This is a genomic window from Desulfosporosinus nitroreducens, from assembly GCF_023897015.1.
GTDB classification, from domain to species: Bacteria; Bacillota; Desulfitobacteriia; order Desulfitobacteriales; family Desulfitobacteriaceae; genus Desulfosporosinus; species Desulfosporosinus nitroreducens.
On record NZ_JAMHFY010000005.1, the window covers coordinates 230,685 to 285,776 of the forward strand.

Annotated in this window: 48 protein-coding genes, 3 tRNA genes, 1 other RNA gene, 1 pseudogene, 1 riboswitch and 1 other annotated feature (1 of these 55 cut by a window edge); of the genes and pseudogenes, 15 read left to right on the forward strand and 38 right to left on the reverse strand. The window is 41.8% G+C overall.

Going from position 1 to position 55,092, the window contains the following annotated elements; genetic code table 11:
• The 5 genes from M8E35_RS08195 to flgM all read right to left on the reverse strand — a co-directional run.
• On the reverse strand, positions 1-282 hold the 5' portion of the coding sequence (locus M8E35_RS08195; RefSeq protein ID WP_252468365.1) for a DUF6470 family protein. 267 nt of this gene lie to the left of the window's left edge; the window shows 282 of its 549 coding nt (coding positions 1-282); the start codon lies at positions 280-282; its stop codon lies beyond the left edge, outside the window.
• Between the two features lie 31 nt (positions 283-313).
• A complete protein-coding gene (flgL, locus tag M8E35_RS08200) occupies positions 314-1,219 on the reverse strand; it encodes a flagellar hook-associated protein FlgL (RefSeq protein WP_252468366.1) in 906 nt (301 codons plus the stop codon).
• 13 nt (positions 1,220-1,232) lie between these two features.
• Positions 1,233-3,014, reverse strand: a complete 1,782-nt coding sequence (gene flgK / locus M8E35_RS08205; RefSeq protein WP_252468367.1) for a flagellar hook-associated protein FlgK — start codon at positions 3,012-3,014, stop codon at positions 1,233-1,235.
• A gap of 3 nt (positions 3,015-3,017) precedes the next feature.
• On the reverse strand, positions 3,018-3,500 hold the full coding sequence (locus M8E35_RS08210) for a flagellar protein FlgN (RefSeq protein ID WP_252468368.1): 483 nt from the start codon (positions 3,498-3,500) through the stop codon (positions 3,018-3,020).
• A gap of 77 nt (positions 3,501-3,577) precedes the next feature.
• On the reverse strand, positions 3,578-3,856 hold the full coding sequence (gene flgM, locus M8E35_RS08215; RefSeq protein WP_252468369.1) for a flagellar biosynthesis anti-sigma factor FlgM: 279 nt from the start codon (positions 3,854-3,856) through the stop codon (positions 3,578-3,580).
• Positions 3,857-4,269: 413 nt separating this feature from the next.
• Between flgM and M8E35_RS08220 the strand changes: the two genes are divergently transcribed.
• Both M8E35_RS08220 and M8E35_RS08225 read left to right on the forward strand, forming a co-directional pair.
• Complete coding sequence (locus M8E35_RS08220) at positions 4,270-5,085, forward strand: flagellar motor protein (protein ID WP_252468370.1); 816 nt, start codon at positions 4,270-4,272, stop codon at positions 5,083-5,085.
• The gene (locus M8E35_RS08225) at positions 5,082-5,948 is read left to right on the forward strand and encodes a flagellar motor protein MotB (RefSeq protein WP_252468371.1); all 867 of its coding nucleotides are present in this window, start codon (positions 5,082-5,084) and stop codon (positions 5,946-5,948) included. The genes M8E35_RS08220 and M8E35_RS08225 overlap by 4 nt, the downstream gene beginning before the upstream one ends.
• On the opposite strand, the gene M8E35_RS08230 is transcribed toward M8E35_RS08225, so the two are convergent.
• Positions 5,945-6,979: a M28 family metallopeptidase gene (locus tag M8E35_RS08230; protein ID WP_252468372.1), complete on the reverse strand. Its 1,035-nt coding sequence runs from the start codon at positions 6,977-6,979 to the stop codon at positions 5,945-5,947. The two genes, M8E35_RS08225 and M8E35_RS08230, sit on opposite strands and share 4 nt — an antisense overlap.
• Before the next feature lie 29 nt (positions 6,980-7,008).
• On the opposite strand from M8E35_RS08230, the gene M8E35_RS08235 reads away from it, so the two are divergent.
• The gene (locus M8E35_RS08235; RefSeq protein WP_252468373.1) at positions 7,009-7,446 is read left to right on the forward strand and encodes a YaaR family protein; all 438 of its coding nucleotides are present in this window, start codon (positions 7,009-7,011) and stop codon (positions 7,444-7,446) included.
• A gap of 97 nt (positions 7,447-7,543) precedes the next feature.
• Positions 7,544-8,329, forward strand: coding sequence for a CheR family methyltransferase (locus M8E35_RS08240; RefSeq protein ID WP_252468374.1), 786 nt, complete (start codon positions 7,544-7,546; stop codon positions 8,327-8,329).
• 81 nt (positions 8,330-8,410) lie between these two features.
• Here the strand turns inward: M8E35_RS08240 and M8E35_RS08245 are convergent, their stop codons facing one another.
• Complete coding sequence (locus M8E35_RS08245; RefSeq protein WP_252468375.1) at positions 8,411-8,605, reverse strand: hypothetical protein; 195 nt, start codon at positions 8,603-8,605, stop codon at positions 8,411-8,413.
• A gap of 201 nt (positions 8,606-8,806) precedes the next feature.
• The gene (locus M8E35_RS08250) at positions 8,807-9,193 is read right to left on the reverse strand and encodes an EamA family transporter (protein ID WP_073028452.1); all 387 of its coding nucleotides are present in this window, start codon (positions 9,191-9,193) and stop codon (positions 8,807-8,809) included.
• Positions 9,194-9,437: 244 nt separating this feature from the next.
• Between M8E35_RS08250 and M8E35_RS08255 the strand changes: the two genes are divergently transcribed.
• Positions 9,438-9,764 carry an SCP2 sterol-binding domain-containing protein gene (locus M8E35_RS08255; RefSeq protein ID WP_073028454.1) on the forward strand — a complete coding sequence of 109 codons (327 nt, stop codon included), beginning with the start codon at positions 9,438-9,440 and terminating at the stop codon, positions 9,762-9,764.
• 320 nt (positions 9,765-10,084) lie between these two features.
• Here the strand turns inward: M8E35_RS08255 and rnpB are convergent.
• The 11 genes from rnpB to dnaG all read right to left on the reverse strand — a co-directional run bounded on the left by rnpB (position 10,085) and on the right by dnaG (position 18,558).
• An RNA gene (gene rnpB, locus M8E35_RS08260) (RNase P RNA component class A) lies at positions 10,085-10,478 on the reverse strand.
• A gap of 51 nt (positions 10,479-10,529) precedes the next feature.
• Positions 10,530-10,685, reverse strand: a complete 156-nt coding sequence (locus M8E35_RS08265; protein ID WP_252468376.1) for a hypothetical protein — start codon at positions 10,683-10,685, stop codon at positions 10,530-10,532.
• A gap of 245 nt (positions 10,686-10,930) precedes the next feature.
• Positions 10,931-11,770, reverse strand: a complete 840-nt coding sequence (locus M8E35_RS08270) for a Nif3-like dinuclear metal center hexameric protein (protein WP_252468377.1) — start codon at positions 11,768-11,770, stop codon at positions 10,931-10,933.
• Positions 11,761-12,564, reverse strand: coding sequence for a tRNA (adenine(22)-N(1))-methyltransferase (locus tag M8E35_RS08275; RefSeq protein WP_252468378.1), 804 nt, complete (start codon positions 12,562-12,564; stop codon positions 11,761-11,763). The genes M8E35_RS08270 and M8E35_RS08275 overlap by 10 nt, the downstream gene beginning before the upstream one ends.
• 94 nt (positions 12,565-12,658) lie before the next feature.
• Complete coding sequence (locus tag M8E35_RS08280) at positions 12,659-14,353, reverse strand: thiamine pyrophosphate-binding protein (RefSeq protein ID WP_252468379.1); 1,695 nt, start codon at positions 14,351-14,353, stop codon at positions 12,659-12,661.
• A gap of 330 nt (positions 14,354-14,683) precedes the next feature.
• A complete protein-coding gene (locus M8E35_RS08285; RefSeq protein WP_252468380.1) occupies positions 14,684-14,977 on the reverse strand; it encodes a hypothetical protein in 294 nt (97 codons plus the stop codon).
• A 104-nt stretch (positions 14,978-15,081) separates the two neighbouring features.
• A tRNA-Val gene (locus M8E35_RS08290) sits at positions 15,082-15,156 on the reverse strand.
• Positions 15,157-15,269: 113 nt separating this feature from the next.
• A tRNA-Ile gene (locus M8E35_RS08295) sits at positions 15,270-15,344 on the reverse strand.
• 19 nt (positions 15,345-15,363) lie between these two features.
• Positions 15,364-15,438, reverse strand: a tRNA-Asn gene (locus tag M8E35_RS08300).
• Positions 15,439-15,554: 116 nt separating this feature from the next.
• Positions 15,555-16,745, reverse strand: coding sequence for an RNA polymerase sigma factor RpoD (rpoD, locus tag M8E35_RS08305; protein WP_252468381.1), 1,191 nt, complete (start codon positions 16,743-16,745; stop codon positions 15,555-15,557).
• Positions 16,735-18,558 (reverse strand): DNA primase, encoded by a 1,824-nt coding sequence (gene dnaG / locus M8E35_RS08310; RefSeq protein ID WP_289710740.1) that lies wholly within the window; start codon positions 18,556-18,558, stop codon positions 16,735-16,737. Before dnaG ends, rpoD begins: the two co-directional genes overlap by 11 nt.
• A gap of 539 nt (positions 18,559-19,097) precedes the next feature.
• Between dnaG and M8E35_RS08315 the strand changes: the two genes are divergently transcribed.
• Positions 19,098-19,676, forward strand: a complete 579-nt coding sequence (locus M8E35_RS08315) for a GerMN domain-containing protein (RefSeq protein ID WP_252468383.1) — start codon at positions 19,098-19,100, stop codon at positions 19,674-19,676.
• A 186-nt stretch (positions 19,677-19,862) separates the two neighbouring features.
• Here the strand turns inward: M8E35_RS08315 and M8E35_RS08320 are convergent, their stop codons facing one another.
• The 5 genes from M8E35_RS08320 to M8E35_RS08340 all read right to left on the reverse strand — a co-directional run bounded on the left by M8E35_RS08320 (position 19,863) and on the right by M8E35_RS08340 (position 24,353).
• Entirely contained in the window at positions 19,863-20,858 is a 996-nt protein-coding gene (locus M8E35_RS08320) for a deoxyguanosinetriphosphate triphosphohydrolase (protein WP_252468384.1), read from the reverse strand.
• Between the two features lie 275 nt (positions 20,859-21,133).
• Positions 21,134-21,691, reverse strand: coding sequence for a DUF2284 domain-containing protein (locus tag M8E35_RS08325; protein ID WP_252468385.1), 558 nt, complete (start codon positions 21,689-21,691; stop codon positions 21,134-21,136).
• A gap of 164 nt (positions 21,692-21,855) precedes the next feature.
• Positions 21,856-22,833 (reverse strand): uroporphyrinogen decarboxylase family protein, encoded by a 978-nt coding sequence (locus M8E35_RS08330; protein WP_252468425.1) that lies wholly within the window; start codon positions 22,831-22,833, stop codon positions 21,856-21,858.
• Positions 22,834-22,890: 57 nt separating this feature from the next.
• Complete coding sequence (locus M8E35_RS08335; protein ID WP_252468386.1) at positions 22,891-23,523, reverse strand: cobalamin B12-binding domain-containing protein; 633 nt, start codon at positions 23,521-23,523, stop codon at positions 22,891-22,893.
• A gap of 26 nt (positions 23,524-23,549) precedes the next feature.
• Entirely contained in the window at positions 23,550-24,353 is an 804-nt protein-coding gene (locus tag M8E35_RS08340) for a methyltetrahydrofolate cobalamin methyltransferase (RefSeq protein WP_252468387.1), read from the reverse strand.
• A gap of 235 nt (positions 24,354-24,588) precedes the next feature.
• On the opposite strand from M8E35_RS08340, the gene M8E35_RS08345 reads away from it, so the two are divergent.
• From M8E35_RS08345 to M8E35_RS08370, 6 genes are all read left to right on the forward strand, one after another.
• Positions 24,589-25,833, forward strand: a complete 1,245-nt coding sequence (locus tag M8E35_RS08345) for a PucR family transcriptional regulator (protein WP_252468388.1) — start codon at positions 24,589-24,591, stop codon at positions 25,831-25,833.
• Positions 25,834-26,477: 644 nt separating this feature from the next.
• Positions 26,478-28,184 carry a GAF domain-containing sensor histidine kinase gene (locus M8E35_RS08350; protein WP_252468389.1) on the forward strand — a complete coding sequence of 569 codons (1,707 nt, stop codon included), beginning with the start codon at positions 26,478-26,480 and terminating at the stop codon, positions 28,182-28,184.
• A 24-nt stretch (positions 28,185-28,208) separates the two neighbouring features.
• Positions 28,209-29,678: a sigma-54-dependent transcriptional regulator gene (locus M8E35_RS26690; RefSeq protein ID WP_252468390.1), complete on the forward strand. Its 1,470-nt coding sequence runs from the start codon at positions 28,209-28,211 to the stop codon at positions 29,676-29,678.
• 221 nt (positions 29,679-29,899) lie between these two features.
• A complete protein-coding gene (locus tag M8E35_RS08360; RefSeq protein WP_252468391.1) occupies positions 29,900-30,778 on the forward strand; it encodes an FAD binding domain-containing protein in 879 nt (292 codons plus the stop codon).
• Positions 30,779-30,796: 18 nt separating this feature from the next.
• The gene (locus M8E35_RS08365; RefSeq protein WP_252468392.1) at positions 30,797-31,270 is read left to right on the forward strand and encodes a (2Fe-2S)-binding protein; all 474 of its coding nucleotides are present in this window, start codon (positions 30,797-30,799) and stop codon (positions 31,268-31,270) included.
• A 12-nt stretch (positions 31,271-31,282) separates the two neighbouring features.
• Positions 31,283-33,613 carry a xanthine dehydrogenase family protein molybdopterin-binding subunit gene (locus M8E35_RS08370; RefSeq protein WP_252468393.1) on the forward strand — a complete coding sequence of 777 codons (2,331 nt, stop codon included), beginning with the start codon at positions 31,283-31,285 and terminating at the stop codon, positions 33,611-33,613.
• A gap of 1,194 nt (positions 33,614-34,807) precedes the next feature.
• On the opposite strand, the gene hepT is transcribed toward M8E35_RS08370, so the two are convergent.
• A complete protein-coding gene (gene hepT / locus M8E35_RS08375; RefSeq protein ID WP_252468394.1) occupies positions 34,808-35,230 on the reverse strand; it encodes a type VII toxin-antitoxin system HepT family RNase toxin in 423 nt (140 codons plus the stop codon).
• 1 nt (position 35,231) lies between these two features.
• On the reverse strand, positions 35,232-35,636 hold the full coding sequence (gene mntA, locus M8E35_RS08380) for a type VII toxin-antitoxin system MntA family adenylyltransferase antitoxin (RefSeq protein ID WP_252468395.1): 405 nt from the start codon (positions 35,634-35,636) through the stop codon (positions 35,232-35,234).
• A 952-nt stretch (positions 35,637-36,588) separates the two neighbouring features.
• Between mntA and M8E35_RS08385 the strand changes: the two genes are divergently transcribed.
• Complete coding sequence (locus tag M8E35_RS08385) at positions 36,589-37,761, forward strand: 4Fe-4S binding protein (RefSeq protein WP_252468396.1); 1,173 nt, start codon at positions 36,589-36,591, stop codon at positions 37,759-37,761.
• A 161-nt stretch (positions 37,762-37,922) separates the two neighbouring features.
• On the opposite strand, the gene M8E35_RS08390 is transcribed toward M8E35_RS08385, so the two are convergent.
• The 4 genes from M8E35_RS08390 to M8E35_RS08405 form a co-directional block, all read right to left on the reverse strand.
• Positions 37,923-38,273 (reverse strand): DUF2200 domain-containing protein, encoded by a 351-nt coding sequence (locus tag M8E35_RS08390; RefSeq protein WP_252468397.1) that lies wholly within the window; start codon positions 38,271-38,273, stop codon positions 37,923-37,925.
• 454 nt (positions 38,274-38,727) lie between these two features.
• The gene (locus M8E35_RS08395; RefSeq protein WP_252468398.1) at positions 38,728-39,054 is read right to left on the reverse strand and encodes a HepT-like ribonuclease domain-containing protein; all 327 of its coding nucleotides are present in this window, start codon (positions 39,052-39,054) and stop codon (positions 38,728-38,730) included.
• A complete protein-coding gene (locus M8E35_RS08400) occupies positions 39,051-39,341 on the reverse strand; it encodes a nucleotidyltransferase family protein (protein WP_252468399.1) in 291 nt (96 codons plus the stop codon). Before M8E35_RS08400 ends, M8E35_RS08395 begins: the two co-directional genes overlap by 4 nt.
• Positions 39,342-40,123: 782 nt before the next feature.
• Positions 40,124-41,836: a CocE/NonD family hydrolase gene (locus M8E35_RS08405; protein ID WP_252468400.1), complete on the reverse strand. Its 1,713-nt coding sequence runs from the start codon at positions 41,834-41,836 to the stop codon at positions 40,124-40,126.
• A gap of 669 nt (positions 41,837-42,505) precedes the next feature.
• Between M8E35_RS08405 and M8E35_RS08410 the strand changes: the two genes are divergently transcribed.
• Both M8E35_RS08410 and M8E35_RS08415 read left to right on the forward strand, forming a co-directional pair.
• Positions 42,506-43,150 carry a TetR/AcrR family transcriptional regulator gene (locus M8E35_RS08410; protein ID WP_252468401.1) on the forward strand — a complete coding sequence of 215 codons (645 nt, stop codon included), beginning with the start codon at positions 42,506-42,508 and terminating at the stop codon, positions 43,148-43,150.
• A gap of 297 nt (positions 43,151-43,447) precedes the next feature.
• Complete coding sequence (locus M8E35_RS08415) at positions 43,448-43,678, forward strand: hypothetical protein (RefSeq protein ID WP_252468402.1); 231 nt, start codon at positions 43,448-43,450, stop codon at positions 43,676-43,678.
• 67 nt (positions 43,679-43,745) lie between these two features.
• Here the strand turns inward: M8E35_RS08415 and M8E35_RS08420 are convergent, their stop codons facing one another.
• From M8E35_RS08420 to M8E35_RS08455, 8 genes and pseudogenes are all read right to left on the reverse strand, one after another.
• Positions 43,746-44,219, reverse strand: coding sequence for a hypothetical protein (locus M8E35_RS08420; protein ID WP_252468404.1), 474 nt, complete (start codon positions 44,217-44,219; stop codon positions 43,746-43,748).
• Between the two features lie 728 nt (positions 44,220-44,947).
• Positions 44,948-45,433: a pyridoxamine 5'-phosphate oxidase family protein gene (locus tag M8E35_RS08425; protein WP_252468406.1), complete on the reverse strand. Its 486-nt coding sequence runs from the start codon at positions 45,431-45,433 to the stop codon at positions 44,948-44,950.
• A 65-nt stretch (positions 45,434-45,498) separates the two neighbouring features.
• Positions 45,499-45,600: riboswitch (guanidine-I (ykkC/yxkD leader) on the reverse strand.
• Between the two features lie 233 nt (positions 45,601-45,833).
• Positions 45,834-48,935, reverse strand: a complete 3,102-nt coding sequence (gene ileS / locus M8E35_RS08430; RefSeq protein ID WP_252468407.1) for an isoleucine--tRNA ligase — start codon at positions 48,933-48,935, stop codon at positions 45,834-45,836.
• 55 nt (positions 48,936-48,990) lie between these two features.
• Positions 48,991-49,229 (reverse strand) — a binding site (T-box leader).
• Between the two features lie 301 nt (positions 49,230-49,530).
• Complete coding sequence (ppdK, locus tag M8E35_RS08435; protein WP_252468408.1) at positions 49,531-52,179, reverse strand: pyruvate, phosphate dikinase; 2,649 nt, start codon at positions 52,177-52,179, stop codon at positions 49,531-49,533.
• Positions 52,172-52,993 (reverse strand): pyruvate, water dikinase regulatory protein, encoded by an 822-nt coding sequence (locus M8E35_RS08440; protein WP_252468409.1) that lies wholly within the window; start codon positions 52,991-52,993, stop codon positions 52,172-52,174. Before M8E35_RS08440 ends, ppdK begins: the two co-directional genes overlap by 8 nt.
• 202 nt (positions 52,994-53,195) lie before the next feature.
• Complete coding sequence (gene ccpN, locus M8E35_RS08445) at positions 53,196-53,834, reverse strand: transcriptional regulator CcpN (protein WP_229245485.1); 639 nt, start codon at positions 53,832-53,834, stop codon at positions 53,196-53,198.
• Between the two features lie 395 nt (positions 53,835-54,229).
• Positions 54,230-54,696: pseudogene (locus M8E35_RS08450) on the reverse strand (kinase/pyrophosphorylase); the annotation flags it as partial.
• A gap of 184 nt (positions 54,697-54,880) precedes the next feature.
• Positions 54,881-55,092 (reverse strand): hypothetical protein (locus M8E35_RS08455; RefSeq protein ID WP_252468410.1); only part of this gene is annotated, 212 nt, incomplete at its 5' end.

Consider the following 55,092-nt stretch of genomic DNA (forward strand, 5'->3'; position numbering starts at 1 on the left):
TAACTGGTTCCCTTCCTGGACAATCCGGCCGATAGTATTCATCACAGTTTGCTTACCTTTAGCAGCAATATCCCGAGCAAAATCGGTATTGTTCTTAATGCCAATTGAGTAACGACAGGGATACTGATCGATCGTCAGTTTTCCTTGCGGTTGACTGATCTCCACTGTTGCCGCAGTGGTCTCCAGCTGCACCTTTGGTAAAGTAGTTCGTAGATTCATCTGGGCATTATTGATGTTATAATTCAGACGAATGGGCTGAGTGGAAATATTGATTCGGAGCATGGAAGCGACTCCTTCCGCTACATACTATTATTTATAGGAAATCCGCCAAAGACATCGGCATTATTCTAGCACCGATTTGAAGCGCTGTTTTGTATACATTTTCAGCGTTTTTATAATCAACAATAGCTTTAGCTACATCCACAGAATCATTAGTTGCCTGATCCCCTTCGATGATAGTATTGCTGCTATCCAGCATATTTTTAGCCATCTCGTAAATTGACATTCGAGCTCCTAATGACGAATGAGACAGCAACATTTGGTCACGATCATCCTCTATCAGTGCTAAACCAGTGTCAGAAAGCCATTCCTGATCTGCCACAGTTCCAGCCCTTAGGTGATTTTTAACATCAATTAGGTCATTTAGGATTTTTAGACCTGGTCCAAAAACATCCGTGCCAGTAAGATTTATGCTATCCTGTCTGGGAGTAGCCTCCCCCGGGTGAGTTGGCATGGAAATCTTTTCATTATCTCCATTATAGGTGATAGTATCGCCATTACGAGTAAATGGAGCAGTTTTATCACTCTGTCCGCCAAAAATGTAGCGCCCCCCTATTTGGGAGTTACCAATACTAATCATCTGGTTGATGAGATTATCGACAGTTTCTCCAATTGTCTGGATGGCAGAAGTGGGATTAGTACCATTGCTGGCCTGGATTACCTGCTCCTTGATATTAATCATAATCTTACTCAAGTCCTGCATATTATCGTCTGCGGTTTCCATCCAACTTATAGCATCTTTGGCATTCTGAGTATACTGATTATTCAACTCCATACTTGTACTAAAACGCAAGCTCCGCCCCACTTTTATTGGATCATCCGAGGGGGCATGAAGAGCCTTGCCATCCGCTAATTGCATTTGAATCTTGCTTGATTTTTCTAGGGATTTATTAAGGCTGCTCAAAAAGTTGTAACTCATCATACTATTAGTGATTCTCATATTAGATCTCCTCCTATCGGCCTACAATGCCAGTACTGTTGATTAATTTGTCCAGCATTTCATCCATGGCCGTTAATACTCTAGCGGATGCATTATAGCCTTTTTGAAATCTAATCATATCAGTCATCTCTTCATCCATATTTACCCCCGAGGTAGATGCTCTGAGATTTGTAAGCTGGTCAACTACAGTTTTCTGATTGGTATTCAGTCGCTGGGCGTCTTGAGATTGTACCCCTAAAGTACCAATCATCGCTTGATAAAACGAATCTAAAGAAACGTTACCAAGCGTAGATGAAGGTTTAGTTTTTAAGCAATTTCCAAGCAAAATGGCATTATCACCACTTGCATTGTTGTTACCAGTTGACAAGGTAAAATCATAAGTATCCGTAGCAGTAGGAGCTGGAGTGGGAGTAGTATCGACTGCAATATTAATACTCATACCCAGGACAGTAAAGGAACCCGAAGGAGCAGCAGTATAGGTAGTACCATCATCAATAGAATATTCGACATTACCTGACGAATCGACCCGGACCTTTACATCCTGCGGTGTAGCCCCGCCAGTATAAGTACCAGTAGCGGAAACCGTTGCTTTACCGGTATTTCCTTCATCAGCTGTAACCGCACTCACCAGCGAAAATGTGGTTTTAGCCGCTATTATTGCCAGTCCGCTGGTCGAATCAGTTATATCCGTGTTTACCTGTAAGGCATTAATCCAACCGCCCGTTGGTGTTACCAGTGTATAATCTGTATTCCCGGCAGCATTCCCATCACCAAAAAAGTTACGCCCATTAGTATTGTCAGTACCATAACCACTCCGATGCACAGCGTTAAAATCTTGCAATAAAAATTGGCTAACCTTTTCAAGGTTGTTCATATACCCTTTAATACCCTTTGTAGACGAATCTCGGGAATCAAGTAACGCCTTTAATTCACCTTTACCATCAGCAAAATTCACCACGTTCCCAGTATTGACAAACACAACGTTTGTTACGTCATAACTAAGATTGTCAGGGGGTGTATTTTTAGCAGTAGTCTCAGTACTCAACTTGTTACAGTAGCCTTTGGCATCTACAAGGGTCAAGCCACTGGTCTGAATCGTATACCTTCCCGTACTGTCTTCCTTAACTGAAACGTCCACCAGCTTTGACAATTCATCGACAAGCAAATCCCTGCTGTCACGCAAATCATTAGCATTGTTAGTACCACTGAATTCAGTGAAGTAGATCTGCTCGTTAAGTTTATTGATACTTTCAGAAATCTGATTGATCTTGTTAACAGTGGCAACAACTTCAGTGTTAACATTCGCCGCCGTGTCTCTCAGCTGCTCGGCAGCATGCTGTACTGCGTTAACAAGCGCTACACCCTGTTGCGCGACCGCAGTACGCGCGCTGGAATCAGAAGCATCAGTCGAGAGTGTTTGCCAAGACGTCCAGAACCGGTTAAGCACAGTTTGAATACCAGTTTCAGAAGGCTCAGTAAATACCCCTTCCATTTTAGTCAAGGCAGCACTGCTTGTTTGACTGTAACTAAGGGAGGATGATTCCTTCCACAATTGTTCATCTGTAAACCTGTCCCTCGCCCTGGTAATGGAGGCTACAGTAACTCCGCTTCCTGAATAGTTTTTATTTCGTCCATAAACCTCCCCCGATGGAGACGCCGTTACTAAGTTGACCCTTTGCCGGGAGTAACCGTCCGTACCTGCATTTGCAATATTATGCCCTACCGTCTCAAGCGAAGCCTGATTAGCATATAAACTTCGGGACAATATATTTAAACCGCCAAACGTGGAACCCATGTCTTAAATCCTCCAATCCATAAGATGCAGTTTTTTGTTTTCTTCTTTTTCCTTCTGACCGGGATACGTATAGGTATTACTCGCTTGGTGCGTCAATAGCCCTACTGTATAATCGACAATTTTCATGGCCTGTTGGAGAAGCTGAGAGTTGGTCTCATGGACTTCTTTCAATCGTATGACAACTTGGTCCAGACCAAGACGCACTTCTTCTAAAGCGGGGAAATGTTCCGCTAATTCAGCCAAAGTTAGGTCTTCGGGAGGTTTCCCCAGTTCACATCCGATTTGTTCTGCCCACATGAGACGCTCTTTTTCCATGCGATTAACTTGGATTATGAACATTTCTTCCTGAGCTGTTATTAATTCAATCTCTTGAATTTCATTTTTAATCAGAGCTTTTTGTTTCTTCTCTTCCAGGGTAAGAAGTTTATTATATAATTCAGCTTGTTCGCTTAGGTTGACTTTTAAGTTTTGAAGTGCTTCAGACACGGAAATCTCCCCCTCTAAAAGTAAGCTGGTCTAGTAGAATGAAAGAAGCAAGGTCGGAAGCAACTTGCATTCCCAAACTATTCTTTCGGATATATCTCTAATAACTTATCGGCTATTCTTTGTCCATCTATTTTAAATTCTCCTCGTTCGATCTGTTCAGTAAGCGCTCTTACACGTTCCTCGCGGATAGAGGGAATTTCTTTGGCTTTCTGAAGTAAGGCCTGATACACTTGCGCTTTATCAGATACCGCTATTTTATCCGCCTCAGAAACTGCCGTTTTATTTTCAGCTTGTTTCAAACGACTAACCCCTTGAATACTGCCAACTGGAGACATTGATGTCCCGTTTATTTTCATATCATTCACTCCAAAATACATAGTCTTATTTTCTATATCGTAGATAACCTGTTAAAACTAAAGAGAAATTTTTTAAACTCTATGGTATATTTTCACAGGAAAGCAAGAATTATAGCTGGTGCACTGCTTTTCTTGTATAATAACTATTATGTAAAACCTGAATGCCACAGGCGGAAAACCCAAGCAACACTTAGCCCCGACCATGACTTGAAAGGATGTTCGGGATTAGAAAATAAAAGGAGCTAAAGTTCATCACTGATTTTGACGATAAAATAAAGTAGACGGAAAAAATTTTATACACTATTATACATATCCGTTTCTTCAACACTTATATAAAAAAGCAAGGGAGGTACGTCACAATCCCTTATTAATCCATTTATACTCAAGAGCATAAGGGATGCGGCAAAAGCAACATGGATTTATCGACTATCATTGGTATTATCGTTGGATTCGGTTTCCTTATCACTGGTTATATTTTAGAAGGGGGAACCGTCAGTTCCCTGGGGGGATTATCTGCTGCACTGATCGTTTTTGGCGGAACTGCTGGAGCGGTTTTGATCAGTTTTCCACTCTCCGACCTCAAGAACCTTCCTAAATGGTTTAAGCTTGCGTTTACCTCCCAGTCCTTCGGCACCGCCGAAGCTTATGAGACCCTCATAAGATTTGCAGAAAAGGCACGGCGCGAAGGGCTGCTCAGCCTGGAACAAGAGCTTGAATCAGTGACAGATCGCTTTACTTACCAAGGAATGCAACTCGTCATTGACGGTACGGATCCTGAAATCACTAAGGAGATCCTGGAGTCCAATATCGCTGTCCTTGAGAAACGCCATAAGGTTGGGATTGCCGTTTTCGAGGCGGCTGGCGGGTATAGTCCGACCATGGGAATTGTCGGGACAGTTATGGGCCTCGTCATGGTGTTAGGAAACCTTTCAGACCCTGAAGCACTTTCACATTCTATCGCCGCTGCTTTTATAGCCACCCTCTATGGAGTAGCATCAGCAAACCTCCTTTGGCTTCCCATCGCGACAAAACTTAAAATGAAGGACAAAGCAGAAGTGTCGGCTATGGAGATGGTACTAGACGGAATCCTCTCCATCCAAGCAGGCGAAAATCCCTCTATCCTTAAGGAAAAACTAAAAACACACGTAGGCTCTGTGCTTCTCTCCGAAGATAAAAATCGAGAAGGTGTTGCCGAACTTGGCAATGCATCTGTAAGTGAAAGCCGATGAGTAGGAAACGCGAGCATGAAGCCGAAAAAGAGAATAGCGAACGTTGGCTACTGACCTATGCTGACCTAATTACGTTGCTAATGATTTTCTTTGTTGTACTTTATTCTATGAGTAAAGTAGACGCCGATAAATTCCAAGCCGTTGCGGAATCCCTTAACAAGGCACTTTCTGGAGGAGTCCCTGCAAAAATGGAGATGGCTGCAAGCCCATCCGGACCATCTCTTATTCAAACCGGTACCCCCTCCGCTACTACCACTGTCCCTGGCAAGGATAAGGATCCCAGCAAAACGACTGACACTGATCAGGCGGCAGCTAATGTTGGTCAGGGGAATACCGACGCTGAAAACTTGAGCATTGAAGCAATTAAAGCCAAGCTTGATAAGTTTGCCCTTGATAACGGAATTCAGTCAAAGCTAATCTCTTCCATGGAAGAACGGGGTCTGGTGGTCAGTATCCAAGAAACGCTGCTTTTCGGAAGTGGTTCAGCCGATATAACCGACCGAGCTCGAGAAATCCTTAAAAGCATCTCTACCGTCCTCGGTTCGGCATCTAACCAAATAAGGGTTGAAGGGCATACTGACAATCTACCCATTCAAACCGCAAAGTTCCCCAGCAATTGGGAACTCTCCGTCATCCGCTCCACTAACGTCGTGCAAATTTTACAGTCAGCTGGGATTACCCCCAGCCGGCTCTCCGCAGCCGGTTACGGAGAATATCGGCCTATTGCTTCAAATGACACTATCGCCGGACAAGGCAGAAACCGGCGGATTGACCTGATCATTCTGCGCTCCAAATATGATGTGACCGAGCCTACTAACCAAACTCCTGTTCCTGGCTCACTAGCCCCTGTCCTAACCCCTTAGAAAGCAAGTGTGCGTACCGCTTGGTACATTATTTCTGTTGCCAAGTAAATCTGTTCAGATTTTACGAGTGCAATCGTGTCTTCAGGGGTATGATTTTTGTACAGCCATTCCTGCGCTAGGAGCGTCGCCGCTGGAATACCCTGTAAAGCAAAACTGACAGAGTCACTATTATGACCCGCTCTGGGGGTTAATTGGGCGCTGGCGCCACATTTAGCTGCAGCTTGTTGAATGGCATTTACGGCCGGATTTTTCCCGTCCCCCCAGAGTGCAAAGTTTCCAACCATTCCATTTCCTACGGAGTCAGCATTTAGAACCGCGTGTATCTGGTTAAGGGTAAACGAAGGAGATTGGACAAACGCTTGAGACCCTACAAATCCCATCTCTTCAGCACTCCAAAAAGCGATAACAATCGTGCGTTTTGGGACCTCTGCTTCTCGGATGATCCGCCTTATTACATCAAGTATACAGCCTACACCAGAGGCATTGTCATTGGCTCCAGGGTAGACTCGCTCTTCGAAAACCCCCAGGTGGTCGTAATGTGCTGAAAGAAGAATAATTTCCTGTGTTTGTTCCCCCATTAACCCCCCTAATAGGTTGATACTTGGAAATCTAAGATTTCGATTTTCCCCAGATTTAAAAGTTAGCCGACCATTAACCCTAGTTTCCACCACTGGGGGAATCGTAAACGCTTGAATAAAGCCCGTATTTGGGTCCCCCATCGGGCGTAAGCCCAGCATACTCAATTGAGAGGCTAAATACTCAGCAGCTTTCGCCTCTCCCACAGATCCCGCTTTACGCCCTTGCATCTCAGGGGCGGTTAAAGCGTAGATATCATCCATGGCCGTGCGATTTAGGATTTCATAATTGATCTTATTATTTGATTTAATCTCAGGGGGCAACAAGAGTTCAATTGGCGGACGCCCCAACCTTGTCTTTATAGCCTCTCCAAAACGAGTCGGCAAAAAACTCCATGGTAACATAATTGCTCCAAGACCAAGTATTGTTTTTAAAAAAGCTCTGCGCGTCTGCATGATTAATCCTTTCTAAGAGGAGAATGACTATGTCTATACGTATCAATTCACCACATCAAACCCTGACTCCTAATCTCGATTCTCAGAGTTCCTTGGAGCGTAACAGCGATTTTAGCGGTATCTTAACCCAGACTCAAAAAATCCAGAGCGTGGAACTCCAAACCTTTCTCGAGCGCCTGGGGGTTCAAGGAAAAAAATTAGCTCAATCCCTCTCAATCGGTGACCTTAAAGACTTTCGTGATATGGTTAAATCCTTCCTGCGATCAACCTTTGGGCAAAGCCGCAAAATGCAGGAAGATACATCTTGGGATTATCAAGGTCGGCCTAAGGTCATGGCCCGTATCGGAAAAATCGATGAAGCGTTGGATGAGCTCGGAAAACAGCTTCTGGATGAGCAAGCCAAACCTCTCGAAATTTTAACCAAGATTGACGAGATTCGCGGATTGATCGTCGATCTTTTTGCCTAAGGGGTTGTTACTCTTTACTATTCGCTCAAAAACCCTAAATCTCTTCTTTTCAATATAAGAAAGCCTTAATATACTAGTTAGGAAAGAGGTGTAACCCTTGTCCACATCAATATCCAATACTTACGAAGACTTTGTTAAAGGGTTCCACCCCAAGAGTGGCTTAGATCTTAAGTTTTATAAGCAAAACCAAATGCAGCGGAGAATTCTTAGCTTTATGAATTCCCACGGACATCCGACCTATCCGGAGTTTTTGAAAGCACTCAATGTCGACCCGGTATTATATGACGCCTTCTTTAAACATTTAACCATTAACGTCTCTCAATTCTTCCGAGATGCGACTCAATGGAAAACACTTCGAGAAACGATATTCCCTTTACTCCTTCAAAATAAAACGCCTTTGAAACTTTGGAGCGCGGGATGTTCCAGCGGCCAGGAGCCTTACTCACTAGCCATGACAATGATGGAATATTTCGCGATGGCCAAGTTTAGCATACTGGGTACAGATATTGATGTCAATGTACTGCGTCAAGCCAAAGAGGGCCTTTATAAACAAAATGATTTTGCGAGCACTCCGCCAGAATTCCTGCAAAAGTATTTTACCCCATCTGACAACGGGCATCAAATTAAAGATTCAGTCAAGCGGCAAGTCAGTTTTCAACCTCAAAACCTGTTAACCGATCGTTTCCAAACTGGCTTCGATTTTATAGCCTGTCGCAATGTCGTCATTTACTTTACTGAAGAAGCCAAAGAGATGCTTTATAAAAAATTCACAGATTCCCTGCGCCCTGGTGGAATTCTCTTCACAGGCAGCACCGAACATCTCTTCGGACTAAATCATCTTGGCCTTAAACCCGTATCTTCTTTCTTTTACCAAAAACAATAACTTGAACAAGGAAAGGTTCTTGATCCATCAATTAGGGGCTCTGACTCATTTATTAAATGAATCAGAGCCCCTTTAAGTACTTCACATAAAAGACGTAGGACATTCTCTCTCAAACTGTTGTACAAATTCTTTCAGTGGATAAGTAACCCCTTTACCATTAAACTCCAATGATACCTGCTGGGCATTCGGGTTAAAACCGATGAACTTCATTCCGAGTAGTTTGGCCATTTTAGATAATTCAATCCGCGTACCTCGTCCGAAATCCTGAAAATGCATCCAACACACGCCCCTTTTTCTTGTCTTGTCATCGACTCCAAAAAAATAATGGGTATCTCATTTGGAACGCTTAGAATTTCTATCAAGTGGAAGGAAATATCGAAGTTATTCTATTAACTCTAGATTAACATATCCTATTCAGGATATCCATTCAACTCTCTAAATCTAATATATGATTTTTTAATACTGTCTTAACAATCATTAGGTTTGTCCCCATAATCCCAAGACACTCATTCCAGCCAGTATCAGCAAACATCCAAGAATTTTTGGCAACGTCAGAACTTCATGAAGAAAAAAAGTTCCGTAGAGAATTGCAATCACATACCCCAAGGAAACAAGCGGGTATGCATAGCTTAGCTCCCAGCGTGAGATCACAACCAGCCAAAGAACAGAACTTACACCAAAACAAGCAAACCCAAGAAATATTGCAGGAGTTAATATAATTGATCCCAATTGTCTCCAAATTCCAGTAACCGATACTCTCCCATACTCAACCATACCCAGACGAAACAAAAACTGCCCCGTAGCCCCTAATAAGATGGAAAACAAAGCAACAGCTAAGGGACGCACTTCAGAAATTAAAGACATTAAATCAAAACTCCTTGAAATTTAAACTCTGGAACCTAAAGTAGATATTAATTAAGTTTTCTCAATCTGACATTTATTTATACTCTAAATAAAAGCCTATATAATGATTTGTATTCATTTCCAAATCAATATATAGCCCCAATGAAAATATTTTGAAATATGCGAACTATTATGGTATATTTTTCTATAATGTGAAAACTTTCATAACATTATGATTTTAGAGAGAAAAGGGAGGATAAACACTATGACAGTCCGAGCTGAATTACAAGAACTTGTGGAGAAAATGAATGCCAATCCCGAGCATATTGCTTCTGAAAAAGACCGTATCTTCCAAATAAATCTAGAGGAAAGCGGTGAATTACAAATAGTCTTTAAAGCTGGTCAAGTGCAAATGGTTGAAGGACCTGCTCCAGACCCAGAAGTTATCCTCATTATGAACGAAAAGAACTTCTCGAAATTGTTAAAAGATAAGTTGAATACTACAATGGCATTTATGACTGGTGGGTTAAAGGTTGAAGGCAAATTAGGTTTGGCCTTAAAACTCCAAGAAATCGTTAAACTATATCAGTAAAGAAGCTTTGCCTTTATTAACGAATTAATGAATGAATGTTCACCCATAAAGATATTTAATAGTGTATTGATCAAAACGGATAAGTTGGCAAGATTCTTCCTATATAAATAGCCTCCCTTGATCAAATAAGGGAGGCTAGACTATCTTACAAAGTTATTTAAATACTTTAAATTTAGAAGACTACACTCCGTGACACTAATTCATGGACAACTTGTTAATCGATTTAGCCAATTCGGCCAGTTGTTCTTTGTTTTATTGCAAAATAAAGCTTATGGGAAACGGCTATGCATTATTATGCAACAACCAGTTTCCCATAAGCATTGCGAAGTCAACCTATAAGCCGAGTTCTGTCCCTCCTTACGGAGGTGATGATCATCTATCTCGAACCGCCGTTACCGACGGCCTCTAGCGACCTTACCCGGGAACAAAAACGGGCCGTTCATAGTTCCCCTATTCAGTCTTGCTCCAGGTGGGGTTTACATGGCCAGCCAGTCACCTGACTGCCGGTGAGCTCTTACCTCGCCTTTCCACCCTTACCTACTCGGCGGACAGTCGTCAGAGACAACTGACCTCCGCTATCGGCGGTATCTCTCTGTTGCACTTTCCTTGGGGTTCCCCCCACTGGGCGTTACCCAGCACCTTGCCCTATGGAGCTCGGACTTTCCTCAGAGGCGACCTTTCGGTCCATACCCCCGCGATCATCTGGTTGGCTTCGCTTAGTTATCTTACTAAATAAATAGGTTTTGGTCAAATGGATAGTATTGGTTAATTCACTTTGTGTTTCTTTTCTGCCATTTCTTCAATTTCATCATCAATGTCCATCAGTTCGGTTAACCATTTAGCACGATTAGGATAATCCTCTTGAATGTTGGTTAAAACCTTTTCACGTTGAAGCCGCAGAATTTCAGTTCGATTCATCATTACACATTTCTCCTTTCAAATACTTGTATCGAAGGATCAATAAATCTTCTTAATAGGGCCTGAGTATTTCTTTAGAACAACTCTATTGTTTCTATTATCAGATTATTCCTTACAACCTTATAGTAATATATTTCACAATTGATGTCAAGTGTTAATTATTTCTTTCACAAGCAAAATGCCTTTATATTATTTTCTTAATTAAAATCCCCTATGGAGACGAGATGTCTCTCCATAGGGGATCTCAATTAAAGCCAGGGCGAGCGATTAACAGAGCTTACTCGAATCTCAATTCCCTGAAGGGATTTTTCTGACGACAAATAGTCATATATTGATCTAAGCATGGGTGCCTCACTCAAGAAATGCCCCAGATCTCCAACAGCCATTCCTCCTTCAAGGGCATCAAGGACGGCATGATGATCAACGTCACCTGTAATGAGCAGGTCAGCGCCCTTAAACAACGCCTTGGGTACGAATCGTCCCCCACTGCCATTAACGATAGCTACTTTCCTTACTTCCCTCTCTAAGGATCCAGCCAAGCGAACTCCGGTTAGTTCATAGGCCTGGGAATAGACTCCTGACTCTTTCAATTTATCCAAAAAGTTCTGCCATAAAACTCCTAACTTTTGGGGACGTGTTAGATATCCGCTTACTCCATACCCGCGTTCCTCACTATTACGGCTTGGATTAACATCATACACCCGCTCCAAAGGCTCCATCTTTTCCAACCCAATTAATTCGCCAAGGACTCGACTCGGAGAAACTACAGACTGATCTAAATTCGTGTGCGCAGCATAATATCCGATCTCATGTTGTAAAAGACGGAGAGGGACTTGAGCCGCAGCGTTATCTGCCCTTAGATTTTTCAGGGGCCGAAAAATAACGGGGTGATGTGCCACGATGAGCTGGGCATTAAAAGCTTTTGCTTCTTCGACCACTTCCAAAGTCCCGTCTAAGGTAATAAGGATGCGTTCGATAGTTTTTGAACCGCTTCCGACAAGTAATCCGACATTGTCCCACTCCTCAGCCCAGGATTTTGGAGCTATCTTTTCTATTAACTGAGCAACTAATCCAACTGTTACCGCCATTGACGCAATCCCTCCACTAAAGCCAGTGTAAGTGAAACTTCACGAATTTTTTCCACAATCTCCGGGCTTTTTGATTTTTCCATCTGCTTCAACTGCCTCGACAATCTGCCTCTGTACTCCTCAAACAGCTTGTTCAAGAGATTCGTGTGCTCTCCCAAGACCAGAGGCCCAAAATGCCATACAAGCCTGTGTACTAAGCTTTTAAACTCCGCCTCCGGCATCTGTTCATCTCTCTCAACTATAACTGGATGCAAACGATCACACCATACATGTTCGATCTCGATCAGTTCCGTCATTTTCCATCCTGCTTCCGTAGAAAAAGCCATCACGACATAGATTCGATCCTCTTCTTCCACCAACAACTCTGCCTTCAGACGCCACCCTTTATCCAGCAACGTCAAACGAACAGCGCCTTCCGCTCCCTGCGGTTGCACGATGAGATCGGTAACACCCGTCAAAATGTCCGGCCGCGCCGAAAAAATCTCCAACATAGTTCTTCCGCCCATCCCCGCAAGGGTCAAAACATTGACTTCTCCGACCTCGAGGGGCATCAATCCATCGCCAAACCTCACATCAATGACGTTTTCTAATTTCCGGGCTTTGACCGCTGCCAAGGCGGATTGATACGGTCCTTCATGGACATCTATAGCTACTGCCTTTGCTATTTTCTGATCCTCATAGAGAGAAATTGGCAAATAAGCATGATCCGTCCCTATATCCCCGAGATTTGCTCCCTCTGGAACAAACGATGCCACGGTTTGAAGCCGTGGACCTAAACTAACTGACACTGTCATTTTTTCACCTCATATAGAAAACTTGGCTACGCCAGTCCTTGTGAAAACTATCATGTATATTATTATGCCCAAAAAGCAAGCTCATGTTTCCACATTATATCATTCTATCGGATAAAGTGCTTGTGGACAATGAAAAAAGGCGGGTCGAGACCGAACGTTGAGCATCCGAGTCAACTAAGATCTCAATCAGGTAAGGACGATAGGCACTAAACGCACGTGTTAAGGCATCAGTGATCTGCTCAGGTTTTTCTACCAATTCTGCCTCTACACCCATTCCTTTAGCTGCAGTTGCAAACTCCAGCTCCTTTCTAAAAACAACGATCACTACCGGAATATCATGTTTAACGGCTGTTGCAAGCCCCTCAAGAGACATACCTAAACTTGCATCCCCTAATAAATTCACGACTTGGCGTTGCGGATAAGCCAACTGAGCACCCATTGCCGCACCTAGACTCCACCCCATGGCACCAGCGCGATCAATTAAAAACGTACGCGGTTCATGTGCATCGTATAATTGAGAGGCCCAAATTCGGCCTAATCCCCAGTCCAAAGTCACAATCGCATCTGGCCGAATCCCTTTTCTGACCTCTGTAATCATCTGCTGCGATTTGAGGGGACTACTCTCAGATTCCGCTTGACGAGCTAAGTTAGTTTTTTCTATCCGAAGAGATTCAATTCTTTTTAAAGCCTCTGTATTAGGTTTATACTCGCGACTGCGGATAAGATTGTGTAACTTTAGGATGAAATTCTTTACATCTGAAGCAATAACCAATTCATCGGGAATATGGTGAGAGAACAAGATCTCTTCTTCAGTGATATTAATGTGAATTATCTTACTGCCCTCTTTAAAAAAATTTCTTCCTCCCGTGCTTCGACTGTCAAACCACTCACCTAGATTTACGATAAGATCTGATTCATAAATGGTTTTATTTCCAAGCTGAGTTTGGCACACTGGTCCTGCGATCCCCGCATAGAGGTGGTGATAATTAGGAAAACCATCTTTCCCCATAAGAGAGGAAACTATGGGGATCTGAAGTAATTGAGCCAGGCCTATAAGTTCGTCGCTTACATTCCCCGCAACTCTTCCTCCGACTAGAAGAACAGGCCTTTCTGCTTTCTCAATCATGGTGAACACTTCTTCCAGTTGACTGTCGCTCACTTTTACTAGGTCAATATGTTCTCCCTTTTCTTCTTTCAAATAATCTTCGAGGTTAATCTTGAGTAACCCCTTTTGTACATTGACAGGAATATCTATTAAGACCGGTCCCTTCCTACCCTGGGTCGCTAATCTCCAGGCCTCACTCATCACCTTGGGTAAGTCCTCCGTCTTAGTGACTAGATAGATAGCCTTAGTAATTACACGAGCCATTTCTACTATCGGTGCCTCTTGAAAAGCATCTTTTCCTATTAGGTTTGTGGTTACTTGACCCGTAAAGACGATTAATGGAATAGAATCTCCGTGTGCACTATTAAGACCTGTCAGGAAATTAGTTGTTCCTCCGCCAGATGTGAGCGCGCAAATCCCTACTTTTCCCGTCGACCTAGCATAGCCTTCCGCCATAAATATTGCGGTTTGCCCCTGATGAACATTAATTGCTCGCATGTGTTCTTGTTCCAGTACTGCATCGTAAAAGGGAAGAATAGCCGCTCCAGGAATGCCAAAGACATGGGCTACTTCCTTTTTCTCTAAAAACTTTACGACGAACTGAGCCCCTGTCATTTCGGCCTCTTTTTCCAACTCGTCTGCAAAATAGTGTTTTACTTTTTCTTCTATTCCCCAAAGCGCCATATCTGTCTCCCCCTTTAAAAATTTTTTAATCCGATCGAAGCTTTTATGATAATACCTTGTAAACAACATTGTTTTAATTAATAAAACAATGTTTTACATAATGGTCAAACCCTTCTTTCGCCTTGATTACTATATGTCTTTAAATTATTCCCAAATTATACTTTTACGTATCGCTCTAGCTCAGTCTTCCAAACAATAAGTACGGTTCTGTTTCATATAACAAAACCATGTTTCATATTGATATTAAAAAGAAACGGCACCTATGCCCTAACTTTTCTTTATGCCAATATTCTATCATATTCCCCCTCTTGCGGGCAATACTTCGTCTTCTTATTCTACATAAAATTGGACTTTGACATCATTCTTAGCTTCGATGACTAAACAAACATCCTCTTCTCTTGGATCGTAATTCACAGCAATAACATCGTCTAAATTAATCCAAAACACCTCATTCTCATTGCTCCATACTGAGACCTTATCATCAGCTACGTCAATATTTCCTACAACTCCAAAATCCATAGTACACTCAATGACAGAAATGATCTCAATACACTTCAGGTTCTTGCCAAACAACTTCTCCCTGAGAAATTTTACGAATTCAATCTTCGAGGATAAGGTTATCATGTCGCTCCTCCAATCATTCCAGTTATTCAGCTTATGTAATAAAAGAACCCAATGACCTCAGTCAATGGGTTTAGCTTTCAGTCTTTATTTTGTAAAATCTATATTGGTGGGCGATACTGGTCTCGAACCAGTGGCCTCATCCGTGTGAAGGATGCGCTCTACCGCTGAGCTAATCGCCCCAGTATTAATGCGCGATGTCCGTAATCGAATGCTCAAGGCAGGTAAATAATTTGTCTTTAACCATTAATTAGGAATACCCACCGTTTCTAGCCTCTGACTTCTGGCTCTGAAATGGTGGGCCCACTAGGATTCGAACCTAGGACCAACCCGTTATGAGCGGGGGGCTCTACCGCTGAGCTATGGGCCCTAATAACAGCGAAGAAAAATGGCTCCCCGAGTAGGACTCGAACCTACAACCTACCGGTTAACAGCCGGTTGCTCCACCATTGAGCTATCGAGGAATGCTCTTGCACGGGTTATTATACGTAATTCATGCACTATAGTCAAGTCTTAATTTAATTTTTTTTCGAGAAAATCAATTTCCTTGACCAATTTCTGGGATTAATTACAAAAGAGTTTACTCCAAATAATCCTTTAACTTTTTGCTCCGACTGGGATGCCGTAATTTTCGCAAGGCCTTGGCCTCAATTTGACGAATTCGTTCGCGTGTAACTCCGAATTCCTGCCCAACTTCCTCTAGAGTCCTTGTCCGCCCGTCATCAAGTCCAAAGCGCAGTCTAAGCACTTTTTCTTCCCGTGGGGTTAAGGTCTCTAGAACTTCTTCCAATTGCTCTTTTAAAAGAATGAACGAAGCAGCTTCTGCTGGTGCCGGAGCATCTTCATCCGGAATAAAATCTCCCAAATGAGAGTCTTCCTCTTCTCCAATAGGTGTCTCTAAGGAAACCGGTTCTTGGGCAATCTTCATAATTTCGCGTACCCGTTCGACGGGAATATCCATAACCTTAGCGATTTCTTCGGGAGCTGGCTCCCTCCCCAATTCCTGCAAGAGTTGCCTTGAAACTCGAATTAACTTATTTATTGTTTCAACCATATGCACAGGAATTCGGATTGTCCTGGCCTGGTCAGCAATAGCGCGCGTAATCGCTTGGCGAATCCACCAAGTGGCATACGTACTAAACTTAAAGCCTTTAACATAGTCAAATTTCTCTACAGCCTTAATTAACCCAAGATTGCCTTCCTGAATCAAATCTAAGAAAAGCATGCCCCGTCCGACATAGCGTTTAGCGATACTCACTACAAGTCGCAAGTTAGCCTCTGCTAATCGGCGCTTAGCTTCCTCGTCACCATCTTCCATACGTTTTGCTAATTCTATTTCTTCATCGGCAGAGAGCAGGGGAACTCGTCCGATTTCCTTTAGATACATGCGAACCGGATCGTCAATTCCTACACCCTCGGGTACAGAAAGATCCACTTCCGCCTCTTCTTCAGCATCATCTTCCGGGTCCTCGACGATATCATCGTCTTCATCAACTTTAACGCTATTTAAGATCTCAAGTTCAACTTCTCCAGGTTCTGGCACCACATCTATTCCCATTCGTCCAAGTTGTTGATAGATATCATCTATTTGATCCGCGGAAAGTTCAATCCCTTGGAGAGAATCCATAATCTCTCTATAAGTTAGAGATCCCTTCTTTTTTCCTTTTTGAATGAGGGCTTGGACGTTATCCATCTTCTGCTTTTCATTCATCTGTCCCCCACCTTCCCTCGGATCATTCTTTTGGGTGCCTATAACCTTACTATTCGCCACGTTTCAACCGCTCTCCTATCTCTTTCAACAGAGCCATAGCCCCTGCCATGTCACCGGATTTTTCTAAAGTTGCCATGCGAGCTTGCAGATCCTCGACCCTTTCTTCTGCTTGAGTAGAAAGAATCCCTTTAATACAGTCATCTAGAAGTCGCTCAGTTTGTGATATATCTAACTCTTCCAGGAGCAAGCTAGCCAACCGGCTTTGAACGTTTTCGTCGCTGTGCACGGGCAATTTGCCCTCCTGATTGAGATAATTAAAGATTTGTTGATGTTCTGGTATCTTCCAAAAGGATTCTCCTAACTTAGCCTTAAGTCTTGGCAAGTGAGAAATATTTTCTATAATCAATCGTAAAAGCAAACGCTCTGTTCGATAGACCCCTAAATAAACTGTTGGTGAAGGGGGCGCTGTATCTTCTTTATAAATAATTTCATCCTTAATATTATCTCTATTTTTTCCAGAACTAACCCGTTTTTGCTGAGAATATTCATGTAATTGCTCTTTTTTAGGTTTTTTCTGTTCCAGTCTGGCTATTTCGCGTTGTACCGCTTCCAAAGTAAGCCCAAGTTCTAAACTTAAGAAACGTTCATACCCTTCTCTTTCAATTGGACTGCCAACTTTTAAGATATCCGGAGCAAGCTTAACTACTAACTCTGCTTTTTCCTGAATGGTCTGAGGCGGTGTTTCCTGAACAATCGTCCGATATTTGAACTCTACGTAAGTCAAAACCTGACTTACGGCTATTTCAAAGTCCTCAACACCATAACGTTTTAAGAATTCATCAGGATCTTTGGCTCCTATTAAAGTTGCCACTTCCAAGCGAATACCCGCATCTCGCAGAATCTCTCCCCCTCTTAAGGCTGCTTGGATTCCAGCCTCATCGGAATCGTAGAGCAGGACAACACGCTGGGTATACCGTCTCAAGAGTTTTGCTTGTTCCCGTGTTAAGGCAGTCCCCAAGGAAGCGACTGCATTAGGATAACCTGATTTCTGGAGCGCTATAACGTCCATATACCCTTCAACTAACAGGGCAAAACCCTTCTCGCGAATTCCTTGATGCGCACGATGCATCCCATAGAGATGGTGCCCCTTATTAAAGAAAGCGGTCTCGGGAGAATTAAGATACTTAGGAAGAGAATCATCCAACACTCGACCGCCGAATCCAATCGTGTGGTTTCGTCGATCAAGAATACTAAAGAGGACGCGGTTGCGGAAACGATCATAGTACCCTCCGCCTTTACCCTGTGTCCCTCTTTCTAAGGCTAGCCCATTTTCCGCCAATTCATGTGCCTGGACTCCTCGTTCCAGCATATAAGTTAATAACCCATCCCACCGGTCAGGAGCATAACCTAAACGAAAGCTTTTCATTGTATCTAGGTCTACCCCACGTTTTTCAAAATAGAGTCTCCCCAGTTCTCCTTCAGGTAAGTTAAGTAAGAGGTCATGAAAATAGCTTGTAGCTAATTCATTGATTTCTTCAAACCGCTGACGACGTCGATTTGCTTCCCGTTCACGCGGAGATAATTCTTTCTCTGGAAGCGACACGCCATATCTAGAGGCTAGATTCTGAATACTCTCAACAAAAGACCAGTTCTCTTTCTTCATAAGAAAAGAAAAGGCATTTCCACCAACATTGCATCCAAAACAATAAAACATTTGTTTCTCAGGGGTTACAGTAAAACTAGGCGTTTTTTCCGCATGAAAAGGACAAAGTCCTAAATAGTTTTTCCCCTTACGCTGCAAGCTGACATATTCAGATATAATCTCTACAATATCCGTGCGCGAACGCACTTCCTCGATAACCTCTTCCGGCATAAATTCTTGTTGAAGTCTATTATCCACGTCTCTAGCGCCTTTCAGTTTTCAGCCACATTTTATATATTTTGTCAACCCTTACTTTATACATTTCTTTCGCCGAAACTTCATAAAATCCTCTTTTTTAGTTCTTCATTCGGTGAATCTGTTTTTAGAAAGGGTAGAATACTCTTTCCTAATTGTATTAATTCTTCTTTTTCTGAGATAATACCTGCTTGCTTCGACAATTATTTGTGTAAGGTGTTCTGCCTGCAATCCCTACCCCCAGAGTAAGAATCGACAGCCTAACCCTTTCGCGCATTTGAAAAGCATGATAATATATAAAGTAGGCTTGACTAGCGCCAAGGCGTTAGTCGTCGGCGGTCGCCTTAGTTGCACTTATGAGCTGGCCATCGATGGCCGAGTGTCCCAGTAGCCAAGGATGGTGAAGGTAAACCTTGACCTTTTAACAGGAACCGTCTAATTACGTTGACGTTCTACAAAATACTGCGGAAGCTCAACATGTGCATTATAAACTTTATGAGAGAGGTGAGTATTCTATGAATAAACGATCATTTAGCACTATCGTTTTGACTATCTTTTGCTTATTACTGGCAGGATCCTTTTTAACAGGGTGCAATACCTCTAAAACACAAGGCGATAAACCCGCGGACAGTGTAACAACTCCTGTTCCTCCAGATACGAACACCCCTGAGCCGGCCAAAAACTCTGTTAAATTGACCCTCTATTTTCCTAACTCAGATGCCACAGGGTTAGTTCCGACGGAACGAACAGTCGAGGTAAAAGAGCAAGAAATTATTAAAGCAATGTTTATAGAGTTAGCCACTCCCCCCACAGGATTGGAAAAACCACTTCCTTCCGGAACCACTCTTCTCGAGGCTACTGTAAGCACGGATGGAATAGCCACTATTAATCTGTCTAAAGAATTTCAAAAGAACTTTGGGGGAGGTTCCTCTGGTGAACAAATGACTATGTACAGTATAGTAAACACTTTAACGACCCTTTCTAATGTTCACAGTGTCCAATTTCTCTTGGATGGCGTCAAACACGATGGAATACTCGGTCACTTGGATACCCGAGATCCAATCAAGCGAAATGAGAGCTTAATAATTAAATAAATCTTAGCAGGCAGTGTCTTTCAATTCGCTCTTTAAACACGAACAAGACTAACATATCTTATATGTCATAGGCTTATTTTACTTCTGTAAGCCAAAACTTATACTTTATTAATGGAATATATTACAAAAGTGGTTGAGATTTTTCACTCAACCACTTTTCCTTTTTATCCAACTGCATAGGGGGAGTCACTTTCGAGGAACAAATAAGTTCTGAAATAAATCAATCGCATAATTATCTGTTAGCCCGGATATATAGTCGACGACCGCAATTGTTTTATTACCGCCTGCCCAAATCAAAAAGTTCTGCGGCAACTTTGAAAAATCATGAGTATAGTATTCATAGAGTGCCTGGATGATATATTGTCCTTTTCGTCGCTCTTCCCGCAAATTCAGGCTGTTATAGACCCTCTCAAACATAAATTGCCGAAATTCCTGCATAGCATGGTTTATCTCCACCGACTGCCTTATCTGATCTTGACCACTTGACGCTTCAATCATATCCACAACCATCGTGGTAATCATGTCACTGGGCTTTACACCAAGACTTCGTTTAACCGTTTCAGGCAAGTCACTTTGGGTAAGCAAGCCCGCCCGCAAGGCATCGTCGTAATCATGACAAAGATAAGCAATCCTGTCTCCAGTTTTTACAATCTGCCCTTCCAGAGTTTTAGGCATACCCACTCCAGTGTGATGTAAGATTCCATCAAGAACAGACTCTGTGAGATTTAAACCAAGCCCCTCTTGGGCTAGTACCGTCAAAATGCGAATCGACTGTTCATTATGCTCGAAATGACCAATAATTCGTCTCAAAGCCTCTTCCCCAACATGGCCAAAGGGAGTGTGCCCAACATCATGCCCCAGGGCAATCGCTTCAATGAGGTCTTCATTCAATTTCAGCCCCCGAGCGATGGTTCGACATATTTGGGAAACTTCCAAACTATGAGTCATACGTGTCCGATAGTGATCTCCCGTAGGAGCAATATACACTTGAGTTTTATGTTTAAGACGACGAAACGGTTTGCTGTGCAAAATCCGATCTCGATCCCTTTGATACTTTGTGCGAATCGGGCACTCTTCTTCTAAGCGCTCACGATTGGCATCTCTGCTTTTTGCAGCATAGGGCGAGAGTCGTTCTTCCTCTTCTTTTTCAGACCTCTGGCGGATGTTCAGTATCTCGCTCATATCACTTTCCCCCTTGTCTTGGACGATGCTCAACAAAAATTACTTCTTTCATTTTAGCATACTGCCCAGACAAATGTATGCGGGAAAACCGGGGACGGTTTTGTACAATTCTCCAGTTCCTTGGGACTAAGGGTGAATTATGTCGAATAGTTTAATTTTTTTGATAAGGCTCGCCCAGCAAACTGCTGAAGATGGAAAGACCTGCCCTAGCTATGGCAGTCACTCAGTATTGTCCCATTGTAAGCTGGAATCGTAATGAAACAGGTAAGCACTAACTAATCGAGGTTAAACAAAATAAGACTGATACACGAAATAGTATTTTTGCCGTTATTATAAGACATCCCACAACTCTTCTCCAAGGCCATGACATCTATTCCGCAGGCCTCTACGGAAGAAACTGCTTCTTCAGGAAATCGGCACTCCTGACCGTCAAGAAAAGCACACCGGCCACAGTAAGTACAAGGGCCAACATTCAGAGGAAGGAATTCGTTGAAAGCTCCGGTGCTCTTTATATTGTCTAATGCTTTTCTTAATATCTTTGTATGCTCTTCGATGCCTTCTTGCATACCTTCGTAATCAAAAGAATCTTCAAGTTGATAAACGGTTTGGAATAATAGTCCTTGTTTAAACTTTAAAACTTTTTCCTTCAACTCATCAATCGAACCTATTGCAGGGGGACACATCCAATTCTTGTTATAACTTCCACACGAATTCTGCTCACATTGTAACCTAAAGTCTTTATTAAATTGAATATCTTCCTTTGCAATAATTGCTAATTGATCAACCCCCGGAGACTTTAGAAAAAACTTTGAATTATCTATGCCTGAGCTCATAATTTCAACTCCTTTGAACTATAGCATCAGTTAAAGCTATTTAAAACTTTAAAATTAATATTAATCAAAGTAAGGCCCCCGAAGGCGTACTTCGGAGGCATTTCCCACTGTCAAAAAGTATAAACTTACGTTATATACTTTCTAAGCATTAGTGCAACTTTATATTAGAACATTTCTTTACTCATTTTGTCGATTGCTTCTGTGGCGGAATCATACACCCCCGGGAAGGAACTGAAATTCAAACCTTGAGTTAAATTAGGAATAAAGTATAACTTCCCACAATTTTTGCAGGCCCTCTCTACTTCTCTGTCCACGATTTCAGGTGTCCATTCCGGAAAATCAACGACGCCGCTGTCGATATCCCCCATGAAGCTGATTTGTCCGCCGTATTTCTTGATAAGTTCGGGAGTGTTATTTGTTGTCATAACTCCCTGCCAGATATCTATTCCCATCTCGATCATATAGGGAACCAGGTTCGCTGCATAGGAATCACTATGATGCACAATCAACTTGACACCATTAGCTTTGTAGAATCCATAGATTTTCTTGTAAGCTGGCAAATAGAACTCTTCAAACATTGCCGGTGATATAAAGGAAGATTTTTGGCTGCCCCAGTCGTCATGATGGAAAAGGGCATCTGGATGGAGACGATCGATCAGGATTTTTGCATAGTTTAGCTCAGCATCCGTAAGATAATCAATCAGCTCATGCATTGCTTCAGGTTCTTCATAAAGAGCCATTAATGCATCTTCCATACTCATAAGGTGATGACACATTTCAAAAACCCCGGGGGCAACGAAGGCTGTTACAAACTGTTCATTGCGATCGATTGAATTGGCATGGGCTACAGCTGCAGCCCAAGCTTCATCAGTGTTATCAATAACAGGCGCTTTCACGTATTTTCTCCACTCTGTGATATCCTTTAATACTTTGTGTTCTTCGTCATGTACAGGGAACTGACCAAGCTGACCTTCTGGCCATCTGAAGGTAATTCCCCAATCATTTTTCATCTCCGTACCGGGGGCGCACATAAGCCTTACTGGAACTTCCAGTATTATATCCATAAATTCGTACTGATTTACAAATCGATCCGGATTGCCACCTTTGATCGTTTCCATCAAATTCTGCTTCTTCGTTAACATCATTTATGGCCTCCTTTTATTTAGTTCGAAGCTTGACGCTTTATACCTATGAGTCGATTAAGCGCTTGCCAATTCCTTGGCTTTTACAGCTGCACTCCCCGCGTCAGGAGCAAAGCCGTCAGCTCCGATTTCATCCGCCATCTCCTGGGATACAGGCGCACCACCGACAATGACCTTGAACCCAGTTAATCCACTTGTTTTAAGGGTTTGAACGGCCTCCTTCATTGCCGGCAATGTTGTAGTAAGAAGTCCTGAGCATGCTACTATGGTCACATTTTCCTGTTCTTTGACGGCATTAACAAATTTCTCTGCAGAAACATCTACGCCCAGGTCAACCACTTTAAACCCGGCACTTTCGATCATCATGGCAACGAGGTTTTTGCCGATGTCGTGAAGATCGCCTTGAACAGTACCAATAACACAGGTCCCTAAAGAAGATGTGCTGGTCCCGGTGAGAAGAGGTTTGAGTACATCGACGCCCTTGGACATAGCTTTAGCCGCCATCAACATTTCAGGTACAAAAACTTCCCCTGCAGAGAATTTTTCCCCTACGACGCCCATAGAGTCGATCATAGCCTGGAGAATGTCCCCCGCTGCACTTCCTTCATCAAGTGCTTCCTGCACTAAACCCGGTACGAGTTTAGCTTTTCCTGCCTCTACCTTAGCTTTTACTTCTGTGATCTTTGTCATCTTAATTCCTCCTAGTGTTATGATATTTATTTCTTTTGACCAAATTTATCTTCCCGATATGCTCCAATGTACTCCATGCAGTATTCGTCCTGTCCTAAGAGGGCTTCAGTGGCATAGAGCATGCCCATCATATCTCTGTTTAACGGGTCGATGATCGCACTGTCCATACCTGCGTTCATCGCCAGCACGAGGAATGCCTGGTTGACAAGTTTTCTGACAGGAAGATTAAAAGAAATGTTGCTTGCTCCTCCTGTTACATGAATTTCGGGATACTGTGTTTTGATTTCTTTGATGACTTCTACCACCGTGTTGATTCCGTCTTCCGAGGTACAGAGCATTTGAACTAAAGGATCAATATGCAGCCGAGACGGGTCAATGTTATATTCTTTAGCCTTTTTCATAATTCCGGCAAAAACTTCCAAACGTTTTTCTGAATCCTGGGGAATTCCCGTGTCATCGCATAGAAGAGCGACACATTCCCATTTCGTCTCAGCTATCAAGGGAAATATGACATCAATCTTATCTCCTTCCAGAGAGACCGAATTGATAAGACCCGGCTTTTTGCAGAATTTAATAGCCTCTGCACAGATACGAACATTAGGGCTGTCAATAGCAATGGGTGTATCTGTAACCTCCTGTACCAGGTCGATAAGCCACTTAATGGTTTCAAGTTCAATGCTGTTTTCAACTGATGCACACACATCAATGAAGGCAGCTCCTGCTTCTGACTGATCTTTAGCCAGTTTTCTAATAAGGTCTTCATCCTTTGCAACAATTGCCTTTGCTACGGAAGGAATTGCTCCGTTGATTTTTTCTCCAATAATTATCAAAATTCGTCACTCCCATTAGAATTTTAGGCTCAATTAATCAATTACTTTCATCCAGCGTTTCATGCTAAAATACAAGTAACGATAAAATTAATCCCCTTTCCTTATTTACTAGGTTGTATAGTTGTATATATAAACTAATATTCGATCTTTTCGGACTATTACCTTTGGTCAATTTTACAAAAATATGGTGTTTAACAGTATATTGTGCACTCCGCCTTGAACAAGGAGGTTCTTCATGGAACAACAAAATTCGCTTCTTTCTCAATTTTCCTTGAGGTTAGTTAAAACACTCAGCAAAGAGTCCGGCCTGCAAGCCCTTGTCGATCTAGGGTATGAAGTTCTGGGCAACCCTTTTACGGTCACTGACTATAGCGTAAAAGTACTTGCTTCAACCGGTGAAACCAAAGTAACCGATGACCCCGTCTGGAATGAGCTTAAGATGAACAATAACTTTTTCTTTCAGACCTATTCGTATTATCTCAGGAATAGTTTGTTTAATGAGATAGCAAGAAGTGATGCTCCTTTTTACTGGTCCGATGCTTACTGCAAGTACCCCAGACTGATCGGCAAGATACGTATCAGCAACAGAGATGTCGCGAGTATCGTGGTTTGCGCCCATAACCGAGATTTTAAAGAAAGCGATGAGGAATTGCTCTCCCTGCTTTGCGATGCCTTCTCAATTGAGTTTCAAAAAACTAAATATATTGATTTCTCCCAGGGACTGATGCATCAAAGCTTTTTGTACGATTTGCTTGATGGGAAGTTCGAAGACGAAAGATTAATCGTTGAACGCTTGAAAATCTTAGGCTTAAAGTTTAAAAGCAAGTTGTTCGTTATAAACATTGATATAGAGAATTTAGATAGATTAAAATCAACCCTCCCTTACTTGAGGGGTAAAATTGAGAATACATTATCTAACGCGAAAGCGATAGTCTATAATCAAAACATTGTAGTGCTGGCCAGTAGTGAAAGTGGTAGGCATTTTCAAGAGATAGAATTAAAGACTTTAAAAGAATTTATTAATGCCAATAATATCCAAGCAGGAATCAGTCGTCCATTTTCAAAATTAACGGATGTAAGGGAACATTACCTTGAATCGGTTGAGGCAATTAAGTTGGGAAGTTCTATAAAAAGTGAGCAACATTTTTATGAATATCAAGATTTTATTATTTTTGATTTGATAAGTAACTATGCCCACGGCGAAAAATCCAAAAAGTTGATTCATCATTCCTTGATAAAGCTCATTGAATATGATAAGGAAAATGGCACGGATTATGTCCAAAGCTTTTACACTTACATCAGTAATTTTAAAAATATCAAAGACTCAGCCAATATTTTGAATATCCATCGCAACACTATGTTTCATAGGATTGAAAAAATAGAAAAGCTATTAAATGTTGATTTGAATGATGGGGATGTATTTTTTCAACTCTATCTGTCCTATAAAATTCTGGAATTTTATAAAATTACTTTACCCTGAAAAGGTATAGCTAAAGGTGCATTAAAAAACCATAATCTCCTTCGATATTCTGTGAGATTATGGCCGATTATTGGTTCTATTGAATGAACATAATTATTGGCACTTAAATTATTAGTAATTTGACTTCTCGTTCACATGACTTTTCAAAAAAATATGATAAAGTATATCGACAATCGAATAATGAATTCTAGAAACGACACATGTGGTGCTTTGCACGTAAATCTGATTACGGTACAAAGGCTACACCTGTGTCTTTTTTTGCGTTCAAAATTGGAAACAAAAATAGATTATTGTCTCTGAAATTACTAAGAGGCAATACCCTTACTTTATATTTTCTATTAAGTCTCCAAAGTCTTGGTAAATAAGACTTTTCGGAGTCTCATTCATACTATTTTAAGGCTTACTTCGATTGGTCTTTGTTGATAGGTTTAATCAGTTCTCTCTAAATTAAATTCCTGCTTCATTTGCCCTTCAAATGAGCCGTATTGTGTTATAATGTGGGAAAACTTCTTGGCATTTTCTCTACAGCGAGTAATTTGGAATCTGAACCCCATGGTAGCAATTACTTCGTTAATTTTCTATCTGAGAGGTTGGAGAGACATAATATCTATAAGATGAGGAAAATGGTTTGGAGTAGCGGTCAGTTGCGAAATGAAACTGAGAGTTCTAAGCTTATTGCACTGAAATCAACAACAAATAAATTATTAATAATACAGGAGATGGGGAAAATAATACCTCCAAGCGAAAGTATCAACTCAGTGATTGAAGAATTAAAGAGGCAAAACAGCCGTTTGGCTATCATAAATCAAATCGCTCAAAGCATTAATGTGGAAATGTCCTATGAGGAAATCATTGAGCAGGTAGCTACTCCTTTACGAAGCGTGTTGCCCTATGATTTATTGAGTTTCTGCCTTATAGAAAATGATGAGCTAATTATTAAGTCAGGTGTCCCCAAGGAGCAAAAAAAATTAGGAGTTGGCTGGATGTTGTCCGGTAAAAACTCTGCGCCTTGGAAAGCCATAGAGGATAAAAGCTGTTTCCTCAGGCAGGATATATGGAATGACAGCCATAAATACGAGGAAGACGGCAATCTGCGGTCATTAGGGATAAAGTCAGCAATCATGGCTCCGCTTCTCGTTAAAAATGAAGTCATCGGCACGTTAAATTTTGGTAGTAAATTTGCGTTTGCCTACTCGGAAAACGATTTCGTCTTTGTAGAGCAAATGGCCGACCAGCTTGCAGTTTGCATCTACAACTCTCGCCTATTTAGCGAGGTCCTGGCCATCAAGTCAGAGTGGGAACAGACATTTCAAGCTGTTCCCGACAGACTTTTTTTGATTAACCCACGCTACATGGTGCTTCGGCATAATAGTTCAAAAGAAATGACTCATAAAAAATCCAACCAAACTTGTTATGAAATGTTTTCCTGCTGTGGAGGACAAAAAAAATATTGTCCATCGGTTACGGCCTTTCAAACGGGCAGGCCAGCTGTGCAAGAAGTTATGGGACGCGACAATAAGACCATTTTTAATATTAGTGCTTATCCAGTTAGCAACGAAAAGGGTAGTCCCAATTATATGGTCATTTATGTCCAAGATATCACGACCAGAAGGAATATGGAAAGCCAACTCTTCCAATCTGCAAAATTGGCGGCAATTGGAGAAATGGCTGCTGGGGTGGCTCACGAACTCAACAGCCCTTTAACCGCGATTATCGGCAATTCTGAACTTCTAACGAGAAAAAAAATGAGCAGCGATACAACAGAAAAATTGTTGGAAGACATCAAGAGCTGCAGTCAGCGTTGTAGCCGTATTATTCAAAACCTTTTGACATTTTCCCGGCAGGATAGTTATGCTTTTGAACCAACCCTGATCAATGAAGTGATCAAAGCCAGCCTCTCTCTTGTCTCCTATCAAATTGAAAAGAGCAACATCAACATCATTGAGCGTTTAGATAGCGCGATTCCACCAATCATGGGCAATAAACAGCAGTTAGAGCAAGTCATCATTAATCTTCTGTTGAATGCCCGGGATGCACTAGAAGGAATAAGCAGCTCTATTATCGAAATCAGTACCGAAATGAAATGCGACCGCTGGAGTCAAGAACCGGTCATCATGGTCAACGTTAGCGATAACGGATGTGGGATACCTGATAATATCAAAAATAATATTTTTAATCCATTTTTCACCACAAAAGAGAAAATGAGAGGTACAGGATTAGGGCTTTCGGTCAGTCTGGGTATAGCACAGACTCACGGGGGGCGCATCGAAGTTTCGAGCACGCTTGAAAAAGGTAGTGTCTTCACATTGGTACTTCCCTTGGTCAATCATTCGGTCGTTTCTTCCCATTAAGATTTAGCAATAGGAGGAAGGGGTGTGAACATAGCGGAGATTCTTGTTGTAGACGATGAAATTGAAGTTTGTACGTTTTTTAACTACTACTTCCAAGAGATTAAGCAATTGCCCGTTCATGTGGACTATTCAGGAGAGCTTGCCCGGAAGGACTTTCAGAAAAATAAATACGACCTTGCCCTGATTGATCTCAAATTGCCGGATACAGATGGGATTACGCTATTGAAGGAAATAAAAACTCTGTATCCCAATTGTGAAGTAATCATCATGACGGGATACAGTACTGTTAAGTCTGCTGTTGAAGCCATGAAGTACGGAGCTTTCGATTATATCGACAAACCATTTAATGATCTGGGCGAGCTGGATGAAATTATTGATAGGACCCTGCAATTTATTCAAAGCAAGCAGACGTATGTGCAGAACGAGATGAAAACTATCACCACAAATTTTGGAATCGTCATTAGCGAAAATAGTCCGATGAAGGAAATACTACTCTTGGCCAGGAAAATGGCAAGCAAAAAACTAGGCGTACTCATTGAGGGGGAAACAGGAACAGGGAAAGAGCTAGCGGCCAGGTATATCCATAACAACAGTCCCCGTTCCAGTCACCCTTTCATCGCAATTAACTGTGGAGCATTAACAGAATCGCTCTTGGAAAGCGAGCTCTTTGGGCATGAAAAAGGCGCTTTTACAGGTGCTATCAGCAGACGTAGAGGAGTTTTTGAAATTGCTAATAACGGGACTCTGTTACTCGATGAAATCGGAGATGCCTCGCCCGCGATTCAACTGAAACTTTTACGAGTTTTGGAAACGGGGGAGTTTTACCGGGTAGGGGGCGAAACACCCTTGAAAAGTGATGTGCGTATTTTAGCTGCTTCCAATAAAAACCTACGACAGGCCGTTAAGGACCACTTATTTCGGGAGGATCTTCTCTATCGACTGGATGTGGTGGATCTGAAACTTCCTCCACTGAGGGAAAGGGTCATGGACATCGAGCCCTTGATTAATTATTTCATCGAAAAGAATCTTTCGGATAAGCAAACACAGGCAGTCTTTACCAAGGAAGCCATCACTATGCTACAGAACTATTCCTGGCCGGGCAACATTCGAGAATTGTCCAACATTGTATCCAGAGCAATGGTTTTGCGTGAGGGTTCCGAAATGGACGAGAAGTGCTTGCCCCCCTACTTATTGGCGAGAGATGAGAAGCATTTCGAAAAGCAAAATAACGAAAACGTAGAACTGATCGAAGATCCTCCGCAGACCTGGACCCAGCATATGCTGAAAACCATTATGGAACAAGATGAGGTTAATCTGCCGGAAGTGATAAGGATGCTAGAGCAACAGAACAACGACATCATTTGTACAATTATCATGAAAGCTTTGGATAGTACAAAAAATAATCAAAATGAAGCAGCAAAACTCCTGCACATCAACCCGAGGACACTGCGTTACCTGAAAAATGAAAAGGTAAAAACCAATAAAAATTTTTAAAAATAGTGGCGGCCGATTTTTTGGCCGCTACCATTTTTTTGTCTGCTCAGCCGATTTTTTGGTTGGAGTATTTGTCCATGGTTACATAGTTGGGTTAACAGTGGTCGGAAAAGACCATTACCGCGGGATTTAGAAAAAGTAGGCGGTCTGGCAAACATAGGCATTATTCTTGCAATATTGAATATTTGCAAACTTAGAAAAATAAAAAGGGGGGTCATGTCGTGTTCCAAGAATATTATATGGCTGAATCAGTATCCGACGCGTTAAGTTTTCTAAACAAGGGACCTGGAGATGCCGTAATCATTGCGGGCGGCACAGATTTACTACTTGATCTTCATGAAGGAAAGAAAAGAACGAAGTCACTGGTAGATATTACTCGTATTCCTGAATTGAAAAATCTATCCATGGAAGACGGTATTATCAAAATCGGCGCAGCGGTAACACATGCGCAGGTGGCTGAATCAGAGCTTATTTGGGCAAATGCACCGGCTTTGGCTATGGCGGCCAAGAAAGTGGGCTCTCTGCAAATTCGTAATATTGCCACTGTCGTCGGCAATATTATCAATGCCCAACCAGCGGCTGATACTGCCGTTGCTCTTACAGCCCTGGGGGCAAAAGTGACTATCGCGGATACCTCTGGAACGAGGGATGTTCACATCGATCAATTGTATGAAGACGTGGGAAAAAGCAGAGTTGACTGTAGAAGAGAATTGGTCACTGAGGTAATTATACCTGCACATGAACAGAATCAAAGCTCCTATTTTGTCCGCTTGGAACAAAGGAAAGCACTTGCTTTACCCATGCTGAATATAGCCGTGATGGTTTCTTTGGAAAAAGGGCAACAACGTTTTGAATGGGTACGTATCGCGATGGCTCCGGTAGGACCGGGTCCGATGCGGGCAACCAATGCCGAAAGGATTCTAAAAGGCACAGAGATAGACGATGAGATTATCACCAAGGCGGCATACGAAGCGGCAGCCCAGGCCAATCCGCGCGATAGTGACTTGCGGGGTTCCAGGGAGTATCGATTGCAAGTTTTACCTGCTCTGGTGAAGAGATGTATAAAGACGGCTGTTGCGCAGGTTGTTAATAAGGGCTGATAATGAAGGAGGAGAATCATGAATACGTTTAAACTTACATTCACTTTGAACGGAGAAGTTACGGAAGTCTTAGCAGAGCCTTCCGAGATGTTGGTAGATATCCTGAGGGAGAAGATGTATTTAACAGGGGCAAAAAAAGGCTGCGGAAAAGGAGAATGTGGGGCCTGTACCGTCATCATGAATGGTGAGGCTGTCAACTCATGCATGATTCCGGCGATGAAAGCCATGGGCGCAGTCGTAGAAACCATTGAGGGGATCGGAAACAAAGACAAGCTTCATCCTTTGCAGGAATCGTTTATCAATGAGGGTGCCATTCAGTGTGGTTATTGCACACCTGGGGTGATTATGTCGGCTAAAGCCCTTCTGGATAAAAACCTTGATCCCTCCAACGATGAGATTAAGGAAGCCATAGCCGGAAACATCTGCCGCTGCACGGGTTATGTGAAAATTGTCAATGCTGTTATGTCAGCTAGTCAAAAAATAAAAGGGTAAGGAGGAAGCGGAATGAAAACCTTCAATGTGGTTGGCAAAAATATTAAACGAAATGATGCACTGGAAAAAGCAACAGGAAAAGCTATGTTTTCCACTGATATGAATATACCGGGGATGTTATATGCCAAAGTCCTGCGCAGCCCCCACGCGCATGCCCTTATTAAAAGCATTGACACATCGCAGGCGGAAAAAATCCCCGGCGTCAAAGGGATAGCGACCTGGGGAAACACACCTCGGGAGCTGTTCAATACTTCTGCTACCATGACCTTTACAGTGCCCAGTATGGAGCCTGTTCTGGACCAATATATTTTTGACAAAGTCGTTCGTTATGTGGGTGATGAAGTGGCAGCAGTGGCAGCCATCAGCGAGAAGGTAGCTGCAGAGGCCCTGAAACATATTAAGGTAGAATATGAACTTCTTCCAGCTGTATTCGATCCCTTGGAGGCTATGAAACCGGAAGCTCCAATTATACATGAATGCCATGCTGGCAAAAATATTCCCGCTGAAATCGTCAAATTCGGAATGGGCGATATAGAAAAAGGTTTCGCAGAATCAGATATTATCTTCGAAGATGTGTTTAAATTACCAATTCAAAAACAAGCCCAGTTGGAAACTCAGGCTGCCCTTGCCCAGGTGGGTTCGGATGGGGGTATCACGGTATGGTCTACTACTCAAACACCACATCCCTCTCGCATGATTATTTCGAAGATTTTCTCGACTCCTCAGAGTAAAATTAGGGTTTTGAATCCCCCTTATGTAGGAGGAGGGTTTGGGGTCCGAATTGGGTTAAGCGCCAAAGCAGAGCCTATCGCAGTTGCCCTTTCTAAACTTACCGGAAAACCCGTGAAGATAGTCTATACAAGGGAAGAGGACTTCACTTCTTCCGATACCAGGCATGGCGGATATGTTTGGGTTAAATTGGGCTGTAAAAATGATGGAACTTTCCAAGCTATGGAATTGAAAAGTGCCTTGAATGCGGGTGCCTACTGCAGCTTTAGTGGTGAAACGCCGGGTGTCTTGGGAGCTATGGGTTTGGCTGTCTACCGCATGGAGCATATGAGTTATTATGGTCACAGCGTTTACACCAACTTCACGCCCTCTGGTGCCATGCGTGGCTTTGGCAACCCACAGGCTATGTTCGCCATTGAAGCTGCCGTGGATACCATAGCCGAACGGATCGGGATGGATCCCCTAGAACTTCGTCTGAAGAACATCATACAAGTTGGTGATAATTGGTGTCTTCCATATACCTGTGGATCTACAGGTTTGGCAGAATGTGTTGAAAAAGCAGCCAAAGTAATTGGCTGGGAACGGAGAGGTACTCTGAATGAGCCTGGCAGTAAGATCCTCAGAGGTATTGGGATGGGAGTCGGAACTCATTGTAGCAACGCCTGGCCGTTTTGTGTAGACTATGATAATGCAATTATTACTGTCCAGCAGGATGGATCGATTTTGCTGGCTGTAGGTGTCCCAGATATTGGTACGGGAACATCAACAACCCTTCCTCAATTGGCCGCTGAAGCCATTGGAGTAGAAATGAGCCAAGTCAATATGACTTTCGGTGACACCCTGACCACACCCTTTGATATTGGGAGCCATGCCAGCCGGACACTGTATGCTGCAGGGACTGCTGTTGTCGCCGCAGGTAATGATGTGCGCAAACAGATTTTAGAATACGCAGCAGTAGTTATGAAAATAGCCCTGGAACGACTGGATATCACCAAGGGGATCATTCATATATCCGGATCCAATGAAGCAGAAAGCTGCGAAGGCAGCGGAATTTGCCGGTCAGGCGAAGAATCGATGACGCATATTTCCGTAAGAGAGTTGGTTTATCATGCCCACTTACGTAACAAACAGTTCATTGGAATCGGTCGAACCATACCACCTAATTCCCCTCCCTGGCATGCACATTTTTACGAGGTGGAAGTGGATACAGAAACTGGTATGGTGAAAGTGGTGAAAGTAGCAGCTGCCCATGATGTAGGTAAAGCTGTCAACCCTATGATCGTCGAAGGCCAGATTGAAGGCGGAGTACTCATGGGAGTAGGCTATGCCACAAGTGAAGAAATCAAGATTAGTGCTAAAGGGAAACCTCTCCACACTAGCTACCATAAGTACCTTTTGCCTACCGCAATGGATGCTCCGGAAATCCATGCGATTATTGTGGAATCTAATGATCCGTCCGGTCCTTATGGGGCAAAAGGTGTAGGCGAATGTGGTATGGTGCTGTCGGCAGCTGCTATAGGCAATGCAGTCTACGATGCAACTGGAATTCGTTTCAATGAAATTCCCCTGACTCCAGAAAGAGTCTATAAAAGACTTCAAGAAAACAAAAAATAAACTGTTTGAAATCCATGGAACGGAGCTGTCTCAACTTCAATAAGGTATCCGTATAAATCATTCTTAGCTAGGTGCGTCTTAATTACAAGTTGGATCCCCGCAATCTAGCTTAAGGTTCGTCCCATCGAGATTCTTCACCAGTTATTAAGCCTAAGTTCTTCGCGCCGAATAAAGCTCTGTATAGTTCTTCCTGTAATCCCTTTTTAGGGTTCTGTACCATATATGCTAACGTATAACTCTGCCAGCGATCCTTACCCAGGATTTCCCTTGTCTCTTTATCCTTGTATTTAGACCCATGCTACTTTAGCATACCAATGGATATCTCTTGAATCCGTTGACTTAGCTTTATTAACAAGCCCTTGAAAGCCTATAAACCTCGAAATTTACTCATTTTGACCACTCTCGAAAACTTCTCAAATTTTTGTTTTGAAACCTACTCTGATTTGCTTTGGACACTATTTCCACCCTCAATTTCACACCCACAAATTCATAAAAAACTACAAAGTCAATATCCATAGATTTACATCAAAAGAGAGTACCTTTCAATTAACTAACTGAAGGTACTCTTTTTGGATTCGTTCAAGATAACGGGTACCAAAATGGTACCCAATGCTCATCTAAAATAAGAACTGCTGTGGTCATTTTCAACTTGGAACAGAGTGTAATACTCTATGACAAAAACGATCCAGAGTTCCGATAAGTGAGAGCCACCGTCTAGATGCACTAGGCAATTCGTATAGTGTGTCTTTTAGCGAAGTTAAACCGCCTCAATATTTGGCTTAGTGTTGGCAGAATCTTTGAAACGCTTACTTCGAGTAAAGGTATAAATAATTCCTCTATTGACGGTGCATCCAGGGCCTTTTGGAGCTCCCCTTTCTCGCTAAGGGTCTGTTACCTTTCCAGGACCGCCTTCTATGGAACTGATTATTGCCAAAAATATGTTTCTCACCACCGGCAGAAATCACGGATTCAACAACAACCGATTTGTATGACCCGCCCTGTATTAAAGCCTGCCAAACGGGGAAATGCACGGCCAGCCCATGGCAGTGATTTTGCGGCCCAAGGGCGCACTTGCCGATTAAAACCCCCACCAAGGTAATTCAAATTCGGATTCGAATCCGAATTTGAGAAGAAATCAGACGGATGTGTAAGGCTTCAAAAGCTATTTCTATACGAAATTTACTCTTCGGTAGGTCAGTGATTTTGGGCATATTTAGCCAAGTTTCGTGCGCACCGTTCAATTCCTCCTAATTCTTTCTGAATAATCTGCCACAATACCTTAGGCTCAATATCCCAATAAACATGGACGAGCCGGTTACGAAACTGTACCATTTGTTTTAGGGTCAGCACATCCTCCGTTAATAAGATACTATTTTCCGCAAGCACCTTAAAGATATCCGCATAATCTTTCGGAGCTCGCAAGCCTTTATCAGAAATAATATGATTTCCAATATTAATCAAGCACTCGATGGCTAACTGCAAACAACGCTCAGCACTATGAAAGTCCCTTTTGGACCCAGCAAACTCTCCTTCAGTAAGCGATTGAAGCTCTTGTAAGAAATCCAAATATTCTTTGATAAGCTCTAATTGCCGTTCAACCTTTGTGCGATTAACCAACTCATAACCCCCTATCAACAATGCGTCGGAAAAATGCTTCCTGATGCTCTTTTAAACAAGGTTCAAAGTCCCAATAACGGGACCGTGTTTGTGTCTCTAACTCCACTCTTAGGCACTCATTACGACTAATAAGCAAGACACCTTCCTGCACGACAGCGTAACGCAAAGGTAGGTTTGCCTGATCCCAATCCACTAAATCGATGGCATCCGTTTCAAGACTTTCAGCAATTATGGAACGAATATTTAATTGTTCTTTCCATGTCATTTCTTTATTATATTTAACTGCAAAATCCCAATCGCTTAGAGGAGTCCCTTTTCCCTGTGCGCGTGATCCGAACCAGTACACCAGCTCAATCTCTGGAAAGGCTGCAATCGCCCCTTTGCATTTTTCCATTAACTTATCCATCACTTTGACCTCATTTTCCTCATTAGTTAGGCCTTATCAGTACGTACATCATACACTAGCCAATTTAATTATACCAAAATAAGGTATTAAGACAACTATTCTTCACCTTTTTATATCCTATTCTAACCTAGGGGGGATGATAATGGTGCTATTTTTTATTTTGGTTTTATTTTTGGGGTACCTATTAGCAGCACTATTTTCTGAATCGTGGAGGTCCAGATTCTTACTATCATCCAATATATAGGAATAGTTGTCTTAAGCGGTTTAATTAAAATCACAAAAGACAATACCCCCACTATTTTTGTGCCTAAACTCTCAAAGCCTTGGTGTATAAGGCTCTGGAGGCTATTTCCAGCCCATTTGTTGCTTTAATCTATTGCCCCTTGTTGATTACCGCCGCCTGAGTGACTGCAAACACTTTAAGACCAATCCGGTTTTTTACTATTATGGAACACTTTTTATACTTACAAACTGAATTACTGATAACCATATCCCTATATGTCTCCAGCCCTGTACCTGCTGACCCCCTTGAACAGTAAATATGAAGCACACCCTGTTAACATTGTAGCCAAGATCACCAAAACAATTACTCTTGTTACCTTTTGAATGTGCAAGTTCATAACATCTCAAACTCAGAATGTATCTTCCCTCAATAAATATTGGAACCCTCCCCCGAAACGCTTAAATTCACTTACTTTTGTACTACTTGTGTAATACTTTTGACACAACTAAAGCTTAGAATATAGCCATCAGGTTAAAACATACTAAAGCAAAAGGGGCGTGTATTTATGAAAAACTTCAAAAAGACGAGAATTCCGATAGTCCAGCAATATCAGTTCTCAAGGAGAGATATGCCAGCGGGAACTTAAGTTCGGTCGAGTTTATAAAAATGCGTGATACGATTATATAACTGGTCATTGAGCCAATAAAATTTGAGATGGAGTGCTTAACTTTGAAAAACTCTAAAACAAGTGTGATCCTATCATTTCTTGCAACAGTTACTCTAATTCTTGTCTTATCTTTTTTTGTTACACAGATTTTCGGTGGTCATTCCGAAAAAGCGCCCGTTCCAAAGTCTGTTTCAGTGGGTTTAGATATGACTATTTCGGAAATTTCAGCGATCAATCACCTGAATCCTGAAACTGTGAAGGATGCCCTAAATGTTAAAGGTCCTTCTGATTTGTCAAAAACGCTGAGAGAACTCAGCATAAGTGAAAAAGATGCTAATAACATGATTATTAAAGAACTAAATTTTGAGGGTGAAGAAGCCTCAAAAAACGCAGTACTTATTGGTACGAAGTTTATTCTTTGGGCTGTGTTATTCGCAGTCGCTTTCGTGCTTCTAAGGCGTGGCAAAATAACGCCTACCATCAGGAAATATCTATTATTTGCATCCTTTATCATTTTTGGAGTAATTTTAGGTCCAGAACCTAATTCGATGTCTACGGTAAAGGATATAGTCTCTGCTTATGCAATCAAAGGGATCTTCTTTCCACCTAGGTTAGTTGCACTTTTAGTCTTCTTGCTTGTTGTTTTTTTAGCAAACAAATTCATTTGTGCTTGGGCCTGCCAGTTTGGTACCCTGCAGGATTTCATTTTCCGATTAAATAGGAATTCAAATGATAAGACCGGTGTATTTAAGCAATATAAACTTCCTTTCGCAGTTTCAAATACGATCAGAGTAGTCTTCTTTTCAGTATTTATAGTAATAGCTTTTATCTGGTCGATAGACATCATTGAACCAATCAATCCCTTTAATATATATAATCCTGCAGTTCTTACAATAATAGGAATTGTATTTATTGCCGTGATTTTAATAGGAAGTCTCTTCATTTATAGACCCTGGTGTCACTTTCTCTGTCCGTTTGGACTCGTTGGGTGGATGGTTGAGAAATTTAGCTTCTATAAGATTAAGGTTAATTATGATACCTGTATATCCTGCGGAGAATGTTCGAAAGCGTGTCCCTCAGAAGTTATGGAAGCGATCTTGCAGCAGCATAAAATAACTCCAGACTGTTTCTCCTGTGGAAGTTGCATAACGGCTTGCCCGACAAAATCAATAGAATTCAACAAGGGGCATAGAACACCAATACCGAAAGGAAAGTTTAAAGCCGCTAACCACTGAGGACATTGATTATTAGAGACTAAAAGGATTAAATTCAAACTATGGGAGTTGATTTTTACAAGGACATAATTCTTAATGATTACCTTACGGTAACCTTCTATTTCCTGACGCTTATCTTGACACTTTTCATAAATCAAAGGAATGCTCTTCCGTTTAGATATTTATTTTCTTAAAATCTTTTCCATCGATTTTCCCTTTGCTAACTCATCGATCAGCTTATCCAAATAGCGAATTTCCTGCATAGTTGGTTCTTCGATGTCTTCCACTCGGACACCGCAGACTACACCTTTGATCAAAGCCCGCGAAGGATTCAGTTGGGGAGCTCCCGCAAAGAAGGTCTCAAAGTCTGTCTGTTTTTCCAGCTGCGCTTCTAACTCTCCCTGGCTATATCCCGTCAACCAACGGATGATTTCATCAACTTCTGTTTTCGTCCGTCCTTTTTTCTCCGCCTTCGTAACATAATGGGGATAGACACTCGCGACACTCATTGTATAGATATGATGCTTGGTCATGATACATCCTCGCTTCTATGGTTTTCTTTATTGTATAACGAAAAATAGTCGGCTTCAAACGAGCCTTATTTTCCTCTCATAGTTTCTCACCACCGGCAACGAATTAATCGGTAAACGAGATATCAAAAACACGGATTCAACAACAACCGATTTTTAGCCCATGGCAATGATTTTGCGGCCAAGGGCCGCTCCTATGGATAAAAACCCGACCACGGTAATTCAAATTCAAATTCAAACTCGGATTCGAATTTGAGAAAAAACCAGACGGTGATCAATTGGCAGCTAACTCAACCCCATTTTCTGTAAAATACTTCAATTACTTATTATCTAATGTAAATCCTCCAGAGCCTTCGGTGAGTATTCCACTTTTCCCATACTATAATCCCAATGAAGCTTCTACTTCATCAGCAGCCAAAACTCAAAATAAAAAAGCACTGAAACAAAGGTCCAGTGCTTAACCTAATAAATCTATTATCTTAGTTTTAAGTTGAGGCAACTCGTTCTGTACCACATTCCAAACAATTTTCAGGCTAACTCCCATGTAATCATGTATTAACACATCGCGTAGTCCGGCCATTTGCCTCCATGGAATTTCTTGGTGTTTTTCTTTAGTTCCTTGTGATACTCTTTTGGTAGCTTCTCCGAGTATTTCGAGATTCCGAATAACCGCATCCTGAATGAGGTCTGAACTCATGAATTTTTGTTTACCAGAGTTAGTATATGTTTCAATCTTGACGATACACTCCAGGATGTTTTGAAGAAATACCTTGTCATCTTTCATATAGGTCTAGCCTCCTGTGCTATCTTGTCCTTTATAGTCCAATGCACAGAATCCGAAGTGACCACATCAATCTTTCTACCTAAAATTTCTTCTAAATCATATTTCAATGAGATAAGGTCAAATAAAGAACAATCATCTCTACAATCAACCAAAAAGTCTATGTCACTTTCCGTGTTTTCCTCTTCTCTGAGTACAGAACCAAATAGTTTAACATTAAACATTTTGTAATGTGACGCAATACTAATAATCTGATCACGTTTACTAATGATATCTTTAATAGCGTGCATTCAAATCACCTCAGAAATATTATACCGTATTTTTCCATAATTATAAATGCCTTTGAACACTATCATTCCTAGTTTAGTCATAGATGCCCGGTGCCAAGGAACCCCTACCGGACAAGGTGCATAAGATAAAAAGACAGACCAAGCTTGGCCAGTCAAAATCCATAATATGGGGGGTAATGTCTATCATTTCGTCAGGGGTGGAAAACCGAGATGGTTCGAATTAATCGGCAAACGAGATATCAAATCAGGGATTTAACAACAACCTATTTGTATAACCCGCCCTTGTATTAAAGCCTACCAGACGGGAAAATGCCCTGCCAGCCTATTGCAGTGATTTTGCGGCCTAAGGGCCGCACCGATTAAAACCCGACCACGGTAATTCAAATTCGGATCCGGATCCGAATTTGAGAAGAAACCAGACGGTGATCAATTGACAGCTAACTCAACCCCATTTTCCGTAAAACTCATTATCTAATGTAACCCACATGCCTTGAGGATACAAAAGTTCACTGGTTTTTAATGTTTTACAGGCGTCTGGGCAGCTGCTATCATATTAGACCAATCTCAATTTTTCACCATTATAGAACACTTTTAATTATCCGTTGCAAAAATCGTTTTATACTACTCAATAGTGTCAATTAACTGGATAAAATATCTAGCATCCTATAAAAATGAGACGTGTTCAGAATGAGAGGTCAGGCTTAGGCTTCATAAAACTCCGATTTGATTCACTTTTGAAATAGTTAAAGATACCAGTGAAATCAATGCTTAGCTGTAGTGGGCTAAAGTGCTGGTATTATTGGGAGCATTAAATACGAATCAAATTCCTCTCCTGTATGTATGGTAACATCTGCCTCCCAAACTCTATCATCCCCTGTCTGAGTTATTAACGCACATCCACTTTGATTTTGGCTTCCAATTTCTAAAAGTAACCAATTCCCTTTAGCTACAACGATTGCGCTATCCCATATCTCAATGTCTAAGGGATAGACTTCCCCTGGAATCAGTTTTTGGAACTCATCGAAGGTATAATAAGGCTTATAACCAGTTGATAATTCATCATCTGTTTTACGTAAAGAAGCACGCAGCCAACCCTGACTAATTGGGAATTTCTCTGTTAATGCTCCTGAGTTAACTACTTCTTTGCCTAAGGAGTCAATGTTGCGCAAAGACACAAAAATATCCATATCCTCAATAGTTGATGAGGCCCATAAACGAAGTTTGATAGGTCCGAGTATCTCTGTTTCGTTCTCAAATGGAGCAGTTTTAAACATTACACGTTTGGAATTTTCCTCGTCTCTCGAGAATACTTTCATCATAAAAGGTTTTGCCCAATATTTTGACTCGCGATCCTTATCTCCTTCATAACAAACCTGAGCCTTGGATTGTGCGGGTTCTTCCGTAAGCATTTTCGAACTCGCATCAAGGTAAAATCGAGTCCATTGGGTGCGTTTAAGCGGATATTCATTTTCATAGCGCCATGTGTAGTTATTACCCCCGCGAGGAATGGCAAGCTTCACTTTGGGTTCTCGCATGATACCGGTATCCATTCCTTTAAGCCAATAATCCAGGAATTTTTTCTGCAGCGCACGACCCTCAACAGTGTAAAACGCACCGACATGACTGCCTATATGCACTTCAAGCCACTTGTTCTCCGATGCTGCATTCTGAAAACCCAGGAAATTTCCGCGGGTATGCATTCCGGCACTAAACCAGTTACTGGCTGATAAAACAGGTACCTTTACCTTACTCAAATCAGAAAATCGATTTTTCCAAGCTTTATCACGCAGTGGATTGTTTTTAACTACCTCTGTAAATTCAACGCGATTAGCCTGTAATTGCTCTTCTGTGTACTTTCCATCCGGATTGTATTGACGCGTCAAGATCCCATTTTTCCACCAGAAAGAAAGAAAGCCGTTCGCCTGTATTCCGCCCGGATAACAGAATTCAGCATAATAATCCACTGTACCTTCCCAAGGTACAATACAGGTTAAATGAGGGGGTTGTTCCGATGCTACAGCCCATTGGCTCATAGCCAGATATGATATACCAAGCAATCCGATCTTACCATTGCTCCATGGCTCTGTTCCAGCCCATTCAATTGCATCATAATAATCCTTCTTTAAAGATTCTGACAATATATCCAGCTTTCCCGGAGAATTTCCGATACCGCGTTCATCTATCCTCAATACGGCATACCCTTGGGGTACCCAGAATTCAGGATTTGGAGTTTCCCAGCTAAGTAAAGGCCCTTTATCTTGCGAATGAGAATATTCTATTGCAATCGTCGGATTAGCAGGAGCAAATTGAGAAAAGTGCACATCTTTTCCATACGGACACATCGTCATAATTACCGGAAACCTGCCATCTGACTTTGGCTGATAAAGATTTGCTGCAAGGTAACTTCCGTCCCGCATTGGAATTTGTATCTCTTTCCAGGTAAGTTCATAGAAGTGGTTGGTCCTTTCGTTAATGTCTATATTAGGTTGATTCATTGTTTTCCCTCAATTCGTTTAAGTTTAAGCTAAAGCTAAAAGCAAACTACACTTTATATTTTTTTATGAAAGTCTTTCTTTAAGCCAGTCAATCAATAAGCATTCTACTTCTGTTACCCACATTCGCATGATTCTTAAGAAATTGTAAAACCACCCTGATGCATTTTCCATTTCAATTTCTTGAAAACAGTGATCAAAATAAAGAGATTCTCACTGGCCGGGACCATCAATTAAGTATACTGTTATTCCCCTTTCAATAAAGTGTGTTGCATAACATCCTTGGCAAAGGTTGCTCGATAGGTTTCTTTCTGAGTTCTGCTACCTTAATGCACTCCTTCTCTATTATTGGTGCATTAGTACATTTGTACTAATGCAAGTATATTAGTACAAATGTACTAATGCAAGTCTTGTCCTTCCCTAAAATCTACCTTACCCGATGATTTGCTTCTATTATCTCTTAAATACTTTAGTTTTCTTATTGAACTATTTTTTTAATTCTGCTAATAAGACGTTTTTTAAATAGTACATTATTTACTTTTTCTATGAAGACCAATTTGTGATATAATTTCTTTTGATTTCAAGTGCAGGTTACTACAAGACATTACCTGATAACAGATTATTTAACCTTGAGCAACTTGAGACACTATAACAATACTTGATGACATTTATATGTTATCTGTAAAGGATATTATGATGACTGTTAATTTAAAAGAGAAAATTATTGAAGCATCAATTGAATTATTTAATAAAAAAGGATACGCTCATGTAACCATGAGGGATATTTCTGATGTTCTGAATATAAGTCCTGGTAATTTGACATACTATTTTAAAAGGAAAAAGGATCTAATGATTTGCATTAGTTCTATGCAATACGAAGAATACAAAAACTTGAATTTTTCGTCGGATGTTTCTATCGAAGGCCTGAATCAACTATTTTTAAGCCTTAACGCATTTCGCGAAAAATATTTCTTTTATTTCTCTAGCTTTACTGAGTTACCCAAGTTGTATCCTGAAATATCAAAAATACAGATCAAAGTTGTTAATGAGTTCTATACTGTGTATAACAACATATTTTCTAACTTTGTTAATAATGGCATTATGAAGAAAGAATTATATGCCGGACAATATGAAGATTTGTCAATTTCTTTATTATCATTAAGTATGTATGGAATACAGGAAATAATTCTTCTTAAGAAATTTCTTGCAAAGCAGAAAAATATTCTATCAATTCTATGGAGCCTTTTATTACCTCATCTAACAACTGAAGGGATGGAAATGTATAATAAACTAAATGCACCGAATAAAATATCCTAATATCTTCATCGGGTTGCTAAATCCCCCAAAGCCCTTTATTGATCAGCCCTTCACAAACCAACAATGTTACTGAGCCTCAGGGCTATGTTAGGATTAATGAAACCACAACCGCCCTATGGTTTTGAATTAGAGTATGGTGCTCAAGAATTTATGTCCCAAATCTTTTATCTGCTACTTATATCCTTTTTAATAGTATTCAACCAAGTTCCGGAGTAACAATTGAATGGCAAAACGGATTGCCGATCGGTGTCTTGGGGTTGGTTCAAAATATGCCATTTTTCGATCAGGCCCTTGTCAATGTGGATGTTAATATATAGAAGTATTATGTTGAACAACGTGACAGGAAAAGGCAGTATTGAGTTTAGTGGTCTAGGATTTGGCAGTATTACTAAAGTTAAGGTCGATGGCCTTGATTATACATCTTTTCAAGGTACTACAGTAACAACTTTAAACGGTACCCACAGTTACAAGTCTTTTGGAATTAACAAACCTCAAACCGTTCTGGAAAGATACCGGAGCGGTTGCTAATTTCTTTCCAGATAAAACTCAAGTAGAAAAGAGCCCAAGGGCTCTTTTCTGTTAGTTCCGTCGTTTGTTAGCAATCGGTTGCAAGTGGAGTAATTACCGGTGGGAAAGTCAGTAAAATCTGCGCTACAATTATCATTTTTTCTTGGATTTTTTTGAATTGACCTTCTTCAAAAGGTCCTCCTTGTAATGCTACCCGGTCGAGTGTTTCATCCATTTCATTAATCTGACTGAATACTAGTGTTACTGTCGGCAATCTGTTAAGAAACTCAGTGCTGACCATGTTAAACTCAGACAGATCGCCCGCAATTAACTTGTCCTTGGTCGAAAACCCGGAAGGAAGCGTTGTGGTGCTTAAAAACTCATATTCTTGCTGCTGTCCAAATAGGGTCGGCGGTAGTACAAGTGCACTGCCGAGGTCAACAACACATGACCAGGGCACATCAATAACAAAATCATTAATAGTACCTTCAACTGTCGTTGCAGTTTGCCGAATTGCTTGGCTGAATTGAATGTCCTTGCGGACAAAGCCGCCTAAAAACAATTTTGGAGTATCAAGTGGTACACCGGGTACTGTGGGTGGGAAATTAAAGAAACGGCTCTGAGTTATTTTCAGGGGTCTAACTAAAAAGGACTTTTGGGGTGCGAAACTTTAGTCATTTTATATAGGGGCGATCTTGTCAAACCTATTTGTTTTATCACATATAATTATATATGACTTTCAAAAAGTGTTCCATAATTATTTTATAAAGTGTGCCGTAATAAACGTATTTTATCTCCGACATGCCACCTAAACACAATTTTTCATATAAAAACAGGGTGCTGGTACGCTAAATCCTTAAGATTTTAGCTACCAACACCCTATTTTTTACACTTATAAAATTACCTCAGACACCTATGACATAAGGCTTTTTCACACTTTCGCTAACATTCTGACGATTGGTCTTTAGCCTTTTATCGCGGCCTGGGCAGCAGCTATCATAAAGGACCTATTTCATTTTTCAACATTATGGAACACTTTTAATTATCCGTTACAAAAATCGTTTTATACTACTCTATAGTGTCCTCTTCTTTTGGGACTTCTTCTTTTGGGACAACACGCCAACCGTGAGCTTTGAGTTTCTCTATATAAGTTTCTATTGTAATTTCCTCGATTTCTAACGCAAGAAGATGTAAAGAAACAACAGGATGAAATCGGACTCAATTGTTTTGTGAAGACTAACAATTACCATTTCATATTCTTCACCACTTTATAAATAAAGGCTCTGGTAATTACCTTTTTACTTTGACGTATTCAATTGCTTCCTTGCCAGTAATGTGCTCGACGTCAATCGCAATAATATAAACTTGCGAACATCCGGTTATTTCCTTATGTTTGGCCTCTTCAGGCTGATCTGCTGAATACTTTTCAACTAACGCCTTAATAGCTTCCAGCCATTCGTCGCCTTCCACAATTCTTGCTTTACCAAAAGCAAGAACGCTGCGGAAATAACTGGTAAATTTTTTGCTTACTATCGTATCTTCATCTATTACTGAAAAAGATACCTTAGGGTTCTTCATTATAGCATCGATTTTATGTCCGGCTTTTGCTGAATGAAAATAGATTTTTTCATTGAAGTAAACATAGCTGAGTGGAACTGCGTAAGGATAATCTTCATCACCTAAGCATGCTAGGACACCATTTGTGCATCTGTCCATTACAGCTACGGTGTCTTCCATTGATAATAATTGCTTACCTCTTCTCATTTCTCTAAACATTAGTTATTTCCTCACTTTCATAGCATAATGATCAAGAAATAAAAAAACCGGAAGATATATATAATATCTCCCAGGCTTTTATCCTTCCGTGTACACAGTAAACTGTGCGTTTTATCTCGGTCCAGACCAGTTCTTTTTAAAACTGCGGAACCCTATAAAACTTCATTAAATAGTACCATATGTCATCAACTATTTCAAGATTACGTCGATTGGTCTTTGTTTCTAACCGCGCCTGAGCAGACACTATCATAAAGGACCAATCACCATTTTTTGCTATTATGACACACATCTTGCAACCATTTATTTTAACGGGACAAAAACGAGGCTGTAAGCAAATAATCGCTTCCAGCCTCGTTCTTTCTACTACAATTTAGGTCCCCTGCCTAACTCTGGAACACTCCTACAATTTCTCCAGCTTCAAGCCTGTCTCATGACCGTTAAGATTCTGCTTTTCCAAGCTAGCATCCTTTATTCTCTTAATATAGTTTGCTAGAGTCTCTTGTTTTATATAGTCTTCATATAATTTGACAGCCTCAGCTATTTCCTCATCGCCATCATAGTATATTTCGATTCTATCCATCATTTCATAGTCATTAGATTTTCTCATTTGCTGTACCTTGGAGACAAACTCTCGCGCATACCCTTCATCGATCAACTCTTTGGTAAGCGTTGTATCCAGGATTACGAATAAATTGTCCTCCACGGTCATTGTAAAGCCTTCTTTAGCCGCGATCGTAGTGATGACATAGTCCTTAACTAAGTCTACGCGTTCGCCCTCTACCTCAATCGAAATCGTTTCACCAGCTTCTAATCTAGGCACAACAGAAGAGGCATCAAGGGCTGCCAGTACTTTGCCTAGTGATTTTACTTTAGGTCCAAAAATCGACCCTGCTACTTTGAAATTAGGCTTTAAGCTAAAGTTCATATACTCGCTTAAATCCTTGGCAAACATGACCTCCTTAACATTAAGCTCCTCCTTGATTAAGGGAAGCATGTAGTCAATCAGTTGTTCATATTTACCGTCAATTAAGATCTGTTGGACAGGTTGTCGCACCTTGATTCTGACCTGTTCCCTAGCCGCTCTGCCTAAGCCCACTAGATTTCTCACCAGATCCATTCTAGTTTCCAACTCGCCATCAATCAGGCTCAAATCGGCGACAGGGTAATCCGCTAGGTGGACAGATAGTTCATCGGTCAAGCTTCGATAGAGTTCTTCAGAAATATAGGGCGCAAAGGGAGCCACCAGCTTGGATAATCCCACGAGTATTTCATAAGTCGTATTGTTGACGGCTTTCTTATCATTCGTAAGCTCTGAGCCCCAGAAGCGTCTGCGCGAGCGTCTTATATACCAGTTCGAAAAATCCTCATTGACAAACACAGTTATTTTTCTTACTGCTTTGGTCAAATCAAAGACCTTCATATCTGACTCGACGCCTTTTAGAAGGCTGTTATACTTTGATAGTACCCATTGATCAAGCTCGGGTCGATCCTTGTAATCAATAAAGAAGTCCCGTGGGTCAAGCTTATCCGTTTCGGCATACAAGGAAAAGAAAGCATACACATTTCTCATCGTACTGAAAAATTTACTCTGTACTTCCTTGATCCCTTCGATATCAAATTTCGTTGGACTCCAAGCCGGAGAAACATGAAGTAAATACCATCTTAAAGCATCCGCTCCATATTGATCAAACAATTCAAACGGATTGACCGTGTTTCCTTTGGACTTAGACATCTTATGCCCATCCTTATCGAGAACCAAATCGTTCACTAAGACTCGTTTATAAGGTGCAACTCCCTTGATGAAGGTTGAGATCACAAGTAGAGAATAGAACCAGCCTCTCGTCTGATCAATACCCTCACAGATAAAATCGGCGGGAAAGAGCTGATCAAAGTTCTCGCTATTTTCAAACGGATAGTGATGCTGAGCAAGCGGCATGGAACCACTGTCAAACCAGCAATCAATGACATCTTTCACCCTAGTCATTGTCCCGCTACATTTTGAGCATTTAATGTGAATATCATCCACAAACGGCCGGTGCAATTCAATCGTTGTTTCCTCCAGCGTTTCCACCGCGTTTTCTACCAGCTCTTGTCGAGAGCCAATCGATGTGATGTTTCCGCAATCGCATCTCCAGATGTTAAGCGGTGTTCCCCAGTATCGAGTTCTAGACAAGGCCCAGTCATTGGCATTTTCCAGCCAGTTGCCAAACCTTTTTTCTCCGACAAAATCGGGATACCACTCAACGCTTTTGTTATTCTCAACCAATTGATCTCTAAATTTTGTGACTTCGATATACCAGCTTGGTTTAGCATAATAAAGGAGTGGGGTCTGACATCTCCAACAGTGAGGATAGTTATGCTCCATTTTTTCTTTCTTAAATAATTTTCCTTCCCCGTGCAACCATTTGATAATATCGAGATCCGCATCCATGACAAAGCTGCCTTTCCATGGAGTGGTTACAAATTTTCCTGTTTCATCAACAGGCTGAAGCACTGGCAGATTATACTTCTTGCCAATGTTGTAATCGTCCTCCCCAAAGGCTGGGGCAGTATGAACAATTCCCGTGCCATCCTCTGTCGTTACATAATCGCCGACCGTAACAAAGAAGGCCTTCTTATCCGCTTTTACAAACGGCATTAACTGCTCATATTCTATGAACTCAAGATCTTTTCCCATGATTTCTTCCAGAACTTCAAACTCTTCTCCCAATACTTTATGGGACAAAGTCTTGGAAACATAATAAATCTCCTCATTTTGCCTCACTCTCAGATAGATTTCTTGAGGATTGACAGTCAGTGCCACGTTCGAAGGAAGCGTCCAGGGCGTCGTCGTCCAGACCAGAAAGAACTCTTCAACCTCTTTTCGCTTAAACTTTACGAAGACGGTGTTAGTCTTTATTAACTTATAGCCCTGGGCTACTTCATGGGAGGCCAGCCCAGTTCCACAGCGTGAGCAATAGGGTAGAATTTTGTGTCCTTCATAGATCAAACCCTTTTTGAAAAACTGATCTAGGATCCACCAGACGCTTTCAATATAATTATTATCAAGCGTTACGTACGGATGGTCTAAATCAATTGAATATCCCATTCGCTTGGTCATATCTCGCCATTGCTTCTCATAGCTGAACACTGATTCCCGACATTTCTGATTGAACTCCGCAATTCCATAGGCTTCAATTTCATGCTTGTTAGTAAGTTTAAGTTGTTTCTCTACTTCGATTTCCACAGGAAGACCATGAGTATCCCATCCAGCCTTACGCTTGACTTGATAGCCCTGCATGGTTTTGTATCGGCAAACTGAATCCTTTAGAGTTCTGGCTATAACGTGGTGTATGCCTGGTTTGCCGTTGGCGGTTGGAGGTCCTTCATAGAACACGAAAGGTGTTTTACCCTCTCTGGTTTCGATACTTTTATCCAGGATCTTATGATCATTCCAGTAATCTGCTATTTCACTTTCCTTTTTCGCTACCGGCAGATCCGTTAGCGGTTTGAAGTTAGACATACTCATCTTCCTTTCGTATTGGGTAAATAACATCAAAAAGCCCCTAAGTCAATGACTTAGGGACGGATTATCCGCGGTACCACCCTTGTTATTAATGGATAGGTTTAATTAAAAGCAAAACAATATCCATTAATCGCTTAAAACATGTAACGTATGCCTACGGAACAGCTTAGATTATTTCAGCCGTCCAACTCCAAGGTGATCTTCATAAAAAACCTTCGTCATAATCTTTCACCCGAGGATTATGTCTCTAAAACCCAAGTCCTTTATTACTATCCTTTTCACAGTTGTTATCCATATTTTAACCTATATCCAAACGTTTAAACCCTACTCATCATATTCCAATTTCTCGAACATTGTCAAGAGCACTCTAACTTTCTATTTGGTACAGTACACTAGATTTCCTCAACGCATTCGGGACATCACTTTACTTTGATTCTTCTAACAATCGCAGTGAACATGTAGACTGGCTCAAAATCTATCAAGCAAAAATAGGGCACTGTCTCTTAAAATCACTAAAAGACAATACCCTACTTGATTTAGTACGCATACCTTCTAACCCTTGATGTATAAGGCTAAGCAAGCTATGTCTATACTATTTCCCTTGATTCTTTATCGCCGCTTGGGCGGCAGCCAAGCGAGCTATAGGCACTCTAAACGGTGAACAGGAGACATAATCCAGTCCAACGATATGGCAGAATTCTACAGAATTAGGTTCTCCACCGTGCTCCCCACAAATACCTAAGCCGAGCTTAGGGTTTGTGCTTCGCCCAAGATTTACTCCTATGCCAATTAGCTTTCCTACCCCATCCCGATCAAGTACGACAAAGGGATCAGTTTTCATAAGCTTCTTGTCCAGATAGATGGGCAGGAACTTCCCTTGAGCATCATCACGAGACAGGCCCATTGTCATCTGCGTGAGATCGTTTGTCCCGAAGGAGAAGAAGTCTGCGACTTTTCCGATCTCATCCGCCAAGAGAGCCGCCCGGGGCACCTCTATCATGGTTCCAACTTTATAGTGGATATGGACGTTTTGCTCGCTCATAACCTCAGCTGCCGTGTCATCAACCAGCTTACGCATCATAATAAATTCTTCTTTTCCCATAATCAGCGGAATCATGACCTCAGGGTGAATGTCATACCCTTCCTTTAGCAACCGTGCGCTGGCTTGGAAAATTGCCCGGGCTTGCATTACCGTGATTTCCGGGAAGGAAACACCCAGACGACAACCTCGATGACCAAGCATCGGGTTAAGTTCAGATAAGGCCCGAACATTGCGCAGTAGGGACTCCTTGTCATGTAATGATCCCGGATCAGCTTTGCTCATTCTTAGTTTTGTAATGTCCACGACCAACTCCTCAGAATGGGGAAGGAATTCGTGAAGCGGCGGATCAAGCAAACGAATGGTTACAGGGAAGCCCTGCATAGCCTTTAAAATTCCGTAGAAGTCTTCTTCCTGCATAGGTAAGAGCTTAGCTAAGGCGTCTTCGCGATCCTCTAGGGTTTGGGCCAGAATCATGTCTTGGACAATGGGAATCCGCTCAGGATCCATAAACATATGCTCTGTACGAGTCAACCCAATCCCGACCGCTCCAAAATCTCGAGCGTTAGACGCTTCGGTCGGACTGTCTGCATTCGCCATAACACGCAGTCTAGAGATTTCATCCGCCCAACCCAAGAACTCTTTAAACCCTTCACTCAGCTCCGGATCGACCATAGAAACTTCTCCCTTAATCACTCTTCCGGTTGCCCCATCAATGGACATGATAGTTCCATGAGGGTACTCTACCCCATCAATAACCACTAAACCCTGAGTATAGTCAATCTTTAAGGCGTCACATCCGCAGACAGCAGGTTTGCCCATATGGCGAGAAACAACCGCTGCATGGCTCGTCATCCCCCCGCGACTGGTCAAAATTCCTTGAGCAGCTAAGATACCGCGAATATCATCAGGCGTCGTTTCAGTCCGCACCAAAATTACTTTCTCACCAAGATTTCCTAGCCGTTCTGCCTCTTCTGCACTTAGGACAATCCTTCCGGAAGCTGCTCCAGGAGAAGCAGGGAGCCCTTTTGCCAGCACTTGCAACTTGGCATCCGTATCCATGCGGCGATGCAATAAATGCTCCAATTGGTCCGGTTCGATTCTCATAATCGCTTCTTCTTTAGTGATCACACCTTCATGGAAAAGTTCCACTGCCACGCGAATGGCGGCTGACGCAGTTCTTTTACCATTACGTGTTTGAAGCATGTACAGTTTGCCACGCTCAATGGTGAATTCAATATCCTGCATGTCCCGATAATGACCTTCCAAGCGTTTCGAGAAATCCACAAATTGTTGATAGATTTCCTGATTTTCCTTGGCCAAGGTAGCAATCGGGTTGGGAGTCCGTATCCCAGCCACCACGTCTTCCCCTTGAGCATTCATCAGATATTCCCCATAGAGAGCACTTTCCCCAGTCGATGGGTTACGTGTAAAAGCCACACCCGTTCCTGAATCCGAGCCCATGTTGCCGAAAACCATGGATTGTACATTAACGGCGGTTCCAATTTCATGGGGAATACCGTTAATTTTACGATACACATTAGCGCGATCATTATTCCATGAACGGAAAACTGCTAAAACGGCCTCCATTAACTGAGCTCTAGGATCCATGGGGAATGGTTTGCCGGTTTTACGTTCGATCTTTTTCTTATACTCAATGACCATCCATTTAAGGCTCTCTGCTGAGAGCTCGGAGTCATAGCGAACCCCTTGTTTCTCTTTCGCACTTTCCAAGATCTGTTCAAAATTATAATGTTCTACTTCTAAGACGACATCCCCAAACATTTGGATAAATCGGCGATAACAGTCCCAAGCGAAACGTTCGTTTTGCGTGTTTGCGGCTAAAGCTTCTACAGTGTCATCATTAAGTCCTAAATTGAGAACGGTATCCATCATGCCTGGCATTGAGAATTTCGCCCCGGACCTTACAGAAACAAGGAGCGGGTTTTTCTTGTCTCCAAAGAGTTTGCCGGAAGCCGCCTCAACCTCTGCCAAAGCCGGCCACACTTGCTCCCAAATCCCTTCAGGGAAAATCTCGCCATTGCTGTAATATTCATTGCAGGCTTCCGTGGTAATTGTAAACCCTGGGGGTACCGGTAAACCGATTTGGGTCATCTCCGCTAAATTAGCCCCTTTTCCTCCCAACAAATCGCGCATAGAGGCTTTACCTTCTTGAAATAAGTATACATACTTCTTATCCATTTCTGTCCCCCTTAAATAATATTTCTAATACAATGCTCGCGGTTTCTTCAACTGCTTTGCCAGTAGCGTCAATAATTGGGCAACCGATACGTTTCATGATACCTCGGGCATATTCCAACTCTCTCATAATGCGATCTAGGTTGGCATAATCCGCTGTCGCGCCTAAACCAAGAGTTTTTAAGCGCTCAGTACGAATTTGGTTGAGCAATTCAGGCCTTAACGTTAAACCAATTACTTTCCGCGGTGAAATACTAAAAAGTTCCTCTGGGGGATCAACTTCTGGAACCAAAGGAATATTCGCAGCTTTGAGTCCTTTATGTGCTAAATACATACTAAGTGGCGTTTTCGACGTTCGAGAGACGCCGATAAGGACTACGTCTGCAAAAAGAACCCCGCGAGGATCTTTACCGTCATCGTATTTGACAGCGAATTCAATCGCTTCTACTTTCCGAAAATACTGTTCATCCAGACGATGGATAATGTTCGGCGTATGAGTTGGATCCATACCAGTTTGACTGGACAAGGCGCCAATAAGCGGACCTAGTATATCAACTGTTTTGAGCCCCTTTTCTAAAGCCTTACTCTCCAAATACTCTCGCAGATCTTTGAGTACAAGGGTATAAACTAAAATGGCTTGTTCAGCCGCAGCTTCTTCCATAATATCTTCCAAATGGGTTTGATCCCTTACATAGGGAACCCTGCGAATTCGAGTCTTTACACCAATGAATTGTGCCGCTGCCGCCCGACTTACAAACTCAGCCGTCTCACCTAGGGCATCTGAAATGACATAAATAACAGACGTTTGGGTCGTCACATTTTCACCTCCGAATTATTCGAAGTCCCACAGACTTCCGATTTTTAACCTTATGCCCCTGATCTCCGCATTAAAACTAACCTAACAGTCCTGATTACCGGCTTCAATCTCGTGTAACCGCTCTCGAACTACGAAATATAAACTACAGATCCGACCTCTGGATTGGCCTCTGCCCTCTGACTTCCGGATTGCGACCTCTGGATTACCTCGTTTCCGCAATCTCCACAAAGAGCTTTGTGACATTTGTCTTTGTAAACCGGCCCACGACCTCATAACACTCATTCCCGCTCTCATCTACATACCCTTCTACTACCGGCAAACTGTCAACCTGATGTTGAACTAATTTTTTAGCTGCGCTCAAGACGGGTTCGTCTAAGGTTGTCATGTAGATGTTTGGCATTCGTGTCATAATAACACCGACCGGAACCTGTTGAAGGTCGATTTTTCCTAAAGAGGCTTTCATAATATCTTTTCTGGAGATCATTCCCAAAAGGACTCTGTCTGCCCCAACAACCGTCAGACTTCCGACGTTTTGCGTGAACATCGCAACCGTTGCTTCGTAGATACTCGCATCTTCCAGTACAGTGACAGGCATAGACTTAAATGCGCAGACTCGGAGTTGGAGCATGCGTTCCATAATTGGGGAAGGTCCGAGATCTTCACGATAAGAATACCCGACGCGTGGCCTAGCCACTAGGACCCCTGACATAGTCAAAACAGTTAAATCCGGGCGCAAAGTAGCTCGCGTCAAATTAAGCATTGCTGCAATCTTCTCGCCCGTGATAGATCCCGAATCTTTCACGATCTCCACTATTCGCTGTTGCCGTTCCGTCCATTCCAACCAATTTCACCTCTTATGTTATTGCTCTACCTCAATGTGACATACTAATAAAGTTTAATTCGATCGATTATATCATATAATATTATTAATTGACTAGATGGTGAACATATAATAATTAATTTGATTAAATTCAAGCCTCAAGTATTGCTTTACATCCCATATGAAAGCAAAAACAACTCAAATTATTTCGTTCTCGAATTTTTCAGAAGAAGAATAACGGTTTGAAAAATTCCCTTTTCCCTGGTATTTCTAAAGATTCCTTTCTACTTAAGAAATCGTCTGTTTCTACTAACGCTAACGTAGTTTAAGACCGAAGTTATACAGGCAAGAATAGCTGCCAGCAAAGTAAGACATTGAGCGAGAAGAATCATAAGTGCCATCCTCCTTATATTTAGCTATCTGTATAGAGAGCGCTTTCTTAATACAATGCTCGCGGTTTCTTCAACGGCTTTGCCGGTAGCGTCAATAATTGGGCAACTGATACGTTTAATGATACTCCGGGCATACTCCAATTCTCGCATAATGTGATCTAGGTTAGCATAACCTGCTGTTGCGCCTAAACTAGGTTTGAAGCACTTAGTTCGAATTTAGTTGAGCAATTCAGCTCTTAGCGTTGAGCCAATCAATTTTGCGAGGTGAATACTAAAAAGTTTATCCGGAGGAGCAACTTCTGGAACCAATGGAATATTCGCCGCCTTGAGCCCTTTATGTGCTAAATACATACTAAGCGGTGTTTTCGAGGTTCGAGAGACGCCGAGAATCTAAATCTGCAAAAGATCCCCCCACGAGGAACTATGCCATCACCGTATTTAACAGCAAATTCAATCGCTTCTACTTTCCGAAAATACCGTTCATCCAGACGAGAAAGATGTTCGGTGAGTTGGATTCCAAACTTCGTCATCTCTCCGAGTGCATCTGGAATGATATAAAAAGCAGACGTTTGGCTTCTGGATTGAAATTTCTCTGAGCAGCAAATTTTAAAAGTGCTTCATGGGATCCTTTTTTGTTGTTCCTAAAAAAACAAGTTGGAGAGTAAAATCTACAAACTACTTTGTGATTTTACTCTCCAACCTATTCTCGAAGGGAAAAGGAGCTGCCTTTTCATCAATGTCCTCGGACATTAATAAACTGGTCCCCATGTCAAGGACATTTTGAAAAAGGGGCATTATAAAATCAAGATATTTCATATACACTCCTGATAAGGAGGAGATATGACAAAAGCACTGGTTGTTGCATCCCTGCGGATACAATTTCCAGT

Coding starts and splice junctions, on each gene's coding strand:
- M8E35_RS08365 (WP_252468392.1), top strand. CDS start 30,797: ATGAATACGTTTAAACTTACATTCACTTTGAACGGAGAAGTTACGGAA.
- M8E35_RS08410 (WP_252468401.1), top strand. CDS start 42,506: ATGTTATCTGTAAAGGATATTATGATGACTGTTAATTTAAAAGAGAAA.
- M8E35_RS08220 (WP_252468370.1), top strand. CDS start 4,270: ATGGATTTATCGACTATCATTGGTATTATCGTTGGATTCGGTTTCCTT.
- M8E35_RS08285 (WP_252468380.1), bottom strand. CDS start 14,977: ATGATAACCTTATCCTCGAAGATTGAATTCGTAAAATTTCTCAGGGAG.
- M8E35_RS08345 (WP_252468388.1), top strand. CDS start 24,589: ATGGAACAACAAAATTCGCTTCTTTCTCAATTTTCCTTGAGGTTAGTT.
- M8E35_RS08330 (WP_252468425.1), bottom strand. CDS start 22,833: ATGTTAACGAAGAAGCAGAATTTGATGGAAACGATCAAAGGTGGCAAT.
- M8E35_RS08405 (WP_252468400.1), bottom strand. CDS start 41,836: ATGAATCAACCTAATATAGACATTAACGAAAGGACCAACCACTTCTAT.
- M8E35_RS08395 (WP_252468398.1), bottom strand. CDS start 39,054: ATGAAAGATGACAAGGTATTTCTTCAAAACATCCTGGAGTGTATCGTC.
- M8E35_RS08370 (WP_252468393.1), top strand. CDS start 31,283: ATGAAAACCTTCAATGTGGTTGGCAAAAATATTAAACGAAATGATGCA.
- M8E35_RS08235 (WP_252468373.1), top strand. CDS start 7,009: ATGTCTATACGTATCAATTCACCACATCAAACCCTGACTCCTAATCTC.
- flgK (WP_252468367.1), bottom strand. CDS start 3,014: ATGGGTTCCACGTTTGGCGGTTTAAATATATTGTCCCGAAGTTTATAT.
- M8E35_RS08335 (WP_252468386.1), bottom strand. CDS start 23,523: ATGACAAAGATCACAGAAGTAAAAGCTAAGGTAGAGGCAGGAAAAGCT.
- flgL (WP_252468366.1), bottom strand. CDS start 1,219: ATGAGAATCACTAATAGTATGATGAGTTACAACTTTTTGAGCAGCCTT.
- M8E35_RS08400 (WP_252468399.1), bottom strand. CDS start 39,341: ATGCACGCTATTAAAGATATCATTAGTAAACGTGATCAGATTATTAGT.
- M8E35_RS08270 (WP_252468377.1), bottom strand. CDS start 11,770: ATGGCGGTAACAGTTGGATTAGTTGCTCAGTTAATAGAAAAGATAGCT.
- M8E35_RS08325 (WP_252468385.1), bottom strand. CDS start 21,691: ATGAGCTCAGGCATAGATAATTCAAAGTTTTTTCTAAAGTCTCCGGGG.
- ppdK (WP_252468408.1), bottom strand. CDS start 52,179: ATGGATAAGAAGTATGTATACTTATTTCAAGAAGGTAAAGCCTCTATG.
- M8E35_RS08230 (WP_252468372.1), bottom strand. CDS start 6,979: ATGCAGACGCGCAGAGCTTTTTTAAAAACAATACTTGGTCTTGGAGCA.
- M8E35_RS08315 (WP_252468383.1), top strand. CDS start 19,098: ATGAATAAACGATCATTTAGCACTATCGTTTTGACTATCTTTTGCTTA.
- M8E35_RS08245 (WP_252468375.1), bottom strand. CDS start 8,605: ATGCATTTTCAGGATTTCGGACGAGGTACGCGGATTGAATTATCTAAA.
- M8E35_RS08225 (WP_252468371.1), top strand. CDS start 5,082: ATGAGTAGGAAACGCGAGCATGAAGCCGAAAAAGAGAATAGCGAACGT.
- M8E35_RS08275 (WP_252468378.1), bottom strand. CDS start 12,564: ATGACAGTGTCAGTTAGTTTAGGTCCACGGCTTCAAACCGTGGCATCG.
- dnaG (WP_289710740.1), bottom strand. CDS start 18,558: ATGCCGGAAGAGGTTATCGAGGAAGTGCGTTCGCGCACGGATATTGTA.
- M8E35_RS08390 (WP_252468397.1), bottom strand. CDS start 38,273: ATGACCAAGCATCATATCTATACAATGAGTGTCGCGAGTGTCTATCCC.
- M8E35_RS08250 (WP_073028452.1), bottom strand. CDS start 9,193: ATGTCTTTAATTTCTGAAGTGCGTCCCTTAGCTGTTGCTTTGTTTTCC.
- flgM (WP_252468369.1), bottom strand. CDS start 3,856: ATGAAAATAAACGGGACATCAATGTCTCCAGTTGGCAGTATTCAAGGG.
- M8E35_RS08255 (WP_073028454.1), top strand. CDS start 9,438: ATGACAGTCCGAGCTGAATTACAAGAACTTGTGGAGAAAATGAATGCC.
- mntA (WP_252468395.1), bottom strand. CDS start 35,636: ATGGATAAGTTAATGGAAAAATGCAAAGGGGCGATTGCAGCCTTTCCA.
- M8E35_RS08425 (WP_252468406.1), bottom strand. CDS start 45,433: ATGTTTAGAGAAATGAGAAGAGGTAAGCAATTATTATCAATGGAAGAC.
- M8E35_RS08265 (WP_252468376.1), bottom strand. CDS start 10,685: ATGATGAATCGAACTGAAATTCTGCGGCTTCAACGTGAAAAGGTTTTA.
- M8E35_RS08320 (WP_252468384.1), bottom strand. CDS start 20,858: ATGAGCGAGATACTGAACATCCGCCAGAGGTCTGAAAAAGAAGAGGAA.
- M8E35_RS08415 (WP_252468402.1), top strand. CDS start 43,448: ATGTGGATGTTAATATATAGAAGTATTATGTTGAACAACGTGACAGGA.
- ileS (WP_252468407.1), bottom strand. CDS start 48,935: ATGTCTAACTTCAAACCGCTAACGGATCTGCCGGTAGCGAAAAAGGAA.
- M8E35_RS08280 (WP_252468379.1), bottom strand. CDS start 14,353: ATGGCGCTTTGGGGAATAGAAGAAAAAGTAAAACACTATTTTGCAGAC.